47 protein-coding genes and 2 pseudogenes (1 of these 49 running past the window's edge) are annotated in these 57,671 nt (G+C 37.6%); 29 read left to right on the top strand and 20 right to left on the bottom strand.

All coding sequences use genetic code 11. From position 1 onward, the window contains the following. From QMD71_04120 to QMD71_04060, 13 genes and pseudogenes are all read right to left on the bottom strand, one after another. Positions 1 to 1,058 carry the 5' portion of a hypothetical protein gene (locus QMD71_04120; GenBank protein MDI6840031.1) on the bottom strand. Its footprint begins 301 nt before the window's first position, so the window shows 1,058 of its 1,359 coding nt (coding positions 1–1,058); its start codon is at positions 1,056 to 1,058; the stop codon falls past the left edge of the window. Between the two features lie 92 nt (positions 1,059 to 1,150). Further along, positions 1,151 to 2,308 (bottom strand): glycosyltransferase family 4 protein, encoded by a 1,158-nt coding sequence (locus tag QMD71_04115; GenBank protein MDI6840030.1) that lies wholly within the window; start codon positions 2,306 to 2,308, stop codon positions 1,151 to 1,153. Between the two features lie 45 nt (positions 2,309 to 2,353). Next, positions 2,354 to 3,430: a radical SAM protein gene (locus QMD71_04110; protein MDI6840029.1), complete on the bottom strand. Its 1,077-nt coding sequence runs from the start codon at positions 3,428 to 3,430 to the stop codon at positions 2,354 to 2,356. Between the two features lie 89 nt (positions 3,431 to 3,519). After that, positions 3,520 to 4,608, bottom strand: coding sequence for a glycosyltransferase family 4 protein (locus tag QMD71_04105; protein ID MDI6840028.1), 1,089 nt, complete (start codon positions 4,606 to 4,608; stop codon positions 3,520 to 3,522). Positions 4,609 to 4,624: 16 nt separating this feature from the next. Then, positions 4,625 to 5,749 (bottom strand): DegT/DnrJ/EryC1/StrS family aminotransferase, encoded by a 1,125-nt coding sequence (locus QMD71_04100; GenBank protein MDI6840027.1) that lies wholly within the window; start codon positions 5,747 to 5,749, stop codon positions 4,625 to 4,627. After that, a complete protein-coding gene (locus QMD71_04095; GenBank protein MDI6840026.1) occupies positions 5,733 to 6,344 on the bottom strand; it encodes a class I SAM-dependent methyltransferase in 612 nt (203 codons plus the stop codon). Before QMD71_04095 ends, QMD71_04100 begins: the two co-directional genes overlap by 17 nt. Beyond that, positions 6,335 to 6,586: pseudogene (locus QMD71_04090) on the bottom strand (methyltransferase domain-containing protein). The gene QMD71_04095 and the pseudogene QMD71_04090 overlap by 10 nt, the downstream one beginning before the upstream one ends. A 63-nt stretch (positions 6,587 to 6,649) precedes the next feature. Beyond that, positions 6,650 to 7,192 (bottom strand): methyltransferase domain-containing protein, encoded by a 543-nt coding sequence (locus tag QMD71_04085; GenBank protein ID MDI6840025.1) that lies wholly within the window; start codon positions 7,190 to 7,192, stop codon positions 6,650 to 6,652. Positions 7,193 to 7,214: 22 nt separating this feature from the next. Then, entirely contained in the window at positions 7,215 to 8,774 is a 1,560-nt protein-coding gene (murJ, locus tag QMD71_04080) for a murein biosynthesis integral membrane protein MurJ (protein ID MDI6840024.1), read from the bottom strand. Between the two features lie 24 nt (positions 8,775 to 8,798). After that, complete coding sequence (locus tag QMD71_04075) at positions 8,799 to 9,752, bottom strand: SDR family oxidoreductase (GenBank protein ID MDI6840023.1); 954 nt, start codon at positions 9,750 to 9,752, stop codon at positions 8,799 to 8,801. A gap of 114 nt (positions 9,753 to 9,866) precedes the next feature. After that, positions 9,867 to 10,037 carry a hypothetical protein gene (locus QMD71_04070; GenBank protein ID MDI6840022.1) on the bottom strand — a complete coding sequence of 57 codons (171 nt, stop codon included), beginning with the start codon at positions 10,035 to 10,037 and terminating at the stop codon, positions 9,867 to 9,869. 102 nt (positions 10,038 to 10,139) lie between these two features. Next, a complete protein-coding gene (locus QMD71_04065) occupies positions 10,140 to 11,186 on the bottom strand; it encodes a GNVR domain-containing protein (protein MDI6840021.1) in 1,047 nt (348 codons plus the stop codon). Between the two features lie 5 nt (positions 11,187 to 11,191). Further along, a complete protein-coding gene (locus QMD71_04060; protein MDI6840020.1) occupies positions 11,192 to 13,195 on the bottom strand; it encodes an SLBB domain-containing protein in 2,004 nt (667 codons plus the stop codon). Positions 13,196 to 13,366: 171 nt separating this feature from the next. Between QMD71_04060 and QMD71_04055 the strand changes: the two genes are divergently transcribed. From QMD71_04055 to QMD71_03940, 24 genes and pseudogenes are all read left to right on the top strand, one after another. Further along, positions 13,367 to 16,732 carry an NAD(P)-binding protein gene (locus QMD71_04055; protein ID MDI6840019.1) on the top strand — a complete coding sequence of 1,122 codons (3,366 nt, stop codon included), beginning with the start codon at positions 13,367 to 13,369 and terminating at the stop codon, positions 16,730 to 16,732. Positions 16,733 to 16,809: 77 nt separating this feature from the next. Continuing rightward, positions 16,810 to 17,253 carry a hydrogenase iron-sulfur subunit gene (locus QMD71_04050; protein MDI6840018.1) on the top strand — a complete coding sequence of 148 codons (444 nt, stop codon included), beginning with the start codon at positions 16,810 to 16,812 and terminating at the stop codon, positions 17,251 to 17,253. Further along, complete coding sequence (locus QMD71_04045; protein MDI6840017.1) at positions 17,250 to 18,098, top strand: fumarate hydratase; 849 nt, start codon at positions 17,250 to 17,252, stop codon at positions 18,096 to 18,098. The genes QMD71_04050 and QMD71_04045 overlap by 4 nt, the downstream gene beginning before the upstream one ends. Positions 18,099 to 18,271: 173 nt before the next feature. Next, positions 18,272 to 18,829 carry a Fe-S-containing hydro-lyase gene (locus QMD71_04040; GenBank protein ID MDI6840016.1) on the top strand — a complete coding sequence of 186 codons (558 nt, stop codon included), beginning with the start codon at positions 18,272 to 18,274 and terminating at the stop codon, positions 18,827 to 18,829. Positions 18,830 to 18,854: 25 nt separating this feature from the next. Continuing rightward, entirely contained in the window at positions 18,855 to 20,108 is a 1,254-nt protein-coding gene (locus QMD71_04035) for a 3-isopropylmalate dehydratase large subunit (protein ID MDI6840015.1), read from the top strand. Positions 20,109 to 20,131: 23 nt separating this feature from the next. Further along, on the top strand, positions 20,132 to 21,409 hold the full coding sequence (locus tag QMD71_04030; GenBank protein ID MDI6840014.1) for a citrate (Si)-synthase: 1,278 nt from the start codon (positions 20,132 to 20,134) through the stop codon (positions 21,407 to 21,409). Between the two features lie 49 nt (positions 21,410 to 21,458). Continuing rightward, entirely contained in the window at positions 21,459 to 23,351 is a 1,893-nt protein-coding gene (locus QMD71_04025) for a phosphoenolpyruvate carboxykinase (GTP) (protein MDI6840013.1), read from the top strand. Between the two features lie 82 nt (positions 23,352 to 23,433). Then, positions 23,434 to 24,685 (top strand): annotated as a pseudogene (larA, locus tag QMD71_04020) (nickel-dependent lactate racemase). A 127-nt stretch (positions 24,686 to 24,812) separates the two neighbouring features. Beyond that, on the top strand, positions 24,813 to 25,793 hold the full coding sequence (locus tag QMD71_04015; protein ID MDI6840012.1) for an oxidoreductase: 981 nt from the start codon (positions 24,813 to 24,815) through the stop codon (positions 25,791 to 25,793). Positions 25,794 to 25,853: 60 nt separating this feature from the next. Then, positions 25,854 to 27,314, top strand: a complete 1,461-nt coding sequence (locus tag QMD71_04010) for a Ni/Fe hydrogenase subunit alpha (GenBank protein ID MDI6840011.1) — start codon at positions 25,854 to 25,856, stop codon at positions 27,312 to 27,314. Positions 27,315 to 27,482: 168 nt separating this feature from the next. Continuing rightward, positions 27,483 to 27,980 carry a hydrogenase maturation protease gene (locus tag QMD71_04005; GenBank protein ID MDI6840010.1) on the top strand — a complete coding sequence of 166 codons (498 nt, stop codon included), beginning with the start codon at positions 27,483 to 27,485 and terminating at the stop codon, positions 27,978 to 27,980. Continuing rightward, positions 27,977 to 29,416 carry an FAD-binding oxidoreductase gene (locus QMD71_04000; GenBank protein ID MDI6840009.1) on the top strand — a complete coding sequence of 480 codons (1,440 nt, stop codon included), beginning with the start codon at positions 27,977 to 27,979 and terminating at the stop codon, positions 29,414 to 29,416. The genes QMD71_04005 and QMD71_04000 overlap by 4 nt, the downstream gene beginning before the upstream one ends. 17 nt (positions 29,417 to 29,433) lie before the next feature. Then, entirely contained in the window at positions 29,434 to 30,477 is a 1,044-nt protein-coding gene (locus QMD71_03995; GenBank protein ID MDI6840008.1) for a (Fe-S)-binding protein, read from the top strand. Between the two features lie 16 nt (positions 30,478 to 30,493). Further along, positions 30,494 to 30,925, top strand: a complete 432-nt coding sequence (locus QMD71_03990) for a glycine cleavage system protein H (protein MDI6840007.1) — start codon at positions 30,494 to 30,496, stop codon at positions 30,923 to 30,925. Positions 30,926 to 30,966: 41 nt separating this feature from the next. After that, positions 30,967 to 31,467 (top strand): 3-isopropylmalate dehydratase small subunit, encoded by a 501-nt coding sequence (locus tag QMD71_03985; protein ID MDI6840006.1) that lies wholly within the window; start codon positions 30,967 to 30,969, stop codon positions 31,465 to 31,467. Positions 31,468 to 31,477: 10 nt separating this feature from the next. After that, positions 31,478 to 32,677, top strand: coding sequence for an isocitrate/isopropylmalate family dehydrogenase (locus tag QMD71_03980; GenBank protein ID MDI6840005.1), 1,200 nt, complete (start codon positions 31,478 to 31,480; stop codon positions 32,675 to 32,677). Between the two features lie 213 nt (positions 32,678 to 32,890). Next, positions 32,891 to 34,315, top strand: coding sequence for an FAD-linked oxidase C-terminal domain-containing protein (locus tag QMD71_03975; GenBank protein MDI6840004.1), 1,425 nt, complete (start codon positions 32,891 to 32,893; stop codon positions 34,313 to 34,315). Positions 34,316 to 34,387: 72 nt separating this feature from the next. Next, positions 34,388 to 35,836 carry a tryptophanase gene (locus QMD71_03970; protein ID MDI6840003.1) on the top strand — a complete coding sequence of 483 codons (1,449 nt, stop codon included), beginning with the start codon at positions 34,388 to 34,390 and terminating at the stop codon, positions 35,834 to 35,836. 160 nt (positions 35,837 to 35,996) lie between these two features. Continuing rightward, on the top strand, positions 35,997 to 36,374 hold the full coding sequence (locus QMD71_03965) for a retropepsin-like aspartic protease (protein ID MDI6840002.1): 378 nt from the start codon (positions 35,997 to 35,999) through the stop codon (positions 36,372 to 36,374). Positions 36,375 to 36,586: 212 nt separating this feature from the next. Continuing rightward, a complete protein-coding gene (locus QMD71_03960) occupies positions 36,587 to 36,751 on the top strand; it encodes a hypothetical protein (protein MDI6840001.1) in 165 nt (54 codons plus the stop codon). Beyond that, positions 36,748 to 43,065, top strand: a complete 6,318-nt coding sequence (locus QMD71_03955; protein ID MDI6840000.1) for a FlgD immunoglobulin-like domain containing protein — start codon at positions 36,748 to 36,750, stop codon at positions 43,063 to 43,065. Before QMD71_03960 ends, QMD71_03955 begins: the two co-directional genes overlap by 4 nt. Positions 43,066 to 43,130: 65 nt before the next feature. Next, the gene (locus QMD71_03950; protein MDI6839999.1) at positions 43,131 to 45,152 is read left to right on the top strand and encodes a T9SS type A sorting domain-containing protein; all 2,022 of its coding nucleotides are present in this window, start codon (positions 43,131 to 43,133) and stop codon (positions 45,150 to 45,152) included. Positions 45,153 to 45,397: 245 nt separating this feature from the next. After that, the gene (locus QMD71_03945; GenBank protein MDI6839998.1) at positions 45,398 to 47,446 is read left to right on the top strand and encodes a T9SS type A sorting domain-containing protein; all 2,049 of its coding nucleotides are present in this window, start codon (positions 45,398 to 45,400) and stop codon (positions 47,444 to 47,446) included. 61 nt (positions 47,447 to 47,507) lie between these two features. Next, entirely contained in the window at positions 47,508 to 48,254 is a 747-nt protein-coding gene (locus tag QMD71_03940; protein ID MDI6839997.1) for an undecaprenyl-diphosphate phosphatase, read from the top strand. Here QMD71_03940 and QMD71_03935 read toward each other — a convergent pair. From QMD71_03935 to QMD71_03905, 7 genes are all read right to left on the bottom strand, one after another. Beyond that, positions 48,247 to 51,000: a C1 family peptidase gene (locus QMD71_03935; protein MDI6839996.1), complete on the bottom strand. Its 2,754-nt coding sequence runs from the start codon at positions 50,998 to 51,000 to the stop codon at positions 48,247 to 48,249. The genes QMD71_03940 and QMD71_03935 overlap by 8 nt on opposite strands. Next, a complete protein-coding gene (locus QMD71_03930; protein ID MDI6839995.1) occupies positions 50,984 to 51,526 on the bottom strand; it encodes an HDIG domain-containing protein in 543 nt (180 codons plus the stop codon). The genes QMD71_03935 and QMD71_03930 overlap by 17 nt, the downstream gene beginning before the upstream one ends. Continuing rightward, complete coding sequence (lipA, locus tag QMD71_03925) at positions 51,516 to 52,379, bottom strand: lipoyl synthase (protein MDI6839994.1); 864 nt, start codon at positions 52,377 to 52,379, stop codon at positions 51,516 to 51,518. The genes QMD71_03930 and lipA overlap by 11 nt, the downstream gene beginning before the upstream one ends. A gap of 187 nt (positions 52,380 to 52,566) precedes the next feature. Then, on the bottom strand, positions 52,567 to 52,821 hold the full coding sequence (locus QMD71_03920; GenBank protein ID MDI6839993.1) for an EF-Tu/IF-2/RF-3 family GTPase: 255 nt from the start codon (positions 52,819 to 52,821) through the stop codon (positions 52,567 to 52,569). Between the two features lie 75 nt (positions 52,822 to 52,896). After that, positions 52,897 to 53,847: a hypothetical protein gene (locus QMD71_03915; GenBank protein MDI6839992.1), complete on the bottom strand. Its 951-nt coding sequence runs from the start codon at positions 53,845 to 53,847 to the stop codon at positions 52,897 to 52,899. Between the two features lie 3 nt (positions 53,848 to 53,850). Further along, positions 53,851 to 54,072 (bottom strand): DUF2007 domain-containing protein, encoded by a 222-nt coding sequence (locus QMD71_03910; GenBank protein ID MDI6839991.1) that lies wholly within the window; start codon positions 54,070 to 54,072, stop codon positions 53,851 to 53,853. Continuing rightward, a complete protein-coding gene (locus QMD71_03905) occupies positions 54,072 to 54,392 on the bottom strand; it encodes a cupin domain-containing protein (GenBank protein ID MDI6839990.1) in 321 nt (106 codons plus the stop codon). Before QMD71_03905 ends, QMD71_03910 begins: the two co-directional genes overlap by 1 nt. Positions 54,393 to 54,500: 108 nt before the next feature. On the opposite strand from QMD71_03905, the gene QMD71_03900 reads away from it, so the two are divergent. The 5 genes from QMD71_03900 to QMD71_03880 are packed head-to-tail and all read left to right on the top strand — an operon-like array spanning position 54,501 to position 57,563. Next, the gene (locus QMD71_03900; GenBank protein ID MDI6839989.1) at positions 54,501 to 55,214 is read left to right on the top strand and encodes an outer membrane lipoprotein carrier protein LolA; all 714 of its coding nucleotides are present in this window, start codon (positions 54,501 to 54,503) and stop codon (positions 55,212 to 55,214) included. A 34-nt stretch (positions 55,215 to 55,248) separates the two neighbouring features. Continuing rightward, a complete protein-coding gene (locus QMD71_03895; protein MDI6839988.1) occupies positions 55,249 to 55,668 on the top strand; it encodes a hypothetical protein in 420 nt (139 codons plus the stop codon). Between the two features lie 29 nt (positions 55,669 to 55,697). Next, a complete protein-coding gene (gene yidD / locus QMD71_03890) occupies positions 55,698 to 56,072 on the top strand; it encodes a membrane protein insertion efficiency factor YidD (GenBank protein ID MDI6839987.1) in 375 nt (124 codons plus the stop codon). Positions 56,073 to 56,122: 50 nt separating this feature from the next. Beyond that, complete coding sequence (locus QMD71_03885) at positions 56,123 to 56,839, top strand: tetratricopeptide repeat protein (GenBank protein ID MDI6839986.1); 717 nt, start codon at positions 56,123 to 56,125, stop codon at positions 56,837 to 56,839. Further along, positions 56,778 to 57,563 (top strand): tetratricopeptide repeat protein, encoded by a 786-nt coding sequence (locus QMD71_03880; GenBank protein ID MDI6839985.1) that lies wholly within the window; start codon positions 56,778 to 56,780, stop codon positions 57,561 to 57,563. The genes QMD71_03885 and QMD71_03880 overlap by 62 nt, the downstream gene beginning before the upstream one ends. The last annotated feature ends 108 nt before the right edge of the window (positions 57,564 to 57,671 follow it).

The raw sequence follows: 57,671 nt of genomic DNA, 5'->3' as shown, positions 1-57,671 counted from the left end.
ATAGATACTAGTTTCCCCGGTGTCCCTGTAAAGCTACCAGCAAGCATACTTCCTGGACCTGTCCCAAATAATAGTGAAGACCAGCCCTCTTTCAAAAAATAACGAATTACAAATACGCCGCCATAGATTCTCGACACAGTCCATGGGAGTCGCTTAGTCTGAAGAAATAGTGCTGGATTTCTTAAAATCTTTATAAAATAACGTAGCGGTGCAATTAAGTTCATACCACCATCTGAATAAATTCTATCCCATATCCCATAAATAAAGCAGAATAAAATTAAGAAAAATACTATTAATAATATAGCATCTGACCTCTTTTGGACAGCTTTCGCCTTTAGTGCAGCATAAATAGTAATTATAACAACAATTGGGACTGAGTAAATCATCGCCTTGATTTCGCCAAATAATAGTGGTATAGATAAGAAAGCGTAAAATATCAGATGGCTAATCTTAATTCCATTTACAACATCAGATGCAGTAAGCAAGGCTATTGCATAGATTGCGTAAACACCGAGGTCAAAGTGACCCCATGGCCCCAATGTGAAAGAAAGGTAATCTCCAGAAATACCTAAGACGGTATACCGGTAAACACATTCAGGAATTTGTATAGCAAGAAGGAATATGAAGCACCTATAAAAAACTTTTACAACATCTTCTCGTATATCCATATTAATAAGGACGATGAACAACAAAGGATACCTGATATGCAACACTAAACTTACTAACATATCAAAAGGTTTAGCGTTATTGACAATCCCTGAAAAAACAGAGAAACCTATGAATACTCCTAACGGCAATGCAATATTACTTAGTTCAATAGGTTGTGCCCTTATGCATATTTTTACAAATTGAATGTAGATAATTAAAGGTATAATAAAAACGCTAATCCACCTAAGTAGTAAATAATTTTCCAATAACCCACCTGTAGCTGTCTGCCGTGGTATATACCACAAAATTGGTAGCAATATTACTGGCATCCAATCCCAGTGCTTAATAACAATAGCCACAAAAATAATGCCAAGAACAGAAAGTAACAAAATTATAATAATGTTAACCATTCTCTATTATTCCTCTATCCATGACTATAGCAGTAAGTATGCACAAAAAATTATATGCAATTGCAAAATGTTTCTATTCTTAAAGAAATTAATTATAATGAATCTAGGAATAAGGTTAGAGCTTCTGCCTGCCTATCCCAAGTATAATTCCGTTTGACTATCTTTCTACCTTCTTTACCTATCTCTTTAAGTTTATCTTTCATTTTATAAGCTTTTATAATTCCATCAGCTATACACTCGGGAGAGCTTGAGTGTATAAATATTCCACAAGCTGAGCTATTGAGTATCCCTCTATGTGCCTCAATATCTGTGGCAATAATAGGTTTCTCCATTGCAAGATATTCCATTAACTTCAACGGAACACTGACTCTCCACTCTATTAAATCAGGGAGAGGTAAAATACCAACATTGCAAATTGAAATGTAAGAGGGCATCTTTTCATAGGGAACTGAGTCATGTATAAGAACTTTGTTCTTCAAATCAAGCTCTTTTGTTAAAGAACATAATCTATCGGTTGCATTGCCTTTTCCTATTAAAAAGAGCAAGATGTCAGGATATCTGTCCTCTAAAAGCTTTATCGCCCTAATAGTTGATTGAAGACCTCTACTGGATTGGAATGCACCATGATACATTATTATAAACTTATCTTGTAGGAAATTGACTTCATCTACAAGTTTTGTATTACTTGGGTTAAATAAAGCCAACGATACACCAGAACTCCAGATTCCCATCTTATTCTTAGGAATATGGTATTTATTAGAGATATACTTTTTCATAAAAGCAGAAATCACTGTTACGCCATCTGCAAGAAATTTTGCTCCATAGAGGACTATTATATGAATTTGTTCTTTTACCCACCCTCGCAAAGTATGAGTTTCAACAGGTAGAGTTCTCACATCTAAAACGAATTTAGTCTTAATCCATCTCAATTTTGATAGAATTAAAAAAGGAAGTGAAGGCAAGAAAGCAAAGCTGTCCATAAGGACAATATGTGGATTACGATAAAAAACACTAAATATAAGATAGAAAAACAGTGAAATAGAAAAGCTAAAGCTACAAGCTATCTTCCATGGCAAGGCTGGCAAATAAATCATATTTTGACCAAGCCCAAAATCCAGTTTCTTTCCTGTGTGTGGTACTACTAAACTCACGCAATGTCCAATCTTTAACAGTGCGTTTGCCATCTCTATTCTACTCGTTTTGCTTAAGTCTTCATTGAGTCGTTTATAGTTTATCCAGATTATTTTCATCCATTTAAACTTTGAAATATCTTCATCGACTTTTAAACTTCTTTTTCACCAACGTAGAGTGTTATTACATAAAATCTTTGCTATATGGCTACTATTTTCAACGCAAGTTCTGCAACAATCAAGTAATGGGATTGAATGATTAATAAACATCCTTCGCATTTCTTGGAAGTGAGGCAGGTTCCATACATCCTTGTCAGTAAAGATATTACCGTATTCTTGATTTGGTGTAATCACCCTTCCACAACCACTAACATTTCCATTAGCATCGACACGTATAGAAGTAAAATATGAAGTGCATAATCTCTTTTTTATCTTCCGTTGGAGAAGTTTAGGAAGGGCGATAATTAAATTAGAATTAGGTTTAGGTAAATTCGATAATAACTCTACAATTTCGTAGTCGTCATCAAATAAGCACTGGTTTTCTGTGAACCCTTCCCTGCGTGTGGGAATAAGATTCTGAAAATCAAGATAGTCTACTCTGAGTTGTTCTGCTAATTTAATCATCTCTGGTATATGCTTATAATTTGACTTTGTACAAACATATGAAATACGAATAGAAAGCTTTGTATTCTTCTTATTTCTCATTTCAACTAATTTTCTGACATTTTCTAAAACTATATCAAAAAAGTGACTTCCAGTAACTTTTTTATATTTATAAGAATCGTTTGCATTTATGCTAATAGAAATTGAGTCCAATGATGAATCAATGATATCCTTAATCTTATCGCCTATGAGAATACCATTAGTAATAATGCTCACTCCCATATTATTTTGGTTTGCATATTTAATCATATCAAAAATATTTGGGTTTAAAAATGGCTCACCTAATCCGGCGATATTCACACTTGTAGCTCTAGGAAATCGATCTATAATCCTTTGAAAGGTATTGAGAGTCATATCATCGCTTATTTGATGACAATAATCAAATTCTTTATTGGTGGCAGTACGAAGACACATTCGACAATTAAGATTGCATCTGTCTGTGGCGTAAATTCCTATATGAAATGGTGTATAATTCAAGTAAGTAGTTCTCAAATATAGTTCTTTTTTGACTCTATTAATGAGTTGCGAAAAGTTATGCTTTCGTACAAAACTAATCATATCTGAGATCTTGTAATTCATAATGGCCCTTCTGACAATGAGTCAGGAATATCTCGGGTATACATCGTTATTAATTATTATAATTATAATCATAATAATCATATATAGATTCAGTTATACGACTTCCACACTAGTTGCTTTAGACCAGATATTAACTTTGGGGCTGCTACTTCGAGCGAATAATTCTTGACAACTAAATCTCTTCCCCTTATTCCCATATCTCTCCTTAATTCAGGGCTTTCAATTAAAATAGAAAGTTTCTTAAACCACTCATCTTCAGTCTCAGCTAAGAAGCCATTTTCTCCATCTTTAACCAATTCCCTATTAATACCTACAGGTGATGCTACACATGGAATTCCTATTGCCATATATTGTAACAATTTATAGCCACCTTTTCCCCGTGTCCACTCGTTATCTGGCAAAGGTGCAATTCCTATATCAAAATTCTGTAAATCCTTTACCTCATTATCCAAACTCCATCTTTTCAGTCTAATAGGCACTCCATCAAAATCTATATTTTGGGCACCAATTAGTTCGAAAATCAAATTCTTATAGGTGGTATTTAATCTCTTGAATGTATTTTTTAACATAGTGAGATACTTCTGTGTAGAGAGACTACCAATCCACCCAATAATAATTTTATCTTTTTTAGTCCAAACTTTAGAATAATACCGATTGCAATCTATAGGACCTGTTATCATTATAATATTATCATTTCCAAATTCATTAACATATTGTTTTGTAAATGAATTCTCCAGAATGATTAAATCATACAAAGGTATCTGTTGGTCAAATTTTTGTTTGTCGTAAGGCTTACCAGCATATATAGCATCGTCGAAGTCAAAAATGATTGGTTTTTTGTAAATATTCTTTATTCTTTCTATTATTGAGGTAGGAAGTAACACTTTCTGAATAAAAATTATGTCATACCGGTTGATATAGCTTAAGAATCGAACCGTCTGAAAAAAGGAATAGAAAAAGTTGTACTTGTTATTAATCCTCTTATATAAACTTTTTGCAATTTTAAAAACTAATTCTCTCCTTAGGAATACAGTTGGTATAGTATACCCATAACTTGGGTTGTAAGTGATCACTTTAAATTTTATTTTATCTTTTATAAAAAATGGTAAATATTGAAAAACTCTTGTCCTGCTGCTTGCCACCACTGTGGGACCAAAGGTAAGGAATAATATTTTCATATAAATTATAAATACCTTACCATTCTTTCTCTTTGCCAAATTTGATTATCTCATTAACAATCTTTTCGAACTCCTCATCACTCATATCAGGGTAAAGTGGAAGAGTTAGTAATTTGTGCCATACTTTTTCAGTAATTGGGAGATTTACCTTAACATTACCAAAAATTTTAAAATGATGGATTGGCTTGTAATGAACCCCAGTAGAAATTCCCTTTAAATACAAATATCTATTTAATTCGTCTCTCATAAGGATTTTCACTGCATAAATGTGACGACTGCTGTAAGCATAATCTTTCTCAACCAGGGGTACAACCCACTTCACATCCTTAAACGCTTCGTCATACTTTTTAGCATATTTCCGACGAATTAGATTATGTTCATCAACGACCTTAAGTTGTGCCAATCCGATGACTGCAGTGATATCATTCATATGATACTTAAAACCTAATCTATCCACTTTATACTCCCAGGAATAGCTCTCTTTAGAAGACCGTTCCCAAGTTCCTTTATCAATGCCAAGCCATCTCAATTTTTTGAGCTCGTTGTATAGCCTCTTATCATTAGTTGTTATCATACCGCCGTCACCGGTTGGCAAATTTTTCACAGCATGAAAGCTAAAACATCCCATAATTCCAATAGAGCCCAACATAACCCCCTTATATTTGCCACCACAACCATGGGAATTGTCTTCTATAACCCAAAGATTATGTTTATTCGCTATTTCCATTATTTCGTCCATTTTACAAGCGTGCCCACCGTAATGAACTGGAATTATTGCCTTTGTTTTTGGCGTTATCTTTTCTTTTATATTTTCAGGGTCAATACACAGAGTATCCTCCTCAACATCTGCAAAAACTGGTGTAGCACCACAATATAAACAAGCTAATGCGGTAGAGACAAAAGTCATTGAAGGGACAACAACTTCATCGCCCTGCTTAATTCCTAAAACATAGTTTGCTAAATGCAGAGCTGATGTAGCAGAATTTACACCAATAGCGTATTTTACGCCAATATAATCAGCAAATTTTTCTTCAAACTCCGCTGTTTTAGGACCTAGTCCAATCCAGCCCGCATCAAATATTTTTTCTAATTCTGGCAAAATTTCTTCCTTGTTCATTTTAGGTCTAAATACTGGAATCATTTTTTATTCCCCCTATTTTCTCCGATTTGATTATAAAAACCCCTCCATAAACTTTAGTTAAAGTAAATTTTCCTAAAAATCTATTTATAAATACTGAGGATGCAAATAATTTGTCTCGTAATTTCAATTTTTGTATTTTCGTTGCTAATCTAAAAAGCTTATCAGAAATAAAGAAGCCGAATGTTCTAAACCCCACAAGCTTTAATCCATTTAGTTCTAAAAATTTATTTATTTCCTTTAAATCATGAGCTACTACATGCCAAAGTCTTTCTCTCTCTTGAAGAGAAAAACCATAATAGTCTTTTTCATCGACATTCTTAGTTTCTGGACGAAAGAAATTATATAAATTATATATTGATTTCAATATTAATGTGGGTCTCAATACAAATTGAAACTTTTTCGAATTTCCAATGAGATTCCTATTATGGCAGCTGAATAAAAGTGTTCCACTCGGTTTTAATATTCTATTTATCTCAGACAAAAATGGAGTTGGCCCTTTCAAATATTCAAACATCCCTAACGATACAATTGTATCAAAATATTCGTTCTTAAAAGGAACATTTGTAGCATCTCCTACAAGAAATTCTATAGACATATCTGAAGTAAGTTTCTTTTAGCAATCTTAATCATTTTTTCGGAAATGTCAATACCTATCACTTTTTTAGCTCTTTGATACACCGACAATGCGTATCTTCCTCCCCCACAACCAAGGTCTAAAACAACCTTATTTTTAACCTCTATCAATTCATCTACTATTTTGCTTTCAAAATTCTCCCAATAAAATCCTTCTATACATACATATCGCTTATCAAAACTATCGCTTATCAAATTATACCAAGTTCTTACCCTTCTTTTTCTTTCTCAATGTTTATCATTCTTGCTCATTCTCCTTACGATTATCTATTTAATCACATCCAATTCTATCCATACCGAATGGACTATGTTAATAAGATGCCTACTTAAAAATTTTCTGAAAGGAAATAAGAAGAAACAACGCCAATTATTAAAAGGTGGAAGATAATTATATTTAACGCTATTAACTTTAAAATTTGTGTTAATTCTATAATCTGAACCATACCACTTATCCGTAGAAAAATACTTGAAAGTTTCAACAGTAATAACTTGCTTATGTGTAGGGTCTTTCCATTGTGTAACTGATGACCAATAAGGAAAACTAGCTAAGATTGTTGCTCCATTTTTACAGATACGATAAAGCTCTTGCATAAAAGGAATAAAATTGGTTATATGTTCAAACAAGAAGTTGGCATATATTCTATCAATTGTACTATCTTTAAAGGGTAGGCTTTTTTCAATATCACAAACAACATCAACTCCTTCTAATTTTATACCATCAACTCCTATATATCCCTTCTGTTTTCGGATGCCACAACCTAAATCGATACAAATTAAATCATTTGGTAGATTATGTTCTCGTCTAACCATTCTTTAACTTAATCTTCTCTCTTTAGCTAAACACCTTCTTAAATCTTCCAATTATTTTCTCTTTCAAAGTAAATGCTTCTTCTATCTTAAAAATATAGATGACAAAAGTTACATACAACATTATACCTAAAATTCCACTTATACTGCTTCGTAAAATTAGAGCATTTTTCAACAATACAAGGTTAGAGCAATAATGCATACCAATAGCACTAAATAAAGAGGCTGCTAATATTTTTATAAATCCATTAAAGACTTGCTTTCCATTAATACCCTCATATATTTTTTCCATAACAAACATAGATATTATCAACCCAAGTGTATAATATATTGAAGTAGCTATAGCAAGTCCAATATAAGAAAGATATTTTGATAAGATATAACTAATACATAGATAAATTGAGGTCTCAATAACAGCCAAAAATGCGGCTAACTTAGTTTTTTGTGAAATGTAAAACCCTTTCCCAACCACATTACCAAGACCAGCAGTTATAAAAGCTATTAAATGTATTAATAGCACATTAGTAACTGCTACAGTTGCAGTATAGTCAAATTTACCTCTTTCCAAAAGCAACTGAATTATTGGAACTCTAAGCACAGCGAAAATAGCTGCTATTGGGAAAGTAGTCAACATTATAATCCGGACCCCTTTAGCAAAGTGTTCTCTCACCCTTGCTAAATCATTTTCTGCCCAACTCCTTGCCATTAAAGGGAAAATAGTAATTGCAATTCCACTTGTGGCTATAGTACCCAGGATGTTAATAATCTTACTTGAGTATCCTAAATAGGAGATACTGCCTTCGGCAAGATTGGAAGCAATTATCCTTTCAATAAGTGTGGTAGCACGAGAAAATAAACCAGCAAATACTAAAGGGGACATTACTCTTACTACCTTAAGCATACCCTTATTTAAAAAATCAAAATTGAATATATATCTTTTTAGAAGTATTGGAGTCAAAATAAGAAAGGACACAATAGAGCCAACTAAATTCCCAAAAGCAACACTTCTTATTCCCCATAATGGGTGAAGAGTGATAACAAGTAAAAGAATAGTAATTCCATTTATAATTGGTGCTATTGCTGGTTTAAAAAACTGATGACGCGCATAATAGAGACTTGATAATAAGTTACCCAGTCCACTAAATATAATGGATGGCAAAACAATTCTTATTAGACTAACTGTCAATAAAAATGACTTACCATTAAAACCCGGAGCTGCCACAGAGACCAATTTAGGGGCAAAAATACAACCAAGAAAGGAAATCAAAAAAAGGGTCACAAATATAAAATTAATGGTAATGCTTGCTACTTTCCATGCCTCATCTTTATTCTTTTGAGTTTCGTATTCAATAAATATTGGAATAAAAGTTACATTCAAAGCAGTGATAAGAACAGCAGTTATAAACTCCGGAATAACAATAGCCACTAAATAAGAATCCATTTCTATTTTAGCACCAAATTTGGCAGCCAAAATGACTTGGGTGAAAAAACTTATTATAATACTTAGGATAGAGAAAAAAGTTATAAGTAAAGTTGGTTTTAATAAATCTCTTTGATTTAGAAAGTCAATTTCATATTCTTTCATAAAGTAGTATAATTGTTTTCAATCTTAAAACCACTTCACTGTTTTTACCAATCCATCCAATAACTCAACCCTTGGAGAATATTTTAGTTTACTCATGCTCTTTGAAATGTCTGCCATTGAGTGCTTTACATCTCCAGGTTTAGGTTTTTTAAAAGTTGGCTTAACACTGGTGCCTAAAATTTCATTTAGCCTATCTATGATACTAAGTAAGCTGTACCTCTTACCGCAAGCTATATTGAATATCTCGCTCCCTGTGTCTTCTGTCTCAATAGCAAGTATATTTGCCTCAACTACATTAGAAACATAGGTAAAGTCCCTCGTCTGAAGACCATCGCCATAAATTATGGGTGACTTCCCTTTCTTTATTGCACTGATAAATTTAGGGATTGCTGCTGAATATTGAGAATTTGGGTCCTGTCTTGGACCAAATACATTGAAATACCTTAAAATCACTGTCTCCAAACCATAAACTTTATGAAAGACTTGGCAGTATTTTTCTCCACTTAATTTACTAACTGCATAAGGTGAAATAGGTTCTGGATTCATATCCTCTTTTTTAGGCAGAATTTCAGAATTCCCGTAAATTGATGATGATGAGGCATAAACGACTCTTTTTACCTTTGCATCTCTAGCAGCCTTCAAGATATTTAAAGTTCCACCTACATTTACCTCGTTGACAGTAATAGGGTCTTTAATGGAACGAGCGACAGAAACGAGAGCTGCCTGGTGGAGTACATAATCTATTCCTTTCATTGCTTTTCTCACAATATCAAAGTTTCTTATATCGCCCTCAATTACCTCCAGATTATTGGTAACTGGTAATTGGTGATTGGCTAAATTCTCAAGGAAGCAAGCAATGTTTTCTCTCCTCCCAGTAGAGAAGTTATCAAGTATTCTGGCTTTTTTATTTCTCCTTAACAATTCCTCGACAATATGAGAGCCTATAAATCCTGCACCTCCTGTAACCAAATATCTCATACTAAAAGGAAGAGCGTATTATATCTAATATAGCCTGTTCCTTTATCCTTTGGAGTCTCAAAAGTATTGAATTCCTGTATCTTATAAGGAGAGTGAAATGAGTGATTGCGTAGGCTATAAAGAAAAACTTTCTTTCTTTCTTTCTTTTCTCTTTCCAATGAAAAATACATTTGAAATCCTAATCCCTAAAGAACCGATAAGAGCAATTGTTGAGGGAAGTAAAACTAAAAGTCCAAAAACTCCTTTTCCCTCTGGATCCAACACTCTTGCTGTGATAATTCCCATAGAAATACGCGTTATAATGGAAATAGATAGAGCAAGAAAAACAAAAAAAGAGTTTTAATAAACTTCATTTTTAGAAAATTTGCTGCAGATTAATAATGACATTTAAGAATGATGTCTTGGTTTTATTAACTTTCCAAAGAAAGATGTGAAGTCATTCTTTAGTCTCTTGAAGCTATTCAGGTTTGCTATTTTCCCTATATTCAAGCCTTTTTGGTTGCTATATTCACTAACTAAGGCAAGTGAGATTCCAAGTATAAGTGCTAATATGCCAGCAAGGAGTACATTTTGCTTCCTTTTTGGTGCACTTTTATGAATAGGTGGGATTGCCTTGTCTAATACAAGTAGCATAGGTGTATCCCTCACTTCACTTATCTTTGCTAGTTCATACTGTTTGGTTAATGTGATAAATAACTCTTCTTGTAACTTCACCTCCCTTTTAAGCCTATTAAATTGTAAGTATAGTTCAGGTGAATCTTGGATTCGTCTGTTTTTTTCTTGGAAGTTTTTTAATACCTCTTCTGCGTTCCTAAGTGATTTTTGGGTCTCATTTAACCTACCTTCAATGAATGCTTTGTTTGCACTTACCTTTTTTGACCTCAATTCTCTATTGTATTTGTTTAACTCATCAACTATTGCATTTGTGATATCGGCAGCAAGCTTTGGCTCGTATGCTTTTACACTAATTGTAATTATCTGATTCTCATCATTTACCCTTACTTTCATAGTTGAAGCGAGTTTTTTACATGCTTTATAAAGTCTCTTACTCTCATCACTCCCTTTTATTCCATAGATTTCTATTAGTGTATTCTCTCCTTTAAGTCCATAGGATCCTGTGGATTGGTTTGAGTAAAACTTCATCTGCACTACTCTTTCAAGCAATGTCCTGCTCAATAATATTGATTTGTAAAAGTCCGACGATTGCATATAGAAATAGCCGGGTATCCGGTATCGGCTAAGTACTGAACTGGTAATTCCTTCTCCAAGTATTTCATCGCTGGCTTCAGGTGATGGCAGTATATTTGCTGTTGCTATATAGGTATTTTTTGCCCGTAATGAGAAGATAATTGTAAAAAATACAGTTACCCCAAATAGAGATGCTATCGTCTTCCATCGCTTAAACAGGATGTCCAAAAATTCAATTAATTCCATCGTTTTTAGTATCTTCGCAGTGTTTGTATTGCAACGATAGTAGTGACAAAGCTTGAAGCCACGGTGGCGGCGCTTTTAATGACATCACCCCAATCAATGCCTTTTTTTGCTTCTTTCAAAGCAGGTACTACAATTGTAGCACCTGGTGGCACCTTTGTCTCAGACCACAAGAATTTGCTTGGCTTTATATTACGACCGTTTGGAAGAGTTAATTGAACTCCTTTTCTATCTGCATCCTCACTGAAGCCGCCTGCCTTCTCAATATAATAATTTACACTTTTACCAGGTATATAAAGGATATTGGTCTCTTTTGCCAGCTCTATTTCTGTTTCACTAAAAATTGGAAACCTAACTGCCCCTTTTACACTCACTGTTGCTGGTCTTTTTGGAATATTTATATGGTCGCCAGCCTCTAATATTATATCCTCCTTACTCCCTTTTTTCTTAAGTGCACTCTTAAGGTCAACATCTATCCTTCCTATTCCTTCTCTATTAAATACTATTCCTTCTGGATAGGCGGTCTCCTTTAAGCCACCTGCCCTCTCTATTAGGCTTGATAGCCTATCGTCACTTGTTACGAGAGAATATGTACCGGGAAATAACACCTCACCATCTATTGTAACATTACGCTGAAAAATCCAGTTTGGGTCTTGTCTTATAAATACAATGTCATTCTCTTTTAGCTCAAAGTTTTCAGTTATTTCTTTGTCTAATTTAACACTTAATACTTTAATTGAATCCTGCCTATCTATGATAGGCGTGGATGAATCTAATGCTAACTTTCTCCGTGAGACTTCTGCCTCAAATTTATATGCTGATTTATCTAAACCACCTGCATCAGATATTAAGTTATTAAGAGTCATACCGGGCTTGAACTCATACTTTCCCGGTCTTAAAACATTACCGTAAATATCCACATAGTTTTCTATCCGTTCAAGTATACGTGGCACAGAGATTGAGTCACCGTCTTTGATGACTAAATCTGAATCTGCTTCTAATATTTCTCTTAAGTTAGCATCTACAAGCTCTTTCATTTTATTCTCTACTATCCTCGTTATTTGCACCCTTTCTGTATACGCACAGGGCTCAAGTCCGCCTGCTATTTCAATTATTTTTTTTAAATTTTCACCTTCCTTTAGTTCGTATATTCCTGGTCTTTTAATTTCTCCTGCAAGTGCTACCCTTTTTCCTACAGGTGGCACTAATATCACATCCCCATTATTTAACCGTGGTCCAATTTCTTCACCGTATAACAAATACCTGTAAATATCAGCTTCCGTAATTGTTTCATTATGTCTTATCAATTTAATATTTCGCAATGAGCCTTTTAGTGTCGGGCCTCCTGCGTAATACAGCGCATTAAGTAATGTTGATGCACTTGATATATTATACATACCTGGTGCCATCACTTCACCTATTACAAACACCCTTATCTTCTTGAGCTTTCCAAGTGATACATCAATAAATACTGTCTTATTTTTTATACCTGAATAATATTTTGATAGTACCACTTTTAATCTATTCATAAGTCCTTCCAAAGTCATGCCATTAACAATAACACGGCCTACATCTGGTATGAATACTTTACCCTCCCTATCCACAGTAAGGGTGTGATAAAGCTTTACCTCTCCCCACATATACAAGATGATTTCATCCCCGGGTCCGATAGGATAATCAGGGTCTACAGGTCCCATATCTAATGGCTCAAAAGTAGTAGGCATAAGATTGAATATATCGTACCCAAATGGCTTTAATCCCTCTACTAAAGGTTTGGGCTTCCTCTTTTTAATCACTGCCTCTTCTTCCTCTTCTTTTGGGATAGCAAATTTTTTTGTAGTAGGTACCTCCTTTTCTGTCTTTGTCTCTTTAATCTTTTCTTTAGCCTTCTCTATTATTGCTCCTGCTCTTTCAAGCTTTTCTATAGTGGATTCTGTAGTTTCTTCTGCTTCCTGGCTATATGATAAGAAACTAAATAAGATAAAAACGATAAAAATAATAAATTGCCTCATATTACCCCCTTAGTTTTAATTATATACTACTATTAAGTACTTTTGTCAACTAAAAAACTTATATATTTTTTTCTTGACAATCAGATAATTTTCTCATATATATAAATACTCAATATAATGGTGTATTGAGTAGAGTGACAAAGATGTCCATGTGGGCATCTTTTTTAATATATGGATAAAATAGGTGTATTTGTCTGTCATTGTGGTAGAAATATTGCGGGTACTGTAGATGTTGATAAGGTAGTAGATGAGATTAAGAGCTATCCCGGTGTCTCTCATTGTGAGCACTATAAATATATGTGCTCAGAGCCTGGGCAACAACTTATTCGGGATGCAGTAAAGTCAAAAAAGCTCAATGGTGTAGTAGTGGCTGCCTGTTCACCTACCTTACATGAGACTACATTTCGTAGGACAGTAGAATCAGTGGGCTTAAATCCTTATCGGTATGAGAGCGCTAACATTCGTGAGCATTGTAGCTGGGTTCATAAGGATATGGAAGTTGCTACTCCGAAAGCAGTAAAGATTATAAAATCGTTAGTTGAAAAAGTTAAGCAAAATGACTCACTTGTGCCTATAGGCATACCTGTAACTCGTCGTGCATTAGTGATTGGTGGTGGCATAGCAGGTATTCAGGCATCACTTGATATTGCCAATTCAGGTTATGAAGTTATTTTAGTAGAAAAAGAGCCTTCCATTGGTGGTCATATGGCACAGCTATCAGAAACATTCCCTACTCTTGATTGTTCTCAATGTATTCTTACCCCAAGGATGGTAGAGGTAGGCCAGCATAAAAATATTAAACTTTATACTTATTCTGAGATTGATAGCATTTCAGGCTATGTGGGCAATTTTAAAGTTAAGATAAAAAGGAAATCTCCTTATATTGATTGGGATAAATGCAATGGCTGTGGTGAATGTTCTGAGGTTTGTCCTGTCAAAATTAGTAGTGAGTTTGATGTAGAGCTTTCTACTCGTAAGGCAATATATAGACCTTTTCCGCAGGCAGTTCCAAACAGGTTTGTTATTGATAAGCGTGGTGTCTCTCCTTGTAAGTATAGTTGCCCAGCTGGTGTAAATGTTCAAGGTTATGTAGCACTTATATCTCAAGGTAAATATAAAGAGGCATTAGCATTAGAGCGTGACGAGAATCCATTTCCAATGGTTTGTGGTCGTGTGTGTAATCATCCATGTGAGACTGAATGTAAGCGAGGTGATATAGATGAACCTATTTCTATACGGTCGCTTAAGCGTTTTATAGCAGATTATGAAACTAAATTAGAAAAGCCTAAAAAACTTCCTGAAAAGAAGAAGGAAAAAGTAGCTATAGTGGGTTCAGGACCTGCTGGTTTAAGTTGCGCCTGGAAGTTAGCTCAGTGGGGCTACAAAGTAGCGGTCTTTGAGGCACTTCCTTTTCCTGGTGGCATGCTTCGTGTAGGAATTCCTGAGTTCAGGTTACCTCGTGATGTGTTAAACAAAGATATAGAATATATAACTAATTTTGGTGTAGAAATAAAAACGAATACAAAAATAGGTAAAGAGTTGACAGTTGATGATTTATTTAAGCAAGGCTATAGAGCAGTGTTCTTAGCTATAGGAGCACATAAAGAGAGTAAACTTGGAGTGGAGGGTGAGGATTTATCAGGTGTATTCTCCTGTATAGAGTTTTTACGTGCTGTAAATATGGGCAATAAAGTAAGCATTGGTAAAAGGGTAGCAGTAATTGGTGGTGGTAACGCTGCTGTAGATGCAGCAAGGGCATCTCTAAGATTAGGAGCTAAAGATGTAGTTATAGTTTATCGTAGGTCAAGGGCAGAAATGCCAGCAAATGAGGAAGAGATAATTGAGGCAGAAAGAGAAGGTGTAAACATAGAATATCTGACTGCCCCAATTCGGATACTTGGTGAGGAGGTTCAACCTCAGACTGGAAAAGTAATAGGTATGGAATGTATAAGGATGCGACTCGGTCCCCCGGATGCCTCTGGCAGGCGTCGTCCAATTCCTATAGAGGGCTCAGAGTTTACAGACACTTTCGATACTATAATAACAGCAATTGGTCAATCTCCAGATATTTCTTGGCTTCCAAAAGATAGCAAGCTTCGCACTACAAAATGGTCTACATTTGAAGTAGACCCCGATACATTAGAGACCTCTATTCCTGGCGTTTTTGCAGGCGGTGATGCTGTTAGTGGACCGGCGACTGTGATTGAAGCAATAGCCGGTGGTAAGGAGGCGGCAATCTCAATAGATAGGTTCATAAGAGGAATAGACCTAAAGGAAGGGAGGAAGCTTGAACTTAAGCGGGTTGAGGAAATAGAGATACCAAAATGGTTAGAGCGTAGACATCGTGAAAGGATGCCTTCATTACCGATAGAGGAGCGTAGACACAATTTCAAGGAGGTTAATATTGGGTTTACAGAGGAGCAGGCAAAACTTGAGGCCATTCGTTGTCTTGCTTGTGGTGGCTGTTCAGAATGTGGTGAATGTGAAAAGGTATGTGAACCCGAAGCAATTGTTCATGATATGGCTGACAAGATTGTTGAAGAGGAGGTAGGTGCAATTGTGGTCGCTACCGGGTATGAGCTATATCCAATTGATAAAATAGGTGAGTATGGGGCTGGTAAATATAAGGATGTATTAAATGGACTGCAATTTGAGCGGTTGCTCTCGGCATCAGGGCCAACAGAAGGTGAAATTAGGAGGCCATCGGATGGAAAAATACCAAAACGAGTAGTATTTGTTAGTTGTGTAGGTTCAAGGGACCCCGAGAATCATTTTCCATATTGTTCAAAGATATGTTGTATGTATACTGCAAAACACGCTATGCTATATAAGCACCATGTCCCAGATGGTGAGGCAATTGTATTTTATATTGATATTCGTTCTGATGGTAAAGGGTATGAGGAGTTTGTCACAAGGGCGCAGGAAGAGGATAGGGTTTTATATATTAGAGGTAAGGTATCAAAGATATTTGAAGTTAATGGTAGTCTTATTATAATGGGTGCAGATACACTTACTGGTAAGCAGCTTGAGATCAAATGCGATATGGTAGTTCTATCTATGGCTATAGTGCCGAGTAATGGTATAGAGGAGCTCATCCGTAAGTTAAAGATTCACGCTGATGAGCATGGCTTCTTATCTGAAGCCCATCCAAAATTAAGGCCTGTAGAGACACTGGCAGCAGGCTTTTATTTAGCGGGTGCAGCCCAGTCGCCCAGAGACATACCAGATACAGTGGCACAGGCAAGTGGTGCTGCGTCAAAGGTGCTTGAGTTATTTTCACAGCCTGAACTTAAGCATGAACCAATAGTGGCTACTGTGGATGAGGATTTGTGTAGTGGGTGTGCAGTTTGTATTCCCCTATGTCCCTATGAGGCAAGGAAGATTGAGCCAAAAGATGAAAAACGTATAGCCAAGATTACCGAGGTATTATGTGAAGGTTGTGGCAGTTGTGTATCAGCTTGTCCATCAGGAGCATCACAGCTTAGGAACTTGAAAGATAACCAATTGTTTAAAATGGTTGAGGTAGTGCTGGAATGATAATATTAGAAATTAGGAAATAGGAATTAGAAAATGGAGATTAGGAAATTCGTCCTTCGTAGTACTACGGAGAACAGATGGAAAAGTTTGAGCCAAAGATAGTTGGACTTGTATGTAAGTGGTGCACCTATGCAGGTGCAGACTTAGCTGGGACATCAAGGATAGAATATTTGCCAAATTGTGTGTTACTCAGGACTATGTGTTCGTCAAGAGTTGACCCTGAGCACATTCTTTGGGCATTTAAGCAGGGTGCGGATGGTGTTTTTGTAGGTGGCTGTCATTCCGGGGACTGCCATTATCAGAATGGTAATTATAAAACGATGAGAAGAATCTCCCTTCTTAAGCGGATGCTAAAAGATTTTGGAATTGAGCCAGCTCGTCTTAGACTTGAGTGGGTATCAGCAAGTGAGGGTAGGCGATTTGCGCGGGTGATGAACGAATTTATTGAACAAATACGTAGCCTTGGACCGCTAGAAATAAGAAGTGAGAATTGGGAAGCGGGTAGCGAGAAGGGTAAATGAGAGAAGTAAATGTTAATAAGATAGTCGAGGTTGTGAGTAGTTTGTGTATGGATGCAAATTATAACCTACCAGACGATGTTTTAAACGCTTTAAAAATTGCACGTGAAAAGGAAGAATCACCCACTGGTAAGGCGATACTGGATGAGATTATTGAGAACAATTGTATTGCAAGAGAGGAAAAGCTTCCTATATGTCAGGATACAGGGTTTGCAGTATTATTTGTTGAACTTGGTCAAGAAGTTCATATTACTGGCGGCAATTTTACAGATGCAATAAATGATGGAGTAAGAAAAGGATATAAAGATGGGTACCTTCGCAAGTCAATTGTAGACGACCCAGTCCTATCACGTGTGAACACAAAGGATAACACACCTGCTATTATTTATACTGATATTGTGCCGGGTGATAAGCTAAAAATTATTATTTGTCCCAAAGGTGGTGGGGCTGAAAACATGTCAGAAGTCCGTATGTTAACTGCAGCCGATGGGATAGAAGGGGTTAAGAAGTTTGTTATAGAGAGGGTAGAAAAATCAGGTGGTAACCCCTGTCCTCCAATAGTAGTGGGTATAGGTATAGGTGGCACTTTTGAGAAATGTGCGATGTTAGCAAAGAAGGCATTGTTAAGAGAGCCTTTAGGAGCACCAAATCCGGACCAAAGATTTGCAGAAGTGGAGAAAGAATTATTAGAGAAGATAAATAAACTTGGTATAGGGCCTATGGGGCTTGGTGGTAGGATAACTGCACTTGCTGTGCACATAGAGACACATCCATGTCATATAGCGACTATGCCATGTGCAGTAAATATAAACTGCCACGCAGCAAGACATAAGAGTGCAGTAATATAAAAATGACGAATGACGAAGAAGGAAATGACGAATAACGAAAAAGTGAGCGGTTTTAATTTCATACTCATAATTTTGTGTATTATGGCATTTTTAGTGTTATTATAAATATATGTGATTAGAATTGTGATTAGAATTATTTAGATTACTACAATATAATGGGTAATGGGGGTAGTATGGTGAAAGAGGTAAGACTTAAGACACCGTTATCTGATAGTGATATAGAAAAATTAAGGATTGGTGATAAAGTTTTGCTTTCAGGCATAATCTATACTGGCAGAGATGCAGCTCATAAAAGGTTATTTGAGTTATTAAAGAAAGGCGAGAAGTTACCTATTAATTTAAAAGGTGCTGTTATCTATTATGTAGGACCGGCGCCTGCTAAACCCGGGTATGCAATAGGGTCGGCGGGTCCTACAACTTCATATAGAATGGATTCTTACACTCCACTTATGCATCAGTATGGACTTAAAGCTACCATTGGTAAAGGTAATCGAAGTAGAGAGGTACGTGATGCATTAAAAAAACATAAAGCTGTCTACTTAGCTGCTACTGGTGGAGCAGCTGCTTTGGTTGCAAAGTCAGTTAAGTCAAGTAAGATTGTCGCATACGAGGATTTAGGACCTGAAGCTATAACAGAACTTGATGTTACTGATTTTACATGTATAGTAGCAAATGATTGCTATGGTGGCGATTTATACGAGGAAGGGGTGAAGAAATATAAAACAGTCTAAGAGTCTAATAGTCTAAAAGTTAAAAATGGGTAAGACGATAGTAGAGAAGATACTCTCAGAGAAGAGTGGTCAGGATGCGAAGGCTGGTCATATAGTTATTTCTAAAGTTGATGTTGCTGCTTTTCAGGATGGGACAGGGCCTCTTGGAGTTAAACAACTCCAAAAGATGGGGCTTGAAAAGATAACACCTAAGCGTTCAATTGTGTTCATAGACCATGCAGCACCATCACCGCGGAAGGAACTCTCTAATGACCATAAGTTATTGAGAGAATTTTGTAAAAAGACTGGTGCTATATTATCAGATGTAGGTGACGGTGTCATCCATCAGCGTCTTATTGAGTCATTTGTAAACCCTGGTGATGTAGTGATAGGTGCAGACTCGCACTCATGTACTCCTGGTGCTCTTGGTGCATTTGCGACTGGGATGGGGTCTACAGATGTAGCTGTAGGGATGGCACTTGGCAGGACATGGTTTAAGGTGCCGGAGACATTTAGGATAGAAGTGAAGGGCAGATTTCAGAAAGGTGTGTATTCAAAAGACCTTGTACTCTATCTTATTGGTATGATAGGTGCAGATGGTGCTACATATAAGGCACTGGAGTTTGGTGGTGATACAATATCCAATATGACGATGGAGTCAAGATTTGTTCTGTCAAATATGGCAGTAGAGACTGGTGCTAAGGCAGGTGTTTGTGGGACGGATAAATATACGCTGGAGTGGCTTAAAAGTTATGGTAGGGGTAAAGATTACCGTGAAATAAGACCAGACCCTGATGCTAAATATGAGCGTGTAATTGAGATAGATGCAAGCAAAATAGAGCCACAGGTAGCATTTCCACATACAGTTGATAATACGAAACCAGTAAGCGAAGCAAAAGGGATAAAAGTTGACCAAGTTTATATAGGGACTTGTACAAATGGTAGGATGGAAGATTTAAGGATACTCGCTAAAATACTTGATGGTAAGCAAAGACATTCTGATACAAGACTTATAGTCTGCCCTGCCTCTCGTGATGTTTATCTGCGAGCTCTAAAAGAGGGATTATTAGAGATATTTGTTAAGGCAGGTGCATCAATAATGGGGCCCGGTTGTGGTCCTTGTGTTGGAGTTCATGAAGGTGTACTTGCTGATGGTGAAGTTTGTTTATCAACTGCAAATCGTAATTTTAAGGGTAGGATGGGCAATCCTGAAGGGTTCATTTATTTAGCTTCACCTGCAACTGCTGCGTATTCAGCAATAAAAGGTGAAATAAGTGACCCGAGGGAGGTAATAGTCTAAAAGTCTAAGAAATAGGGGGTAAAATGGGTAAATTAAAAGAGAAGTTAGCTCAAAAAATACCTGAAATGGTTGAAGAGATTAAGAGACTGGTTAAGGAACACAGTGAAAAAGTTATTTCTCAAGTGACAGTGGCTCAAGTGTATGGTGGGATGCGTGGTGTTAAGAATTTGGTGTGTGATACATCAGATGTACCGCCTGATAAGGGGTTAGTGATTCGTGGTATACCTATAGCACAATTAGCTGATAAGTTGCCGGAAGAGGTTTTCTATCTCCTTTGTACAGGTGAATTGCCTGACAAAGAAGCTTTAGCTGACTTACAGGCTGATTTGACCAGTCGTTCTACCGTTCCAGAGTATGTTTGGAAACTTCTTAAGACAATGCCTGCTGATTCTCATCCTATGGTGATGCTAAGTATGGCAATACTAAATATGGAAAAAGAGTCTGTGTTTAGAAGGCAGTATACTGAGGGGCTAAAGAAAGCAGAATATTGGATTCCGACACTTGAAGATTCATTGAATTTACTTGCAAAATTACCTGCTATTGCGGCTGGTATTTATCGGATACGGTTTAAGAAAGGTAGACTGATTCGGTCAAATCCAAAATTAGACTGGGCTGGTAACTACGCTCATATGACTGGGATTCCGGATAAAACGGGTGAGTTTGCGAACTTAATGCGTCTCTATATGGTTTTGCATTCTGACCATGAGAGTGGTAATGTAAGTGCACACGCTTGCCATTGTGTAGGGTCAGCTCTATCTGACCCTTATTATGCAGTATCAGCTGGCTTAAATGGGTTAGCCGGTCCACTACATGGATTAGCTAATCAAGAGTGTCTGAGGTGGGTAATCATGGTTAAAGATAAATTTAATGGTGTTCCAACTAATGACGAGCTACGTAAATTTGCTTGGGATACATTAAATTCGGGGCAGGTAATTCCAGGATATGGGCATGCGGTACTGCGTATCACTGACCCACGGTTTGATGCTTTCCACAAGTTTGGTGCCCGTGTCTGTCCTGACGATGCATTATATCAGATTGTAGCTAAGACTTTTGAGGTGGTTCCTAAGGTTTTACAGGAGCAAGGTAAGGTTAAAGACCCCTGGCCCAATGTTGATGGAGCATCAGGGTGCTTACTTTATCATTTTGGGCTAACTGAATTTGAATATTATACTGTTTTATTTGGTATTTCTCGTGCTATGGGGATGTGTGCTCAACTAATTCTAAGTCGGGCATGGGGTGAGCCAATTGAACGACCTAAATCAGTGACTACAAAGTGGATAAAGGAGAGTCTAAAAGTCTAAGAGTAGGGACGGGGTCACCCCGCCTCTACAAGTAAAAGAGAGGGGGATTATGGCTGAGTTAGAATTGCTTAAAACTAAGTTAGGAGAAGAGAGTTACCGTAAGCTTATGAGGATAAATAATACAAAACTCCATCAATTTATCGCTAAGTATGTAGAGCTTTGTACTCCAGACAGGGTGTTTGTTTGCAATGATTCGCCTGATGATATCAGATACATAAGGGAATCAGCAATAAATAATGGAGAGGAGGCTAAACTTGCTATCCCTGGTCATACTATTCACTTTGATAATTATTTTGACCAAGGAAGAGATAAGGAGCATACTGGTATTCTTGTCCCAAAAGGAGTAGACCTCGGTCCTACAATAGAGACTAAAGATAGGGATGAAGGGTTAAAAGAGATACACGAGATTTTGAAAAATATAATGAAAGGGAAAGAGCTTTACATCTGCTTCTTCTGTTTAGGACCTACTAATTCTGAGTTCTCTATCCCTGCTGTCCAGCTGACAGATTCAAGCTATGTAGCTCACAGTGAAACTATTCTTTATAGACCCGGTTATGAAGAGTTTATAAAACAGGGACCTTTGGCGCACTTCTTTAAGTTTGTACATTCACAGGGTGAACTTGATGAGCGTAAGACTTGTAAAAATCTTGACAAACGCAGAATATATATAGATACTGAAGACGATATTGTATATAGCACAAATACTCAATACGGTGGTAATACCATTGGACTTAAGAAGTTGGCAATGCGACTTGCAATAACTCGTAGCTCAAAAGAAGGCTGGTTAACTGAGCATATGCTCATAATGAGTATTCATGGGCCTAAAAATAGGGTAACTTATTTTACGGGTGCATTCCCGTCACTTTGTGGTAAGACTTCAACTGCAATGTTAGATGGTGAAACTATAGTAGGTGATGACATAGCTTATATTAAAAAGAAGGACGGTGTGGCACGTGCAGTGAATGTAGAGAAAGGTATGTTTGGTATAATACAGGGAGTAAATTCTGTAGATGACCCAAGCCAATGGAATGCGCTTCACAGCGAGGCTGAGATTATATTTTCAAATGTGTTAGTTACTGAAGATAAGCATGTACATTGGATTGGAAAGGATGGTGCAGTCCCGGTTAATGGGTATAATCATTCAGGTGAGTGGCAGATTGGCAAAAAGGATGCTAAAGGTAAAGAAATACCTTGCTCACACCCAAATGCGAGATTTACACTTGATTTGAGTATTTTAGAAAATGTAGATAAAAAGCTCAATGACCCCGAGGGTGTTGTGATTGGCGGAATAGTTTATGGAGGTAGAGATTCAGATACATGGGTGCCAGTAGAAGAGTCGTTTGATTGGTCGCATGGTATAATTACCAAAGGGGCATCGCTTGAGTCTGAGACTACAGCAGCTACGCTTGGTAAAGAAGGAGTTAGGGAATTCAATCCAATGTCTAACTTAGATTTTTTATCAATCCCAGTAGGTAGATACATACAAAATAATTTGGATTTTGGTAAAGACTTGTCCGCCTCAGGCGGAAATCCGCCCCTTATTTTCTCAGTGAATTACTTTTTAAAAGACAAAGACGGCAAGTTTTTAAATGAGAAGACAGATAAAAAGGTCTGGTATAAGTGGATGGAGCTACGTGTGCATAAAGAAGTAGATGCTATAAATACACCTACTGGTCGTATTCCAAAGTATGATGACCTAAAACGGCTGTTTAATGAAGTACTTAAGAAAGACTATACTAAGGAGGATTATAACAAGCAATTTATGATAAGGGTGCCAGAAAATTTGGCTAAGATTAATCGGATAACAGAGATTTATAAAACTAAAGTTACCGATACACCACAAATAGTGTTTGAAGTATTGGAAGAGCAGAGACAGAGATTAAACAAGGCAAGAGAAAAACACGGTGATTACATAATACCGGAGAAATTCATTAGTCAATAGTCAACGGTCAAAAGTGAAAACTAAATATGAGATTGCTTCGTCCCGATAAATCAGGACTCGCAATGACAGTAGAGGAACATAGATGAAGATTGATATACCTTATAGACAAGAAAAAAATTAGCGTTGATGTATCGGACAAGAATGTACTTGGTATGTTTTATCCTAATGAAGTAGAAATGAAGGATGAAAGCGATACTCTCAACAACGCCATAGAAAATCCGATAAACTCAAAGCCATTTAATGAATTTTTAGCTGATGCGCGTGATGTATTATTTATAGTTAATGACCAGACTAGACCTACTCCTACAAAGAAGGTGATTGATATTATTTATGATAGAATAAAAGATAAGCCAGTAAAGTTTATTGTAGCTACTGGGGTACATCGTGGGCCGGCTCCGGATGAGTTTGAGTTTATATTTGGTAAATATTATGATGAGTTCAAAGATAGAATATATGTACATGATTCAAAGAAAGATGAAGATATGGTCTACTTAGGTAAGTCTGTGAATGGGACTGAGATGTGGGTAAATAAGCTTGGTGTTGAGGCACATAAACTTGTCCCAATTGGGTCAGTGGAGCCACATTATTTTGGTGGCTACACAGGGGGGAGGAAGTCATTCCTACCCGGAATTGCTTCTTATAAGACAATAGAGCAAAATCATAAGTATGCACTGCGGCCTGAGGCTGATACTTTGAGACTTAAAGGAAATCCAGTCCATGAGGATATGATAGATGCGCTTAAGACTATAAAAGATAAGGAGATATTCTCAATTCAAACAGTGCTTGATGGGGAGCGTCGAATTTATGCCGCTACTGCAGGCAATATTTATGCTTCATTTGATGCTGCTATTGATAAGGCAAATGAAGTATTTTGTGTTAAAGTACCAGAGAAGGCAGATATTGTAGTAACTGTAGCACCATATCCTATGGATGTAGATTTGTATCAGGCGCAGAAGGCAATTGATAACGGTAAACTTGCGTTAAAAGAGGGTGGTATCCTTATAATGGTAGCGGCATGTAGGACTGGTATTGGACCAAAGGATTTCTTTGACCTTATGGCAAGTTGTAAGAGTCCACAGGAAACACTTGACAAAATTAAAAAAGGGTATAAACTTGGCTATCACAAGGCGGCTAAGCTTGCTGAGATTGGACTATGGGCAGAGATGTGGGCAGTGTCTGATTTGCAGGATAAGGATATAGAGAGTGTATTTATGAGACCGCTTCATTCAATCCAAGATGCAATAAATAAAGCAATAGAGAAAAAGGGAAAAGAGGCTAAAGTTTTGTTCTTGATGGATGGCAGTATTACAGTACCAATCATTGAGAAGGATTAATGAAAAATCAAAATTCAAAAAGAAACCACAGATTACACAGATTTTCACAAGAGAAAAAGAATCAATCTTGTGTTGATCTCGTGTTAATCTTGTGGTTTATAATTTTGCACTTTTACCGGAAGTTTATATGGCTAAACCAAAGGTAGCATTTTATTGGTGTGCCTCCTGTGGTGGTTGTGAGGAGGCAGTGATAGACCTTGCTGAAGACATATTAAAAGTTGTAGGTGCAGTTGACATTGTGTTTTGGCCGGTAGCACTTGACTTTAAGAAGAAAGATGTAGAAGCTATGAAAGATAATGAGATAGCGGTTAGCTTCATCAATGGTGCTGTAAGGACTGAAGAGCAGGAGGAGATGGTTAAATTGTTACGTAAAAAATCTGGCCTCGTAGTAGCTTTTGGTAGTTGTGCTCACCTTGGCGGTATACCGGGACTTGCAAATTTTTGGAATAAGGAGTTTATCTTTAAAAGGGTGTATAAAGAAGTGCCATCAGTCAACAATCCAGATAGCACTTATCCACAAGTGAAAACAAAGGTTAAAGAAGGTGAGTTGACTCTACCCGAATTCTACGATACAGTGAATGCACTTAATCAAGTTATAGATGTTGATTACTATCTTCCCGGTTGTGCACCGCCACCCGACTTAATTATGAATGCAGTAAGTGCTATTTTTGAAGGTAAGTTGCCCGGGAAAGGGGCAGTCCTTGCCCCTGACAAAGCACTTTGTGACACCTGTCCACTTGCAGAAAAGAAGCCTGAGAAGCTTGTTATGAAGGAAATTAAAAGGGTACACGAAATTATGCATGACCCTGAGAAATGTTTTCTTGATGAAGGTATTATTTGCATAGGACCTGCAACAAGGTCTGGTTGTGGTGAGCGTTGTATAAGGGCTAATATGCCATGTAGGGGCTGCTTTGGACCTACAAAAGAAGTGATTGACCAAGGTAGCAAGATTTTGAGTGCTATTGCATCTATACTGGGGGTAGAGGGTGAAGAGAAGATGACAGATGAGGAAGTAGAGAAGTTAATGGCTCAAATATTAGACCCGGCAGGCACCTTTTATAGATTTAGTTTACCTACATCATTACTTAAAAGACGTAGAATAAAATAAAAATTAAATATCAAAAATACAAATCAAATTAATTTTTAATTTGAAATAGTGGGGGTTTAAATGGCTAAGAGGATAGCTATAGAGCCTATAACGAGGTTAGAGGGTCATGGTAAGATAGAGATTTTTTTAGATGCCAAAGGTAATGTAAGTAACGCATATTTCCAAGTGCCTGAGCTACGTGGGTTTGAGAAGTTTTGTGAAGATAGGCTTGCTGAAGAGATGCCAAGAATAACACCAAGGATATGTGGTGTATGTCCAAGTGCCCATCATATGGCATCGACGAAGGCGTTGGATGACTTATTTAAGGTTGAGCCTACATCAACTGCAAAGAAGCTTAGGGAGCTATTCTATTCCGCTTTTATGTTTGAGGACCATACACTGCATTTCTTCTTTCTTGGCGGTCCCGATTTCATTGTAGGACCGGATGCACCAGCAGGCGAGCGGAATATATTAGGAGTGATAAGCAAAGTTGGGTTAGAGGCAGGTAAAAAGGTGATAGATATAAGAAGAAGGATGCGTGATGTATTATCTTTACTTGTTGGTAAGGCTATCCATCCAGTTTGCGGCTTACCTGGTGGAGTATCTAAGGGACTAACTGAAGATGATAGAAAAAATGTTGTCCAGACTGCTAAAGATGGGGTTGAGTTTGCTAAGTTTGCGCTTAAAGCATTTGATGACATTGTGCTTAAGAATAAGAAATATGTAGACCTCGTTGTTGGTGATATATACAAACATAGAACTTATTATATGGGAATGGTAGATGTAAATAATAAAGTAAATTTTTACGATGGTGATATAAGGGTAGTTGACCCTAATGGGAAAGAGTTTGTTAAATTTAAGCCAAGTGAATATTTGGACCATATAGTAGAACATGTAGAGTCTTGGAGTTATATAAAGTTTCCATATCTTAAAAAAATAGGCTGGAAAGGATTTGTAGATGGTGAGGATAGTGGAGTTTACAGAGTGGCACCACTTGCAAGATTAAATGCATCTGATGGTATGGCAACACCACTTGCACAAGCTGAGTATGAAAAGATGTACAATGTTTTAGGTGGTAAGCCTGCCCATAATACTTTAGCATTTCATTGGGCGAGGTTGATTGAATTACTTTATTCAGCTGAGAGGATGCTTGAACTTGCAGAAGATGCTGAAATTACGAGCTCAAATATAAGAAATATACCTACCCAGATACCAACTGAAGGGATTGGAGTTGTAGAGGCACCAAGGGGTACGCTATATCATCATTATAAAACTGACGAAAAAGGTATTGTCACTGAAGTTAATCTAATTGTAGCTACCGTAAATAATGCCGCCGCTATGTGTATGTCAATTGAACGTGCGGCTCGCTCGCTTATAAAGAACGGTAAAGTCTCTGACGGGTTACTAAATATGGTAGAGATGGCATTTAGGGCTTATGACCCTTGTCTTGCGTGTGCTACTCATACATTACCGGGGCAGATGCCACTTGTAGTAAATATACGGGATGCAAATGGTAATATTATTAGGACTCTTAAAAGGTAATGGAATGGACTCAATAATTAATATCAAATATCAAAAATCAAAATGCAAAATGATAAATCAAAATTTAAAAAGAAACCATAGATTACGCAGATTTTCACAAGAGAAAAAGAATCAATCTGGTGTTAATCTGTAATTTTAATATTTGATTTTTAATTTTTGATATTTTATATGAAGACTCTTATCTTAGGACTTGGCAATCCTATACTCTCTGACGATGGAGTGGGGGTAAAGATTGTGCAGGAGCTTAAAAAAGTCAAAACTCAAAGAGATTGCTTCGCCGACGCTCGCAATGACATAAAAATCGAAATTAAAGAAGGTAATGTTGCTGGTATTTCTATCTTAGATGAAATTGCAGGGTATGATAGACTCATGGTTATTGATTCAATAAAAACAGGTAAAGGTAAACCTGGGGATGTGTATAAATTGAAGATAGAAGATTTAGTAGGGGCGTATTGCAATACGTCCCTACCTCATCTATCATATTCGCATGGTGTAGATTTTGCAACTGTGATTAAATTAGGTGAGAAATTGGGCTATAAGTTACCAAAAGTTATAGATATTTATGGTATAGAAATAGAGAATAATACCACATTTAGTGAGAATTGTACAAAAAAAGTAAAAACAAGTATTCCTAAAGTTGTTAAAAAAATAATGGAGGAATTATGAAGCTAAAGCCTAAAATATTGAAGAAGCTCGAGAGCATTGTAGGTGATGATGATATCTCAACTGACCCAGCTGAGCTTTATATCTATGGGTCTGATGCATCAGTTCATCAGGCTATGCCTTGGGTTATTGTACGACCAAGAACTATCAAAGAGGTGCAGGAAATTATGCGCTGTGCTAATACCGAGCTAATACCAGTTATTCCGAGGGGAGGCGGCTCAGGAACATCAGGGCATGCAGTCCCAATAGACGGTGGAATTATAATGGATTTAAAGCAAATGAATCGAATCATTGAGATAAAGCCGCAAGATTTACTATGTAAAGTTGAACCCGGCGTAACTATGGACGACCTTAACCGTGCTCTTGAACCTTACGACCTCTGGTATCCTACGCCACCAGAATCTGGTAGGGTCGCAACTGTTGGTGGTACTATCGCTAATAATGGGTCGGGAGTAAAGGCAGTAAAGTATGGTGCAGCTCGTGATTATGTTATGGGAATGAAAGTCGTCTTAGCAAATGGAGATTTGGTAACACTTGGCAGTGCTTCTAAAGGTGAGGCATCAGGCTACCAATTACATAGGCTTATGGTTGGGTCTGAAGGTACTCTTGGTATAATTGTAGAAGTAACAATGTCTCTACGGCGAATACCTAAATTTGCAGCTATGGGAATAGCTAAGTTTAATAAATTAGAAGATGCTGGTGAAGCGATATCAGGGATGGTTAGTTCTGAAGTTACTCCTTCTACACTTGAACTTATAGATGATATAGGAATTATTGCTCTGAATAAGACACTTAATATGAAACTGCCGGAGGTTGAAGCAATTGTAATATTTGAGTGTGATGGCAGGACAAAGGAGATAGTAAATTCGGATATAGAGGTGCTTAAACAAATATGTGAGCACCATAATGCGTTTGGGATTGAGGTTAGTACTGACCCAAAAGAGATGACCCGAATTTATACTGGTAGAAAGAAATTATTTGCTGCGTTATCAAGATATAAAGAAGGCTTTGCTTGCACCTCGTTAGCCGATGATATGGCTGTACCAAACTCAAAAGTAGCTGAATGTGCACGAAAGATTCACGAAATTGGAGAACGTCACAATGTAATAATGAATGCTTATGGGCATTGTGGGGCTGGTATTTTACATACAAAGATATTAATGGACCCTACAAAAAAGGAACAATGGGAAGATGCAAAGTGTGCAGTTGATGAGCTATATGATTATGTAAAGAGTGTGGGTGGCACAACTTCTGGTGAACATGGTATAGCAATATCAAAAGCACCCTCATGGAAAAAAGAGAAGGCTGATTCACTTGGTATGATGGGAGCAGTAAAGAAGGCACTCGACCCTAATAATATCTTAAACCCGCATAAATTGATGGATGCACCTGATGACTGGGTAACAGCAACTAATCTTAGATACCCTGTAAGAACATGAAGTAAGGAGGCACAATTATGATAGCTAAATACCTAAAAGAATATGAAAATGAATTGAATATATGCATAAGGTGTGCATATTGTTTTGAGGGCTGTCCAGTATTTAAGGAACTTGGCTGGGAATCTGATGGTGCAAGGGGTAAAGCTATCCTTGCATACGGATTACTTACTGGTGAACTTAAGCCCTCTAAATATATTGCTGATAAGATATTTCAGTGTACTTACTGCAGAGATTGTCTTGAGAGGTGTTCACCGAGTGTGAAAATTCCTGAAATTCTCTGTGCTGCAAGGGCGGACCTTGTAGATGCTGGTTTTGTGTATGAGACACATAAGGGGATGGTTGAAAATGTCAAAAGGACTGGCAATATCTTTGGAGACGAGGAAGTGACAACACCAGTGCAAGAAGGTGAAATTCCAGTTTATATTGGATGCCAATACTTAGCAAGACCTAATCAGGCAAAACTATACATAAGAATACTTGAGAAGATTGGAGTAAAGCCACTGATTAAAAATGAAATATGTTGCGGTTTTCCACTTTATGCACTTGGATTTAGAGAAGAATTCAAGAAATGGAAGACAAAGTTCATTGAGCTTTTCCCATATAAAGAGATGATAGCACTATGTCCAACTTGTGCCGCATTCCTACATGAAGAGTATGGAAAAGAAATCAAACACGTAACCCAGATTATCTTAGAGCATATTCCTGAAGCAAATCTTGGTATAAAAGCTACATACCATGACCCATGCGACCTTTCTCGTGTCCTTAATATAATTGAGGAACCGAGAGAGATTTTGAAAAAGATAGGGGTTAAACTTGTAGAGATAGAAAGAAGTAAAAAGACATCTTACTGTTGTGGTGGCGGTGGTGGAATATTGATGTCAAATGTAGAACTGTCAGACAGAATAGGAAAAGTAAGAATCAGGCAAGCAATAGATACAGGTGCACCTATGGTTATTACACCATGTCCAACTTGTGAGCAGGTGCTAAAGAAGGCCGCTGCATTAGAAGGTAATATTGTAGTAAGAAACATAAGCGATATTATCTGGAAAGCATTAAGTTGATTAAATAGGAGGAATTATGGCGGTAATAGAGGGATACAATATGCCGGATGAGCTTTATTATCACGAAGGAGATGCTTGGGTAAAAGTAGAGCCAGACAGAAATGTAAAAGTAGGGATGACGGATTTCTATCAGAAGTTAGCTGGTGATACCACATATGTTGACTTACCATTTGAGGGTGATAATGTAACTCAGGGTGAGACTTGTGGCAAAATTCAATCTGCAAAATGGGTAGGTAAGCTTGTTAGTCCAATATCGGGTGAGATTGTTAAAGTAAACTCTGCGTTTGAGGATGATTGTACTCTTATCAACAAAGACCCTTATGGGAATGGCTGGATAATGATTGTAAAGCCATCTAAGCTTGATGATGAACTAAAAACCCTATATCATGGCGATGCAGTTGAGTCATGGCTTAAAAAGAAAATAGAGGAAGTAGAAAAGAAAAAATGATAAATGACGAAACCCCAATGACGAAAAAGAAATAGGGGATTATGGTTCTTAAAGGTAGGGTTTGGAAGTTTGGTGATAATATATCAACAGACCTTATATGTCCTGGCAGGTATTTTCACTTACGTTCAGACCTTATAGAACTTGCTAAGCATACACTTGAAGATGCAGACCCAGAGTTTACTAAGAAGATGCAAAAAGGGGACTTTGTTGTTGGGGGTGTAAATTTTGGACTCGGTTCATCAAGGGAGCATGCGCCTACTATAATTAAGCTGTGCGGGGTTAGTGCTGTGCTTGCAAAGTCGTTTGCAAGGATATTTTATAGAAATGCAATAAATGTAGGACTACCAGTTCTTGAATGTGATACTGGAAATATTGATGAAGGTGATGAACTTGAAGTAGACCTATCTACAGGTATGATTAAGGATAAAACAAAGGGGATTGAACTCAAAGCACCTGCTCTCCCTAAAGCGATGATTAATATTTTAAATGATGGTGGTCTCGTTGCCCATATCACAAAGCATGGTGACTTTAAGTTAGATTAGGAGGTGAACAATGGGTACAAAAGCTATTCAAGTGGCAAAGGAGCACTTTGGTAAAATAATTGAAGCACAATTAACACGTGTAGAGCGAATGAAAGAGGCTGTTGACTGGCTTGACTATGGTACTCTTCACCCAATAAGGATTGGTGTTGTGGGTGGTGATGGCATCGGCCCATACATTACAAAGGAGGCACAGCGGATACTTGAGTTTTTATTAGAGGATGAAGTAAAAGTAAATAAGGTAGAGTTTAAAGTTATTGAGGGACTTACTATTGAGAATCGTGTAGCCAAAATGAAGCCTATCCCGGATGATGTCTTGGAAGAACTTAAACAGTGTCATGTGATTCTGAAAGGACCTACTACAACACCAAAAAAAGGAGACCCGTGGCCTAATATTGAGAGTGCTAATGTAGCGATGAGGAAAGAGTTAGATTTATTTGCTAATGTGAGACCTGTGCGAGTGCCCAAGGAAGGGATAGATTGGATATTTTTTAGGGAAAACACTGAAGATGTTTATGCTTTAGGCCCTTTTGGTGTTATGGTAGGTGATGCGGCATTTGATTTTAAAGTTATTACAGTACCTGGTGCTGAGCGAATTATTCGTTTAGCATTTGATTACGCTCAAAAGAACAATATAAATCGTGTTACTTGTGTAACAAAGGCAAATGTAGTTAAGACTTGTGATGGCTTATTTTTGGACACATTTTATAAAATTGCTAAGGAATATCCTGGTATTGAAGTAGATGACTGGTTTATTGATATAATGACCGCCAAGCTAATTGACCCTAAGCGTAGGACACAGTTTCGTGTTGTTGTGTTACCTAATCTTTATGGTGATATACTTACAGATGAGGCAGCCGAGTTCCAGGGTGGCGTCGGTACTGCTGGCAGTGCTAATATAGGTAAAAGGTATGCAATGTTTGAGGCAATCCATGGGACTGCACCCAGAATGGTTCAGGAAGGTAGGGCAGATTATGCAGACCCAAGTAGTATAATACGAGCTGGTGCTATGTTAATTAGACATATTGGATACATAAATAAGGCTGAAAAGTTAGAGATGGCACTTGACATTTGTGGCCAGTACGAGAAGAAGCTCGTTGTTACAGGCCGAAATGATGGTGCTACTGGTAGAGAATTTGCTAACTACTTGATGGAGACACTAAAAGATAAAGAGCTCAAAAATAGGTGGAGTAGCTTTACTGCCTGCCAATAGGGGTAGTCTGAATTTCTAATTGTAAACCTAATTAAGTAAGTATTTCTATAATTAAAGTAGAGAGAGAATATGGAGTGCAACAACGGTGTTGTTGCAAATTATAAAAGTGAAAGATGATTTCTAATTTGATGCAAAATCATCGATTTTGCACTCCAAAAGGTTTTAGAAAAGCTAAACTATTATAAGTGAATTCCTGGAAATAGTTTTTTATTAATGGAAATAATAGAAGAATTAGAAAAGATTGTAGGTAAAGATAACATTCTTGTATCTGAAGAAAGCATTGAGCCATATTCACATGATGAGACACCAAGAATTAAAGTTATGCCTAAGGTGGTAGTAAAACCAGCTAATAGAGAAGAGATAAGTGAAATAATGAGACTGGCAAACTTTGAAAAAATACCCGTTATCCCAAGAGGTGGTGGGACAGGGCTATCAGGTGGGGCAGTCCCTTCCAGTAATGGAATAGTTATATCATTTGAAAGGATGAATAAGATAAAGGAGATAGATACTGAGAATTTGATGGCAGTTGTTGAGCCCGGAGTAATAACTGGAGAACTTAGCAAAGAAGTTGAAAAATCTGGGCTGTTGTATCCACCTGACCCTGCATCACTTGATTCGTGTACAATTGGTGGTAATATAGCAGAATGTGCGGGAGGGGCGCGTGCAGTTAAATATGGAACAACTAAAAATTATGTGGTTGGATTAGAAGCAGTGCTACCACAAGGTGAAATTATAAAATTGGGTGGTAAATTAGTTAAAAATGTCACAGGGTACGATTTAATAGGTATACTGATTGGGTCAGAGGGGACACTTGCACTTGTGACTGAGGCTACGCTTAGATTATTGCCAATGCCAAAAGTGAAGGTAGATTTACTTATCCCATACAATGACATAGAATACGCTACAAATACAGCAACTGAGATAATCAGGCATAAAATTGTACCTACAGCTATTGAATTTATGGAAAAAGAAGCAATTAAGGCGGCTGAACAGTTTTTGTGTAGGGGCGAGGTAACCTCGCCCCTACCGTTTAGTGAAGCCTCTGCTCAATTACTTATAGAGATAGATGGTAACCGAAAAGAAGAAGTTGAAAAAGATTACGAAGAGATAGGAGAGATTGCACTTAAGAATGGTGCAATAGATGTATTAGTAGCTGAAGACAAAGGAAGACAAGATAAGTTATGGGAAGGCAGGAGATGTATATCAGATGCGTTAAAATCAGAAGGTAAGGTTATAAGTGAAGATGTAGTGGTCCCGAGAAACAAAATACCTATATTGCTTAAAAATATGAAAATATTGGAGAACAAATACAAGTTTAGGATTGTCAGCTTTGGTCATGTAGGTGATGGTAATGTGCATGTAAATATACTAAGAGACACCCCTGTCATTCTGAGCGAAGCGAATAATCTCGATGCTGATAGAGAGTGGGAGCAGAGGATACCCAAATTGATACATGAGTTATTTAAGGTTGTTATATCTTTAGGTGGTATGATTTCAGGTGAGCATGGAATAGGGCTAACAAAGAAGCCATACTTATCAATGGCAGTTGATAGGGAGCAAATTGAAATTATGAAGCAAATAAAGAAAGTATTTGACCCAAATAATATACTAAACCCGGGTAAAATATTTGATGTATAAAAGAGTTTTTTTCTTGACATTAATAGATCATTGAGATAGACTGAATTCCAATTTGTTAAGAGAGGAGGTAAAATGTTGGTAAAAACATCTGCTGGTAAAGAGGTACCTGTTGAAATGTATCGTGGGAGGGCAATTGAATTGTTAAAATTGCCACCTGCTACCCAAAGATTAAAAGCAATTGAGGAAGCAGGTTATAACACATTTCAATTAAAAACAAAAGATTTATTTTTAGATATGCTTACCGATAGTGGAGTAAATGCAATGACATTGGAACAATGGGCACGCTGGATAACAACAGATGATGCTTATGCTGGCAGTATGACATTTTATGAACTTGCTGATAGTGTAAAAGAAGTTTTAGGCTATAATTATGTATTGCCAGTACACCAAGGTAGGGCAGCAGAGCATTTATTGGCGAAAGTATTTATTAAACCTGGTGATGTTGTTCCTACAAATTATCATTTTACTACTACAAAAGTGCATATTGAATTCACAGGTGGAGCTACCTGTCTTGAAATTTTTATTGATGAAGCAATGAATACAGCAAGCACCTATCCATTTAAGGGCAATATGGACCCACAAAAATTATTGGATACAATTAAAAAATACGGTAGAGATAAAATTTCATATGTGCGGATGGAGGCGACAGCGAACTTGATGGGTGGTCAGCCATTTTCTATGTCAAATTTAAAAGAGATTATAAAGATTTCTAAGGAGAACGGCTTACTTACCGTACTGGATGGCAGTTTAATTTGTGAGAATGCTTATCTTATATGGAAAAGAGAAAAGGGGTATGAAAACAAGACTGTTGCCGAAATAGTAAAAGAGATGTGCAGTTATAGTGATATATTTTATATGAGCGGTAGAAAAAACACTTGTGTCAGGGGCGGTCTTATTGCTACAAATAATAAAGAGTTATTTGAAAAAATGCGCGATTTATTACCTGTCTATGAAGGTTTTTTCACTTATGGAGGTATGTCCCAACATGAAGTAGGGGCAATGGCGGTCGGAATAAGACAAATGACCAACCCTGCTATTGCTGGCTGTGCAATTGAGCAAATAAAATATTTTGTAGACAGAGTTGTAGAAGAAAAAATCCCAGTTGTTACACCACCAGGCGGATTGGCTTGTCATTTGGATGCAAAAAGATTTCTTCCTCATATTCCTAAAGAAGAATATTTAGCGGCTGCTTTAACTCCTGCTCTTTATATTGTTTCAGGAGTGAGGGCAATGGAAAGGGGTACTATGTCTATGGAAAGGAATAAAGATGGCACTGAAGCATATACAGAACTTGAATTAACAAGGATTGCATTACCTCGTATGGTGTATAGTATAGGTCATATTGAATATGTGATTGATAGAATAAAATGGTTGTATGAACACAGAAATTTGGTAAAAGGAATGAAATGGGTGTATGAGCCCCCGGTATTAAGATTCTTCATAGGGAAAATGGCTCCATTAGATAATTGGGGTGCTAAGTTATGTGAGGCGTTTAAAAAGGAAGTTGGTCCTTATTACTAATGACGGTCAAATAATAATAATTATAATAGGTAAGTTTTTCTAATTATACGGAATGAGAAGGAGTTAAATTATATTCGTGATATAAAATAGGATTTAGATAAAATATATAATAAGATAAATTATCACAATACAATTACAAAAGTATTTTTGAGGGTAAAAAATGAGTATCTTAATTAAGCTTGTTAGGATTGATGGTGACAAGGGGGGTGAGGAGGTAGACGCCTTATTTGACACAGGTACGACTTATTCTTTCATTTCCAAGTCTATAGCAAAAAAGGTGGCTACTGTTCTATTGCTTCCGCATCCAAAGGTATTTGAATTAGCTGAAAAGGGTAGGAAATTAGAGGCTAAGGAGCGTATAAGTTTAGATATTACATTAAATGGATTTACTGTATCCGATGATATCATTGTTGTAGACAACCTTTCTGAGAGCTTAATCATAGGGGCTGGTACTATGCAGAAATGGCGAATAAAGTTGGATATGGAAAATGATAAGGTAGTAATTGATGAGAGAGCAGTGAGATTGAGGCTAATTTAGAGTTATTTTTTAAAAAGTAATTTTTTTCTCTTGACAAAAATAAAAAATTGATTATAGTGTTAAGCACTGTAATGACACGGATTTATAGAATTTGGATATTGTAAGTATTGATAAGAGTTGAACAAAAACACATTTTTTTTTATTTTTTTCTTGACAAACTTTTTAAGATATCATAAAGTTAGCAAACTTATATTGAGATTAAGAATTTGGTAATGAAGATGGTGGAGATAAAAAAGAGAGAAGTATTATATATGAATATAGGAGGTATGTATGTAGCAAAAATAGTGGGTTGGGTAGGAAGTATAAACGGTTTAAGAATAATCCCGATAAATCGGGATAAAGTAGGGGATGTTTCCCCTAAGAAGGGGGTAAAATGAGTAGGAAGTTTGGTATAGGTGTAGCCTTAATAGGTCTTGTTTTAGGGCTCACTGGCAGGGCATATGTTGAGAAGAGTAGGGCGATGAGTAACACAAATAGTATTGCAAAGGCGCGGACAGTAAAGGGTGGGGCTACAAATCTATTGGTTATGGATTTCTTCTTGAAGACAGCAGACCCATGCACTGTTAATGCGATAACATTTAGGAATACTGGGACTGCTACTGCTCGGGATACAGGTGATATACAAGTAGTTAAGTTCTGGTATGAGAGTGGTGCTGATACAGGCTTTAATAGTGCAACTGACAACTTAGTCGGGACTGCAAGTTATTATGATACACTTGGTGGTCTAAACTGGTACTTGACTGGTATCAGTGCACCGAGGATACCGGGTGGTTCTGATTCAGTTCGAGTTTATGTCACAGTTGATTTAAAGGCAGTTCCACAAAATGGTAGGACTATCATAATGCAAATACCACAATTACAGGATACAAGTGCAGGTGGTACAACTGGCTCTTTTGACCTCATGGAAGTGGGTATATTTGTATCAAATCCAGAAGATGGTCCATCAGCCGACATCACAAATACTATGACACAGACTATTGATGTACAGAAGCCAAGATATGTAGTGAGTGGGTCAAGCTATCGTGCGGGCACAAAAATACTAACAGCAGTCTTTGACGAAGGCGTAGATTCAACTTATGTAGACCCGTCTAAGTTTACATACTGGACCAGACTTGGTTCTGTAAAGCTTACAGGTGCAACTGTCACTTCAGGTGATAACTCAACAGTGACGATGAAGGTAACCAAGGCTGTAGATGCTGCAATTCATACTTTTGCGAGTGGAGCAACAGATTCGTTAAATATTGATTCTTGTGCAGTTCGTGACACTGCCTGGCCAGCACCGGGTAATGCAATAGCAGATACAGATAGTGTTGATATCACATTCCTCTCTGATTCTGTAGCCCCAACTATTTCTCTTGTTAAATATAATGCTGGGACTAAGATATTAGCTATCACATTTGATGAGTATGTTAGGGGTTCATCGATTAAGCCACTGCTTCAAGCAGGGGGCGATAGTCTACAGATAATCTCTGGTACTATACGACAGAAACTATCAATCGCTGATACTTTGAATATTACTCCTACAGACTCACTTGATGAAGTAACTATTAAATTGAGCGCATACGAGGATACACTAATCCAGGCATTATCAAGTCCAACTGATAAGGACTCACTTGGATTTAAATATAGCACTGGGACCGATACAACAATTAAGGATATAAGTGGTAACAATTTAGCTGCAGGTGTATTTTCTATCTTAAACATAGCTGACCAGACTGCACCAGTTGTGGACTCTATCAAATACAACGCAGAGACAAATGTCCTTACATTGTATTGCAATGAGGTGGTTAGGACGACTGACTTTATAACTGATAGTTTAATAATTCACAGGGCTGGTGTAACCTCTGACAGTGTCAGATTAGGTGGTGTAACAGCACCGACTGGGAATGACCCAGTCCGTACTCTTAATCTTACAAATCGACAGAAGGCACATATACAGAATATGTACTTGGCAGCAGGTGCACCAAAGCTTGATATACTAAAAGGTGCATTTAAAGACTACGCTAATAACTTAGTAACTGCTGCTTCTAATCTCTCAATTACATATATAGAGGACGGGACACCGCCTGCAGTGGGAGCAGTTACATATTATGGTGGGAATAAGAAACTAAAAATAGGGTTTGATGAGCCAGTAGATGCTGACCCCGCTTCTAATGTAAATCTTAGTCTTGTCCGTCTACGTAATTACACAACTCCAGATACTGTCTTCTTAACAGGTGCTACAATCACACCTGCAGATTCAGATACACTAGTGATAAGGCTAACTAATAGGCAGGCAAGTGAGATAGATGGCTGGGCAGTTACGGATAATGATTCTCTGTGGTTATTGGGTGGAATTAATAACTTAGCTGGCTTACCTGTAGAAGGTAGGCGCTATAACCTTGACCATATAGCTGATGATAGTGTCCCAAAGCTTATAGCTCAGAAATATGATGGTAATACAAAGAGGTTGAGCCTTATATTTAATGAGTATGTGAAGTACTCATCAGTTGACTCAGTCCTCAGGCATAGTAGGATTAAGATATGGGGTACTCTTGCAAAGACACTTGCAGTTGATACAGTAAATCTTGCAGGTAGTACACTGCTTGATACTTCTTACACGCATCGTGACACATACAATCGTGATACTATGGAAATCAAGCTAACACCTGCAAAGCACGACTCTGTTGTGAACAAGCTGACAGGGACAAGGCATGTAATAATTACATATGCTGCAGCTGACTCTTTATGTGATATTACAGGGAAAGCTCTTGCATCTCTTGACTCTTCTCTTGTATTCGTTGATGATATTACTGGGCCAAAATTTGTCTCTGCTGCTTATAATGCAGGGACGAAGAAGTTTACAATTAGGTTTGACGAGTATATAGACCATACTCCAAACTATAACCTTGATGTGTCTAAACTACGCGTCCACACAAAGGGTCAAACTGATTATACATACTTTACAGATGCTATTGACACTATAATACAGACCGATGTAGACACTGCATACTTCTACCTAACTCCAGCACAAGATAAAGGAGTACAGACAATTGCATTAGCAGACCCATCTCCTACTGATACTATGTTACGGCTTGATATTCTGACTAATGTAGCAAGAGATGTAAATGGCTACTTTACAGAAGTTGATTCTCTAAATGCAACAATAACCTATACTGCTGATGCTACAGGACCGACTGTTGACACTTCAGTAGTGAAGCCAAGTATTACTGCAGACCGTGTGTTAAAAGTGACATTTAATGAATGGATAGCAGTAGACTCTACAGATGTGAGTAAGTGGTGGGTCACTGATTACGATCATACAGATTCAGTGCAGTTGACAGGCTCTAAGATAGATACTACAAAGGATTCTACAGTAGTTGTAGATACGCTAACAACTGAACAGTATGATAGGATTGCTGGCTTTGGTACTATACCACTGCTCAGGCTTAATGCAGGTGCAGTTAGAGACTTAGCTAATAACCCCAATGCTGCAATATCCGGTATTACGACAACACTTGGACCTGATACTATTAAGCCGTATATGCTATCTACAGGTTGGTATCGTCATAGTGACTCGCTATTAGTCCTTAAGTTCAATGAAGTAATCCACTCTGTTCCTTGGACTAATGTAGTAGCGAGTAAGGTGCATTTGTCAGATACACGCACCAAGGCGTCTATTACATTAGCTCAGGCCGAACATCAGAGTCCTTCTAATACAGACAGTGTTGTATTTAGGCTAACTGGCGCACACAGGGATACAATCTCAACTTGGCGTGCTGCAGGTGCGACCAAGTTATTTGTAAGAGCAGATTCTGCTGCATTCCAAGATATGGCATCTAATTATAACTTGGCAGAGCTTGATTCACTTGCTAACTGGTATCCTGACACTATTAATCCGACTCTTATAAGTGTAGCCTGGACAAGAGCTGATACTTTCTATACAGGGTTTGAAGTAGGTGATACTATTCGGTTCGTATTCAGTGAGCATATGGATAAGTCAACTATAACATCCACAAATGTGGATACCAGGTTAAAGATTAACCGTACAGGTGGCAGTTACGGCTATTCACCGACTTGTTGGTGGAATGCGGCTGGTGATACATTCACGCTATTGCTTGGTAGTGGGTTCAATTTACAGAGCCCCGATACAGTTAATCCATCAGATGATGTCAAAGATTTGGGTGGTGAGAAGGATTCAACTCTGACTTTTACTAATTGCTTAATACGTGATAATCTAGGACCGAAGCTTCGCAGTATTACTTTTGTTAACAGTGATGGACCTACTGATACCAGGCTGACACAGGGTGACAAGTTTATATTCAACTTCAGTGAGCCATTAGATTCGACTTGTATTGACTCTTCAAATGCAAGTACCAGACTTGGTGTTACAAACTCTCATATTTTCGGTTGTGATACAGTAGGCGGTTTTGTTTGGAGTCGTCCTGACTTCAGAAGTTGTACAGTAACAGTTGCTAAAGCTACCTTTACTGTAGTCAGCAACATGGTAACTGGTGGAGACAGTGTTAACCCAACCAACAGTGTTGTAGATAGACACAAGCCAAGTGGTAATGCAGACGAGTCAACTCTTAGACCACTACTTGAGACAGTAAGTCCAATCTTTAGGAGTATAGAGACTTATCGTAGCAGCGTAACAGATACAATGGATAACAAGATAAGGGTAGCATTCTCAGAAGGGTTTGGCTTTGGTGCTACTGGTGTAGCTGCGAATGCATATTGGAGAGTAGCAGGTAGTCAGCCGGATTCAGTTGTAGGTGCAATTGGTGATACAACAAAGATACTGTATGTACCAAGATTTGGGACCGGTTATACTCCATTAGTAGAGTATGTCGCTACTACTGGTTATGCTGACTCTTCTAAGAACTATTTGGGTACATATTCAGCAACTGCAGTAGATAAGATTCCACCAAGATTTGTTTGCTCAACAGCAGTGCGTACTGACTTGACACCGCCAGAAAGTATTGTAGTGGTGACCTTTACTGAGCCAATACAAGGAAGCAATACTCCCGGTACATGGAGGACAGAAGCTGTAGCCCCAAGGAGTATGACTGGTATAGACTCTACTACCCGTAGGGTGCTGTGGGGCTGCAAGCTTGCTACCGATAGCACCTGTGTCCAATATCTAGGCTCACCGGGTGGTGGCAACTTACGCGATTATGCTACACCACCATGCTTTGTGGCTGCGGCGACAGTCTATGCTAAGGCGGGTACCCCTGCTACAGGTGCACCTACATCACTTGATGCTGCAGAGGTCTCTTCAAGCCAGATTAATTTGACATGGGTTGATAACTCTGCAAATGAAGAAGGGTTCCAGATATGGCGTAAGGATTCAGCTACTGGTAGCTATGTAAAGATAGATAGTGTCGGCGCCAATGTCCAGTTCTATGCTAATAGAGGACTACTTCCTGAGCACTGGTATTGGTATAAAGTGAGGGCATATAACATCTATGGAGTGACAGGGTTCTCTAATGTAGACAGTGCTAAGACACAGCCCGGGACAAAGCCATTCTATGCATCAGTGAAGACGGGCTGGAATATGCACTCAGTACCCGGAACTGCTCAGCCATCAATGGAGTTAGACTCTATATTCAAGGGTAACACTGAAGTATACACATATGTTGCCGGAGCTTATACTACTCCAACCGATGCTGAGATTGGTGTCGGCTACTGGGTAGCACAAGCTGCAGATAGGGTAGATACAATCACAGTAACTCCATGCACTCTCTACACCAAAGTCTTACGTAAAGGCTGGAATATGATTGGAACTACAAGTGATATTGTGCCATTATCTCAGGTAGTAGTTAACCCTGATACTGGACTTGTACCTAATACTCTATACTGGTATAACCCAGTAACAAGGACATATGAGCTTAAGGATGCTCTCGTACCTCCACTTGGATACTGGATAGCTGCAAGGTGTAGCTGCACAATCACTGTTAGGAAGACTGGAAAAGTTCTACCAGTTATTGGTGCAGCAGAGAAACCCGAAATACTGTGGGGTGTAGACCTTAGACTTGAGAGTGCAGGCGTAGAGAAGATACTTAGATTTGGAGCTGCCCGTACTGCAACAACTGGCTTTGATACCTATATTGATAAGATAGTCCCACCTTCACCACCAGGAGCTCACTTTGCTGAAATAGGAACGAAGCCTGTTCTTAATGCATACTTCCATAGTGAGATTCCGGGCTGTGTAACTGATATTAGAAAGCCCGGTAATAACGAGTGGAAATTAGCAGTGAATGTCCCAGAGTATACTATTAGCTGGAATCCATCAGCTATACCGGAGAACCTGACATTGACTCTACTTGTTGGCAATGAGAGTGTTGATATGAGAGAGCAAGCAAAAGTGTCTGTTAAGGGAGCTTCCTCAGTAAGAATTCTTGCCAACGAAACTGGAATATCTACTATCCCAACTGTATTTGCTCTGTCACAGAATACACCAAACCCATTTGTAAGTGGGACAGAGATTAAGCTTGCAATTCCTACTCGTTTACATACTACTGTTACTATCTATAACTTAGGTGGACAGTTAGTTAGGACACTTGTTGATAAAGAGATGGAGCCCGGCTACTACACCTTATACTGGGATGGCACAGATAATTTTGGGACAAAGCTTAGTGGTGGTGTCTACTTCTACAAGTTACAGACGGACGGATTCAGTTCAATTAAGAAACTAACAATACTTAGATAACAAGGAGTAGGGGCGAGGTAACCTCGCCCCTACCTTTGTGTTAACCAGTGAAAAAAGGAGGTAGGATGGAAAGGGTAAAGTTTTTTACAATAGCTGCTTGTTTGGCTTCTTTATTCTTGTGGTCAGAAGTGAAAGCAGACCCAGTTTGGTCAATTCCAATTAATGTAAAAGGAGACGGTACTTTGTATACATTATACTTTGCTACTGCTGTTGGTGCTACTGATGGCTACGATGTAGATGTAGATGAGCCACATCCACCGGGTCCACCGGGTGCATTTGATGCATATTTTTACATTGAGCATCCTGACTTCTCTTGTCTGACTAAAGATGCAAGGACACCAGCTTCTAACACATGGACACTTGTAACTGCTAATGCAATTGGGAAGACTGATTCTATAACATGGAGCTTAGCAAATATACCTAATGAAGGTACTTTTACATTAAATGGTATCAATATGAGTGTAGAGAGTGTAGCAGTATATGAAGGCAATATAACCAAAACTATAACATATACTGACACTACACCACCATCTGCACCTACAGGGGTAAGTGTAGCTAATACATGGGTAAGTGGGGAGCTTAAACTTACATGGACAAACCCGACACAGGCTGATTTTTCGTATATTCGTATCTATAGGTCAGTAGTACAGGGCCAACTTGGCAGTCTCGTATATGACAATGTAGTGGGTACAACTAAGACTGATATTGGGCTAACAATTGGGACTACCTACTACTATACATTAAGGGCAGTAGATTTGAGTGGTAACGAGTCTAAAAATACAGACCAGTATTCTGGTACACCTATTGCCTCTATCCCTGCTATACCTATAATAGTAAAAGGGAATGGCACCTCTTATACACTTTATTTTGGAACTCATCCTGACGCTACTGACGGCTACGATGTAGGTATAGATGAGCCACATCCACCGGGTCCACCGGGTGCATTTGATGCGTATTTCTATATTGAGCATCCTGACTTTCCTTGTTTAACTAAAGATATGAGAGCAGCTGCAGATATACATATTATATGGACATTGGTAACAGCTAATGCAATTGGGAAGACTGACTCTATAAAGTGGAGCCCTGCAGACCTACCAGCTCAAGGTGTGTTCACACTTGATACTGCGGGCCTTAACATTAATATGAGAACTGATAGTGTAGCTGTATACACAGGGAATCTGACACTATATATTAAATATCTGCTTCCACCTACTACATATACAGTTTCGGGTACAGTTGGTCTATCAGATAACCCACCAAATTTAAGTGGTAGCATAGTGACAATAGATAGTAAAGCAGATACAACTGATAGCCTGGGTTTCTATGCGATTACAGGGCTTATGAGTGGCACTTATGATATACATGTAACTCATGATGGTTATTATCCTGATTCAAGCATGGATGTGGTAATTTCTAAGGATACAACGATAAATTACACCCTCACCTATATAATACAGAGAGATGTTGGCCCATTTGTTATTCTTTCACCACCTGATACAGTAAAATCAGACTCTACATATTCTGTTAATGTAAGATTTAAGAACTTTGGAAAAGTAGCTGAAACTCCTAAAGTCAAATGTATCATTGACGGTATTTATGCAGATTCCGGAAATGCAATATTACCTGTAGATGGGACAGATGATGTGATATTTAAGAATTGGACTGTTCCCCATCATACTACTGACACTACATATGTAATAACTGCGATTTCTTTACTTGCAGTTGACGAAAATCCATCTAATGATACATTGTCAAAGACGATATTTGTACTTAAAGTTGGAATAGAAGAGGTAGCAGCCTCTATACCAACTACATATTCACTTTCACCAGGCGTGCCAAACCCGGCTACTGGGGTTGTGAAAATCTCGTACGCTATACCGGAAAAGGGCAAGGTAAAGATTACGGTCTATGATATCGTAGGTAAGCTTGTTGCAACTGTTAAAGACGGTATTGAAGAGCCCGGTTATAAAGTTGCACTGTGGGATATGAGTGATGCGAACGGTAAAAAAGTGCAATCCGGTGTTTACTTCTACAGATTGGAAGCGGCTGGATTCTCATCTACAAGGAAGATGCTTGTGATAAGATAACTTAGGGATAAATTAGAAATTTAAAGGGGGAGTGAAAGCTCCCCTTTTTTATTGACAAAATGCAATTATTCAATTAAAGTTGGAGCTGGTAAATGAGACGAGAAAATGGAAATATGAGTAGGGGGCAGGTCTCCCGACCTGCCTAAGAAAATAGGGATTTTGGGTCAGGAGACCCAAAGCTACCCTGGGATATGCGCGAGATTATGGCACAAAATTTACCAGTGCCGCATAGAAAAAAGAGGGATATGTTTAAGAAAATAAATAGAAAAAATGTGCGAAGCAGTGGTAACAGAGTAATTCTTGTAGCTATTTTCATAGTTTCCTTGCTCTTATATGTAAATGTAGAATCAGCGCCTACTTGGTCAATCCCAATTACTGTTAAAGGAGATGGTACTTCATATACTCTTTACTTTGCTGTTGATACTGGTGCTACTGATGGCTATAATTCTGGTAAAGATGAGCCGCATCCACCAGGCCCACCGGGTGCATTTGATGCATATTTTTACATTGTGCATCCTGACTTCCCTTGTCTAACTAAAGATGCAAGAGCACCAGCTTCTAACTCATGGACACTTGTAACAGCTAATGCAATTGGGAAGACTGATTCTATAACATGGAGCTTAGCAAATATATCTAATGAAGGTACTTTTACATTAAATGGTATCAATATGAGTGTAGAGAGTGTAGCAGTATATGAAGGCAATATAACCAAAACTATAACATATACTGACACTACACCACCATCTGCACCTACAAATATCAGTGTCAGCCGAACAGGGGGTGGTACCCAATCAATCCTTACTTGGACAAATCCGGCACAGCTTGATTTTGCTCATATTCGTATCTACAGGTCAACAACTTTAGGTCAGCTTGGTAGTCTTGTGCATGATAACGTGACAGGGACTACAAAAACTGATACAGGACTTACAAGTGGAGTTACCTACTGGTATACATTAAGGAGTGTAGATTTAAGTAGTAACGAGTCAAAAAACACAGACCAACATAGTGCGTCTATCCCTATAGTAGTAAAAGGCGATGGCACCTCTTATACACTTTATTTTGGGACTGACCCCAATGCTACTAATAGTTACGATAGTGGTATAGATGAGCCACATCCACCAGGGCCACCAGGTGCATTTGATTCATATTTTTACATTGTGCATCCTGACTTCCCTTGTTTGACTAAAGATATGAGGTCAGTATCAGATACACTTATTATTTGGACATTAGTCACTACTAATGCTATAGGGAAGACTGATTCTATAAAGTGGAGCCCATCAAATTTGCCCACAGAGGGCACTTTTACATTTGATACTACAACACTTAAACTTAATATGCGGACTGATAGTGTAGCTATGTATATAGGGAATCAGACATTATACATTAGATATAGACTCACATCTACCCAATATACTGTGAGTGGCAAAGTAGGGTTATCAAACAATCCATCAGATTCAAGTGGTAGCATAGTGGTAGCAACAGGTGCTGATACTGCACTGGACATTACTGATAGACACGGTGCATACAGTTTAAATGTAAAAGGTGGTACCTATAAGATAAATGTGACACATACAGACTATTATTCTAAAGATACGACTGTTGTGATTTCCAGTAACACAGCAATAAACTTAACACTCACTCGTATACTGAAGGATGTAGGTGCAGTTGCAATAGTAGCACCACCTGATACAGTTTACACAGATTCTACAGTCAATGTTGTAGCTAAAGTTGCAAACTTCGGCAATACAGGAGTGAGTTTTAATGTCTACTGTGATATTCACACTATATACCAGTCAGTTTACGCAGATACACAGGGAGTAGTAGACCTTAGTCCAGGTGATACTGTAAAGGTATCCTTTAGAAGCTGGTGCGTTCCTTCTGCTGCAGGTGGCACCACTTTTACCATGGATGTGAAAACACTACTTGTAAGCGATGTAGCAGCATCAAATGATACCACATCGAAAAAGATATTTGTCCAAAGCTATAGAGTAGAAGAAGTAGGATACTCTATACCTACTACTTATTTGCTATTACAAAGTGTTCCAAATCCGGCTACTGGGGCTGTAAGAATTCATTATGCTATACCAGAAAAAAGTAGGGTAAAGATTAAAGTCTACGATATTACAGGAAAGATTGTAACAACTATCAAAGATGGTGTTGAGGAATCGGGTTACAAAGTTGCAGTCTGGGATATGAAGGATGCAAAGGGTGAAAAAGTGCAATTCGGTGTATATTTCTACAGACTGGAGATTGGCGGACTTACTTTTAATAAGAAAATGGTAATTTTAAAATAACAGGTGACTCCAGAATAATATCAAATATTAAAAATCAAATATCAAATTAATCTTTGATTTAATGTGTATACTCTATTCTCTAATTCTTAGCATCGTTCAGGGGGTAACAGAATTTTTTCCAATATCTTCGTCTGCCCATCTTGCATTGTTAGAGGCAGTATTTGGGATTAAAGATAAGCTTACACTTACTGTTTTTCTACATTTTGGCTCAGCACTTGCCATTATTGCGGTTCTTTGTAAAGATATAAAGGAAATTGTTACAAAAGATTTACAACTTATTTTAGTTCTCATTATTGGCTCTATACCAGCAGGTATTTTAGGCTTTTTTTTAAGAGATAAAATAGAGCTCGTTTTTAACAGGCTGATTTTAATTGGATTAGCTCTTGTAGTAATGGGAATAATTCTATGGTTAACAAGTGGATTAGAAGAGAAAAGGGTAAAAGTTACACTATTAGATGCAATTCTGATTGGTATAGCACAAGGGATTGGGATTATTCCGGGAATATCAAGGTCAGGTATTACTATTTCAACAGGTATTTATTTAGGGCTTAACCGGGTGCAGGCAGTAAAGTTTTCTCTCCTGCTTGCAATTATTTCAATTATTGGAGCATCTATGTTTGAAATAATCTGTCGTTCTGTAGGAGCGAGGTTACCTTGCCCCTACCTCTCTGTTATTATAGGTATTTTTGTATCATTTTTTGCAAGCTATTTATCAATCAAGTACCTTTTAAAGGTTGTTAAAGGTAGAAACTTTTATCTATTTTCTATTTATTGCTGGGTAATGGGCTTTTTAATTCTCATTATTTAATCAATATCATTTCCTTTGCTGCTATGCGATGACCAACTTGAAATCTCACAAAATAGACACCAGATGGTAGATTTTTAGATTCAAAGCTAACAGTGTAAGAACCAGGTCCTATACTCTTATTGAGTAAAGTCTCAACTAATCTACCACTTACATTATAGATACTGATATTTACCGTAGCCCTTTTAGGTAAAGTGTATTTGATATATGTTACTGGACCACAAGGATTAGGATAACTTTGAGATAATGAAAACTGGATAGGAATTGAAGGCTTATTTCCACTCTCAACTATTCCTGGTTGTGGTATATTGTAGTAATTACCAGTACGTGCTGGTACGGCTCTATACATATTCCAGTAATTGCTACTACCAGCTTTGGACTTGTAATCTATCGTCTGAATCCCATAGTTATTTCCAAATACAAGCTCAAAATCGCCATCTTTATCTAAATCAATAATTGCAGGTGAAGACAAAATGCTACCACCAGTTGGAATAGGGAACCCAAAAACAAGTGACCCATCAATATGACAGGCATAAAGGTTATTATCACTTGAGCCGATGACAACTTCAGGTGTTCCATCATTATCAATGTCAGAAAAGCAAGCCGAAGCTTGAATCATACTACCAGTCGGCACATGCCATCCCTCTACTAAATTGCCATCATGGTGGTAAGCGTAAATATAGCCATCATTTGAGCCAAATACTACTTCCAAATCGTTATCATTATCAAAATCCACAAATGAGGGCGAACTCTTTATAGCGCCATTAGTAGAAATATGCAACGCCTCTGTAGCGTCAGGATTTAAGATATATAGATTCTTATCCCATGAGCCTACGACAACTTTTAAGCCACTACCATCCAAGTTAGCGATAGAGGGTGCCGAACTTATCTTACCACCTGTGCTAAATGGCCAGCCACTAAGTAAAGTACCGTTAGCAGAGATAGCATAGATTTTATTATCTAGAGTTCCAAAGATAATGTCATTCACCCCATCTTCATCTAAATCTGCCACAGCAGCACCAGCATAAATAATCCCACTTACAGAATATGGAAAGTTAGCATTGTAACTTGTCCCATCATGATTTAACACATAAAGCTTTTTGTCAAAACTGCCTATAATTATTTCCATGTCACCATTGTTATCTAAATCAGATAAAACTGGTGTTGCCGTTACATGACCTCCCGTCACTATTGGCGGAGTAAGTAGAGAGCCATCCTTTTTTATTATGTAAATTTTATTGTCCCATGAACCTACCACAATATCAAGACTGCCGTCCTTGTCTACATCCCCAATTGCAGGGGAGCTCTCAATTTTAGCTCCAGTTGAAAAAGGAAATCCGTGCTGTGTTGAACCGTCGGCATTTATAACATGGAGGTTACCATCATTGCAGCCCACTATGACTTCGTTTATGCCATCGTTGTCTATATCAATGACAACAGGTGAAGAGTTAACACTATATCCTAAAATTACAGGCCAGCCAGCCTGATTCAATGTCACTTCTATATTAAACTTTAACTCAGTTAAATAAGGAAGTGCGCCTTCATTAGCAGTTACAAATAGTGAAACAGGAACACTACAAACACCACTCTCCTCTCTAATACTAAATTTAAACCCCTCGTCACTGTTAGTAACTGTATCACCTGGTTCAATATCACCATATGCACCTATGCTATCAATAAGATTAATCATATGGTTACTTGAGGATAAGATAGCAGTCACATTTGTAGCCTTTGACCAGCTTGGTTCATTGCATAAAGCTACTTTCATTAAAGCTGTCTCACCCGGATTCAAAACACTGTCACCATCACCTACAAGCTCTTCAATAGTGTAATAAACATAAGTTAACAATGGAAGCCTATTATCCATAGGAACCATCCAAGCTACAGCAGTTTCAATCTCACACTGTCCCCATTTTATACGAAACCAGCCACTCTCACCCCAGTAAGGCCCCCAACTATTCTTACAAATCCAACAACTATCATTGTCATTCCAGCCAAGCATCGCAACCGCGTGCGCACCTAATAAATCACCCCAAACATGTTCATATATACCACCATTATAGTACATGAAATCCTCATAGACCAAAAAACCAACCTCGACAGGACCGTTCATAATTTCAGCCTTTATCGTATCTACTGAACTTGTAACCCAACCCCAATCCATTACCTTTCTCCTTCTCCATTCCCAATCAGTGCACTTATTTTCACATGGAATTTCATCATTAGCTTGATATTGGAAGCAAGCCTCATCTACTACTTCATTTTGCTTCAAAAATTCACACACAGCCCCAATAGTCCAGCCACCACAGCCACCCGGACTGCAAGATAGTAGATACTGTTCAGAAAGATTCATGGATAAGTCAGGTGTATTTGTACAGATGTTTATTAACGCCTCCAGTGCCCCAAGTGCCCCAAATGCCCAGCAACTGCCACAATTACCCTGATTTCTGATAGGGGTCATCCAGTTCTGGTTATTGTGATTACGCCAGTCGAATTCGGGTGGTGGTTCTCTTTTTACCATTATCTCCTTTTTTGACCCTTTAAGGGTTTCATACGGTGTCCAGCCACACAGTGCTTTTTTCTGTTCTTTAGAAAGTTTAGAGACCGATGTCTCACCTGCTATCCAATTAGCGCCCTTATCTTTAATTGCTTTCTTAATTTCTTCTATTGGTGTATCCCTTCCCATTGCTGTTGATAGTGAGACTAACAAAGTTATTGCTAATATATGCAGTTTACTTATCAAATTCATAATTAATACGTTGCATCCCTTTAAGCACTAAATCAACAAATAACTCAAGTTTAATACCAAGTTTATCGCAGCTCTTTATCTGGTCACGATTTACGCTGGCTGCAAATCGCTTTTCATTAAATCTGCGTAGTATAAATTCCTTGTCTAATGAAGCAAGCTTTTTATCCGGGTGCATTAAACAAGCTGCCACTATAAGTCCGGTGAGTGGGTCAATTGCATATAGTGCAATATCTAATTTTGATTTCGGCTCCACTTTTCCTGAGTGTGCTTTAATTGCATATAAGACACAATCATCTACTTTTCCTGTAAGCAATTCTGCAGTTCTCATCCCATGTCTTGTGGGATCATCTTTTGTCTCCTCATAATCAAGGTCGTGTAATAGGCCGGCAATTCCCCAGACATCTTCATTTTCTTTTAAGTAATTTGCTATTTCCCTCATCGCTGCCTCAACTGCAAGTGAATGTTTGATAAGATTCTTACTCTTTATTTTAGAATTGACTAACTTTAATGCTTCTTCACGCTTCATAAGGCTTTGCACTACATTTTAACATAGCTTCTCTTGCTTTGTATGAACTCCTCACATAAGGACCTGCTACTACATATCTAAATCCAAATGAATATCCTATTTCCTCGTATTGCATAAATTGGTCAGGGTGTATGTAATCAACTACAGGTAGTTGTCGGCCTGTTGGTCGTAGATATTGACCTATTGTTAAAATATCAACTCCTTGCTCTTTTAAATCTTCCATTAAACTCAATACTTCATCTACTGTTTCACCTAATCCAAGCATAAAGCCTGATTTAGTAATGGTGGATGGGGTAATTTTCTTTACATAGTTTAGTAGTTTAAGTGAATCCATGTAATTGTATCTTGGTCTAACCTGTGGATAGAGGCTCGGCACTGTCTCTATGTTGTGACTTATGACTTCAGGGTAAGTAACTGCAACTCTTTTAATAGACTGTAAATCAAGAATTGGTAGCAGTAATTCAACTGTAGTTCTTGGATTTATTTTTCGTATTTCATTTGTGGTAGCAATAAATTGGGATGCACCACCATCTGTTAGGTCATCTCTTGTTACAGATGTCACCACTACATGTGATAATCTGAGTTGTCTTGTAGCTTGTGCTACATGTTTAGGCTCTTCTTTGTCAACTTGGGATGGTTTTCCCTTTTTTACACCACAAAAGCCACAATTTCTTGTACATATATCTCCAAGAATGAGAAATGTAGCTGTCCCTCTATCAAAGCATTCACCAATATTTGGGCATTTAGCTTCTTCACAGACAGTATGAAGTGACAAACCGCGAAATATTGATTTCATTTGGACGAGGGTTTCTGGCTTCGGAAAATGGTGTCTTATCCAATTAGGAATAGGCATATAAAATATAAATTCTAAATCCGAAGCACTAAATCCTAAACAAATTCCAAATCCAAAATCCAAATTCTCAAACCCTCTAAAAGTTTTGAGTTTGGGACATTTGAATTTTGATATTGTTTAGGATTTAGAATTTCGTGCTTAGGATTTTTCTCATGCAAGGTTACCAAGCTTATCTACTCCTTATTTCCTACTCTGTCACTTTGTATACATGGTCGTGGCGTCTTACTCTTTCTTTTACTTTTATACCAACAGAGTCACCAACATTAGCTTCCTCTACCTTATTGTGTTCTATCTCCATTGACTCCACAGTTTGTGTAAAGTCAGTTGTATGTCCTTTAATGTGGATAGTATCACCAATCTTTAATATTCCATTGGTGATACGTATAGCAACAACACCTACATGAGAAAAGTAATCCTCAACCTTCCCAATTTCTTCTTCCATTTTCCCCTCCTATACTAAGGTTACCTTCCCCATACCCTTGACCTCGTCCCAGTATCGGGAAAGAGCCCTCCTGTGCTAAATTTCTGTTAACCTTTTTGTCTTATTTCTTAATTTCTGTGCCCAATCTTCGTTTATATCTTCAAGTTCTTGCATCACTAATGAGCAATATGCTCTCATTTTATCAAAGTCTCTTATTTTATAATAAGTCTGAGCAAGCAATAAGTAACAAGAACTCCTTACTCTCCTGTTTCTTGGCTTTTTTGCCTCTGAAAGCAAAAGTGAATGTTTGCAAGCATTGATTGATTCTATCCAGTTTTTCTTATAAAAGTTAACCTCACCTTTATTGTAAAGTAATGCAGTATTTTCGGGATATATTTGTAACAGTTTATCAATAATCTCATCTGCCTGTTTATACATTCCTTCCATAAGATACACTCTCAATAGAAAGAAAGCAGCCGGCATTTTAGCATATTTTCCGTAAGTGGATGCAAGTTTTAATTCTTCCATTCCTTTATTTTTTCTCATCCTAAGAAATAGGATATATTTTCCAAAATAGTAATCGTATAAGCCAAATCCCATATATATATCAAAAATTGTAGAATCCGTCCTAAGTGCTTTTTCAAGGCTTCTTCTTGCACGAATTCCATCAATAAAACAGCCTATCCAGTCGCCTTTTAAAGCTCTTTGGACTGCCCTCTCACCACGAGTTGACCCAACATAAAATAAGTTATACTCATTGTTATCAAGCTTGAGCTTCTCTTCTGCAAATTTAACTCCAAGTGTAGCAATTGAATCAAGCTCTGTTTTCATTTTACGACTATTTTCAAATGAAAGCAATGTGGCTAAAAGTGAAGAAAGATAAAAATAACCCTCAGGGTCGTTGGGATAAAGAGATATAAGAGTATTAAACTCTTTGCGAGCCGATTCGTAATTTTCTTTGTAAATGTAATCAATTCCTTGAAGTATGTGATAGTCCTTTATTGGGTCAGAGATTACAAATATGAGTAAAGTAGTGATAAAAAGCATAGATTAATGCTTTACATTTAGGTAATCATCTACGATAGACTTTGCACACTCATAATCTTTATTTGCAACAAGTATTTCTCCCCAACACGGTGTCATCATTTGAGCTATGTTATCAAACATTGATACCTGATACGATTTTACAAAAACCTTTATACCCTCATTTTCTAATAACGACCTTATTGTTATAGCCATAAACTCATCCGGGGCCCTATAAACGCTTTTCATTATTCACCCGTTGTCTTAGTCGCAGTTGGTTCAATCAATAGAATAGTTGCCTCATTGTCTGCCCTTGAGCGATGTTTTATACCCATTTTAACAAGGTAACCTTCTCCTTCTTGTAACTCAACTGTCTCTTTTTCAGTGTCTATGAATGCGGAACCTTGTATTACTAAGAAAAATTCATCCTCTTTTTTATGGACATGCCACTTATAAGCACCTTTGATTTTTGCAAGTCGTAGGGCAATACCATTGATAAACACAATTTCATGTGATTGCCATAGTTGTTTTATAGTTTTACTATAATCTATTAGATTAATTTTTGGCATATCTACCCTCCTTTTTAAAGTTTGTTAAATGATACTACATCTTTTATGGAAGTCAAGAATTTTACTTTTTTCTTGACAAAGATTTCTAACACAGTATCTTTAGTAAAAATGTGGATTATATTTTGGCTGTTTTCCTTGTCTCCGTTACTTGAAAAAGTAAATATCTCTTACGATAAAATTGAGACTTTACAAGGTGAGATTACAAGATATTTTACATCAGCAGGTAATCGGACACAGACGACCATAGGTAAATTTTACTTAAAAAAGCCAAATAAATTGTTCATTAAGTATGCCAAACCGGAACAAACTATTGTGCTCAACGATACACTGCTCTGGATTTATCTACCAGCAGATAAAAAGGCGTTAAAAGTAGACTATGCGACACTATCACCGTTAGAAAAGCATCTAATAGGGGTTGGGTCATTCCTTGGTCTTAACTCTATTCATGGGCTTGAGGCTGCATTTGAGTTTGAGTCCCAAGATGAATATACTATAGTAGCGAAGCCTAAAAATGGGGCTAAAGTCATTAGCAAGATTGTTCTTAATGTAGACCCACAAATGAGTGTCATTTTAGGGGCTAAAATTTTTGACCTTAAAGGGGTATTGGTAACTTCAACTAAATATGAGAATTGGAAAGAGTTAGATGGGATTTGGTTTCCACAAAGGGTAATTTCTAATATTTATTTGAGTAGGAAAGAAATTAAGGAAGAGAATAATTTCAAAAAAGTAAGTATCAACAGTAGAATTGGGGAAGAATGTTTTAATTTTATACCTCCTAAAAGTATAGAGGTTGTAGAATTGGACTTAGTAGATAAAAGATAAATATAAAATTGTAAAAAATGAAAGGAGGTGACCGATGAGGCGCACTTTACCAGCTGTATTGCTGCTAATCCTATTAGGGACATTAGTTGTTCCTAAAGTAGCAGTAGCAAAGGGTGGTTGCATGTCTGGCTTAGTAGGCTGCTTAATTGGGCCAAGAGTGGGGCTTGAACTTAATGAAGGTAAGCCGGTAGAGACCACAGAATGGCTACGTTTAATACTCATAGGAGTGCTGATTAACGATTACCAAGCTTTCCAGAAGAATGGGCCTGTAGGCTGTCTATTAGAGAACTTCTTGGGCCCAAGAGTTGGAAGGCAGTATGACCATCGTAAGTTTAGGACTATGGAACTTCTGGGTCTCTTAATCCCTGTAATTCCATATTCACTTATGGTATTTGAAGCTTACCAGGGTAAGACGATGACTGAGATTGAAGCAAAAGAGAACTTGGCTAAGTAGGGATAATTCATGAATTGCCCCTACAATTTATGGGGGCAGGTGTTATTACCTGCCCCCATCGGTTGGTGATATTACTTCTCGCTACTTTAGTATTAAATCAGGTAGATCTTTCTGTCTGCCAACAAGTAAGAAAAGAAAACAGCTTTTTCTCCTTAATTGCTACAAAACTTATACGAGTGTATCAGCTTGTATTCTCTAACCGTCAGGGAGAAGTATGCAATTTTACCCCGTCCTGTTCCAATTATGCTTATGAGGCAATTAAAAAATATGGGTTGCGTGGCGTTCTTATGACTATGGATAGACTTGAACGCTGTAACTACTTTGCCTGGCAATATAAGGATAAATATTATGAAGTAAAATGGGACGAAGGTAGAGGAGATAGACTCTACGACCCTGTTGAATGAGTTATTTGAGTTTATTGAGTTTATTGAGTTATTGAGTTTTAAGCTCTTTAATGATTTATAGCATATTTGCAACAATATTAATCTATACAGTAGAGCCATTGAAGCTACCTAATGAGCTGAATTATATGATAGACCCGGAAAAAGTAGTTTTATTTGCAAATCACCTTTATACTACCAAAAACTACGAAGCCTCAATAACTGAATACGAGCGTGCCATCTTTCTTGGTGCAACTGACACATCTGCAATTTTACTTAAGATAGGAAGAGCTTACTCACTTCTTGGTAACTATGAAAAAGCACGTAAATGTTTAGCACGAGTAGCCAATGATACTGCATTAGCTATTATTGGGTTTACATGGCTTGAAAATAAGGAAATTAAAATGGCTGAGACTTCTTTTACTAAAATAAAGGATGAGAGTTGGCGTCGTGAGTTAGACAAGGAGTGTTTAAAATTATTAACCTTACCTTACAAGAGCCCATTAGTTGCAGGGTTTTCAAGTGCTATCATACCTGGAACTGGACGAGCGTATTCTGGTCGATTAGGGGATGGGATTTTCTCGTTCATATTTACTATAGGGAGCTTTACATTGAGCTGTCAGTACTACAGAACAAAGGATTATCCTCAATCAGTGGCATTAGGACTTATTGGGGCACTTTTTTATTTAGGCGATATTTATGGTAGTGTAGTTGGGGCTGAATTATACAATGAAAAAGTCTATTATGATACACTTGAGGAATTTAAAAAGGATTTTAGTTATCTCTATTAGTATTGGTATTTGCAGCGCTTCCTATTCGCAGGTTGGTATAACTTACTTTGCAGATAAGCTTTTTGATGAAGGCAAATATAAAAGTGCTATTGTAGAATATGAGCGACTAAATTTTTTCTACCCTGATTCCCATTTCCAATATCGTATAGGAGTTTGTTATCAGAAATTAGGTAATTTAGATAAAGCAGCGGCTGTATTTGGAGAACTCGGTGCCATTGCTTCTATGGAGCTCATAAATACTTATATTGAATTAGGTGGATACTCTTTAGCTCGTTTTGCAGCCGAAGACTTGAATGGGGGCGAGAATCTAATAGCCTGGCTTTATACTATGGAAGGTAGATGGGATGAAGGAGCACAGGTTTTTGAAAATATAGGTAAGAATGACTTGAAAAGTGCAGTCCTCCAAGGGAAAACCCTTCCGTATAAGTCTGAAAGGTTAGCACATTTATTCTCTACAATTGTGCCCGGGATGGGTGAAATTTATGCTAAAAAATTTGTAGCTGGAATTATTACTTTTTCCCTTAATGCTATTACGGGCTGTTTTGCAGTTAAATCTGTTAGGGAACACCGTTATCTTGATGGTACACTCATTACCATATTCTTTTGGAATCGGTTTTATTCTGGTGGGATTGAAAATGCAAGGAATGCAGTTAGAGGATATAATAAGAATTTAAAAGACCGATATATAAAACACATTAAAGAGAAATACAAATCACCGCTATGAAATCACGTTTGTCCCAATTATTTTCCTGTTACTGTTAAGGTAGAATGTCCTCTTTATTGTTCAGCAAGAATGTCCTCATATTCTCTATTATGCTCTATATCTCTTGCC

The sequence above is a fragment of the bacterium genome (assembly GCA_030018315.1).
Lineage (GTDB): Bacteria > Hydrothermota > UBA3073 > JACQXS01 > JAGMCI01 > JASEGA01.
The sequence above is the reverse complement of the archived record's forward strand: the minus strand, read 5'-3'. Positions and strand labels throughout refer to the sequence as shown.

Excerpts from the sequence above, each read along its gene's own strand:
- QMD71_04115 (MDI6840030.1), bottom strand. The coding sequence starts at position 2,308 with ATGAAAATAATCTGGATAAACTATAAACGACTCAATGAAGACTTAAGC.
- QMD71_04110 (MDI6840029.1), bottom strand. The coding sequence starts at position 3,430 with ATGAATTACAAGATCTCAGATATGATTAGTTTTGTACGAAAGCATAAC.
- QMD71_04105 (MDI6840028.1), bottom strand. The coding sequence starts at position 4,608 with ATGAAAATATTATTCCTTACCTTTGGTCCCACAGTGGTGGCAAGCAGC.
- QMD71_04100 (MDI6840027.1), bottom strand. The coding sequence starts at position 5,749 with ATGATTCCAGTATTTAGACCTAAAATGAACAAGGAAGAAATTTTGCCA.
- QMD71_04095 (MDI6840026.1), bottom strand. The coding sequence starts at position 6,344 with ATGTCTATAGAATTTCTTGTAGGAGATGCTACAAATGTTCCTTTTAAG.
- QMD71_04085 (MDI6840025.1), bottom strand. The coding sequence starts at position 7,192 with ATGGTTAGACGAGAACATAATCTACCAAATGATTTAATTTGTATCGAT.
- murJ (MDI6840024.1), bottom strand. The coding sequence starts at position 8,774 with ATGAAAGAATATGAAATTGACTTTCTAAATCAAAGAGATTTATTAAAA.
- QMD71_04075 (MDI6840023.1), bottom strand. The coding sequence starts at position 9,752 with ATGAGATATTTGGTTACAGGAGGTGCAGGATTTATAGGCTCTCATATT.
- QMD71_04070 (MDI6840022.1), bottom strand. The coding sequence starts at position 10,037 with ATGGGAATTATCACAGCAAGAGTGTTGGATCCAGAGGGAAAAGGAGTT.
- QMD71_04065 (MDI6840021.1), bottom strand. The coding sequence starts at position 11,186 with ATGGAATTAATTGAATTTTTGGACATCCTGTTTAAGCGATGGAAGACG.
- QMD71_04060 (MDI6840020.1), bottom strand. The coding sequence starts at position 13,195 with ATGAGGCAATTTATTATTTTTATCGTTTTTATCTTATTTAGTTTCTTA.
- QMD71_04055 (MDI6840019.1), top strand. The coding sequence starts at position 13,367 with ATGGATAAAATAGGTGTATTTGTCTGTCATTGTGGTAGAAATATTGCG.
- QMD71_04050 (MDI6840018.1), top strand. The coding sequence starts at position 16,810 with ATGGAAAAGTTTGAGCCAAAGATAGTTGGACTTGTATGTAAGTGGTGC.
- QMD71_04045 (MDI6840017.1), top strand. The coding sequence starts at position 17,250 with ATGAGAGAAGTAAATGTTAATAAGATAGTCGAGGTTGTGAGTAGTTTG.
- QMD71_04040 (MDI6840016.1), top strand. The coding sequence starts at position 18,272 with ATGGTGAAAGAGGTAAGACTTAAGACACCGTTATCTGATAGTGATATA.
- QMD71_04035 (MDI6840015.1), top strand. The coding sequence starts at position 18,855 with ATGGGTAAGACGATAGTAGAGAAGATACTCTCAGAGAAGAGTGGTCAG.
- QMD71_04030 (MDI6840014.1), top strand. The coding sequence starts at position 20,132 with ATGGGTAAATTAAAAGAGAAGTTAGCTCAAAAAATACCTGAAATGGTT.
- QMD71_04025 (MDI6840013.1), top strand. The coding sequence starts at position 21,459 with ATGGCTGAGTTAGAATTGCTTAAAACTAAGTTAGGAGAAGAGAGTTAC.
- QMD71_04015 (MDI6840012.1), top strand. The coding sequence starts at position 24,813 with ATGGCTAAACCAAAGGTAGCATTTTATTGGTGTGCCTCCTGTGGTGGT.
- QMD71_04010 (MDI6840011.1), top strand. The coding sequence starts at position 25,854 with ATGGCTAAGAGGATAGCTATAGAGCCTATAACGAGGTTAGAGGGTCAT.
- QMD71_04005 (MDI6840010.1), top strand. The coding sequence starts at position 27,483 with ATGAAGACTCTTATCTTAGGACTTGGCAATCCTATACTCTCTGACGAT.
- QMD71_04000 (MDI6840009.1), top strand. The coding sequence starts at position 27,977 with ATGAAGCTAAAGCCTAAAATATTGAAGAAGCTCGAGAGCATTGTAGGT.
- QMD71_03995 (MDI6840008.1), top strand. The coding sequence starts at position 29,434 with ATGATAGCTAAATACCTAAAAGAATATGAAAATGAATTGAATATATGC.
- QMD71_03990 (MDI6840007.1), top strand. The coding sequence starts at position 30,494 with ATGGCGGTAATAGAGGGATACAATATGCCGGATGAGCTTTATTATCAC.
- QMD71_03985 (MDI6840006.1), top strand. The coding sequence starts at position 30,967 with ATGGTTCTTAAAGGTAGGGTTTGGAAGTTTGGTGATAATATATCAACA.
- QMD71_03980 (MDI6840005.1), top strand. The coding sequence starts at position 31,478 with ATGGGTACAAAAGCTATTCAAGTGGCAAAGGAGCACTTTGGTAAAATA.
- QMD71_03975 (MDI6840004.1), top strand. The coding sequence starts at position 32,891 with ATGGAAATAATAGAAGAATTAGAAAAGATTGTAGGTAAAGATAACATT.
- QMD71_03970 (MDI6840003.1), top strand. The coding sequence starts at position 34,388 with ATGTTGGTAAAAACATCTGCTGGTAAAGAGGTACCTGTTGAAATGTAT.
- QMD71_03965 (MDI6840002.1), top strand. The coding sequence starts at position 35,997 with ATGAGTATCTTAATTAAGCTTGTTAGGATTGATGGTGACAAGGGGGGT.
- QMD71_03960 (MDI6840001.1), top strand. The coding sequence starts at position 36,587 with ATGAAGATGGTGGAGATAAAAAAGAGAGAAGTATTATATATGAATATA.
- QMD71_03955 (MDI6840000.1), top strand. The coding sequence starts at position 36,748 with ATGAGTAGGAAGTTTGGTATAGGTGTAGCCTTAATAGGTCTTGTTTTA.
- QMD71_03950 (MDI6839999.1), top strand. The coding sequence starts at position 43,131 with ATGGAAAGGGTAAAGTTTTTTACAATAGCTGCTTGTTTGGCTTCTTTA.
- QMD71_03945 (MDI6839998.1), top strand. The coding sequence starts at position 45,398 with ATGTTTAAGAAAATAAATAGAAAAAATGTGCGAAGCAGTGGTAACAGA.
- QMD71_03940 (MDI6839997.1), top strand. The coding sequence starts at position 47,508 with ATGTGTATACTCTATTCTCTAATTCTTAGCATCGTTCAGGGGGTAACA.
- QMD71_03935 (MDI6839996.1), bottom strand. The coding sequence starts at position 51,000 with ATGAATTTGATAAGTAAACTGCATATATTAGCAATAACTTTGTTAGTC.
- QMD71_03930 (MDI6839995.1), bottom strand. The coding sequence starts at position 51,526 with ATGAAGCGTGAAGAAGCATTAAAGTTAGTCAATTCTAAAATAAAGAGT.
- lipA (MDI6839994.1), bottom strand. The coding sequence starts at position 52,379 with ATGCCTATTCCTAATTGGATAAGACACCATTTTCCGAAGCCAGAAACC.
- QMD71_03920 (MDI6839993.1), bottom strand. The coding sequence starts at position 52,821 with ATGGAAGAAGAAATTGGGAAGGTTGAGGATTACTTTTCTCATGTAGGT.
- QMD71_03915 (MDI6839992.1), bottom strand. The coding sequence starts at position 53,847 with ATGCTTTTTATCACTACTTTACTCATATTTGTAATCTCTGACCCAATA.
- QMD71_03910 (MDI6839991.1), bottom strand. The coding sequence starts at position 54,072 with ATGAAAAGCGTTTATAGGGCCCCGGATGAGTTTATGGCTATAACAATA.
- QMD71_03905 (MDI6839990.1), bottom strand. The coding sequence starts at position 54,392 with ATGCCAAAAATTAATCTAATAGATTATAGTAAAACTATAAAACAACTA.
- QMD71_03900 (MDI6839989.1), top strand. The coding sequence starts at position 54,501 with ATGTGGATTATATTTTGGCTGTTTTCCTTGTCTCCGTTACTTGAAAAA.
- QMD71_03895 (MDI6839988.1), top strand. The coding sequence starts at position 55,249 with ATGAGGCGCACTTTACCAGCTGTATTGCTGCTAATCCTATTAGGGACA.
- yidD (MDI6839987.1), top strand. The coding sequence starts at position 55,698 with ATGGGGGCAGGTGTTATTACCTGCCCCCATCGGTTGGTGATATTACTT.
- QMD71_03885 (MDI6839986.1), top strand. The coding sequence starts at position 56,123 with ATGATTTATAGCATATTTGCAACAATATTAATCTATACAGTAGAGCCA.
- QMD71_03880 (MDI6839985.1), top strand. The coding sequence starts at position 56,778 with ATGAAAAAGTCTATTATGATACACTTGAGGAATTTAAAAAGGATTTTA.